Origin of the sequence: Methylocystis sp. H4A (genome assembly GCF_015709545.1) — a bacterium.
In the GTDB taxonomy this organism is placed as follows: domain Bacteria; phylum Pseudomonadota; class Alphaproteobacteria; order Rhizobiales; family Beijerinckiaceae; genus Methylocystis; species Methylocystis silviterrae.
Map to the genome: position 1 here is coordinate 41,232 of NZ_JADNQY010000018.1, position 53,820 is coordinate 95,051.

60 protein-coding genes, 1 tRNA gene and 5 pseudogenes (1 of these 66 cut by a window edge) are annotated in these 53,820 nt (G+C 62.4%); 26 read left to right on the forward strand and 40 right to left on the reverse strand.

Annotated elements, in window-relative coordinates; genetic code table 11:
* Together IYW40_RS04565 and IYW40_RS04570 are read left to right on the forward strand one after the other, a co-directional pair.
* Positions 1–1,155: outer membrane beta-barrel protein (locus IYW40_RS04565; protein ID WP_196399583.1), on the forward strand; the 1,155-nt coding region annotated here is incomplete at its 5' end.
* 65 nt (positions 1,156–1,220) lie between these two features.
* On the forward strand, positions 1,221–3,029 hold the full coding sequence (locus IYW40_RS04570) for a hypothetical protein (protein ID WP_196399584.1): 1,809 nt from the start codon (positions 1,221–1,223) through the stop codon (positions 3,027–3,029).
* Positions 3,030–3,283: 254 nt separating this feature from the next.
* Here IYW40_RS04570 and IYW40_RS04575 read toward each other — a convergent pair whose 3' ends face one another.
* Complete coding sequence (locus IYW40_RS04575; protein ID WP_196399585.1) at positions 3,284–3,595, reverse strand: hypothetical protein; 312 nt, start codon at positions 3,593–3,595, stop codon at positions 3,284–3,286.
* Positions 3,586–4,323 carry a hypothetical protein gene (locus IYW40_RS04580; RefSeq protein WP_196399586.1) on the reverse strand — a complete coding sequence of 246 codons (738 nt, stop codon included), beginning with the start codon at positions 4,321–4,323 and terminating at the stop codon, positions 3,586–3,588. Before IYW40_RS04580 ends, IYW40_RS04575 begins: the two co-directional genes overlap by 10 nt.
* Positions 4,324–4,345: 22 nt before the next feature.
* Here IYW40_RS04580 and IYW40_RS04585 point away from each other — a divergent pair, with 22 nt between their 5' ends.
* From IYW40_RS04585 to IYW40_RS21650, 4 genes and pseudogenes are all read left to right on the forward strand, one after another.
* A complete protein-coding gene (locus IYW40_RS04585; protein WP_196399587.1) occupies positions 4,346–4,717 on the forward strand; it encodes a transposase in 372 nt (123 codons plus the stop codon).
* Positions 4,714–4,983 (forward strand): IS66 family insertion sequence element accessory protein TnpB, encoded by a 270-nt coding sequence (gene tnpB, locus IYW40_RS04590; protein ID WP_196399588.1) that lies wholly within the window; start codon positions 4,714–4,716, stop codon positions 4,981–4,983. The genes IYW40_RS04585 and tnpB overlap by 4 nt, the downstream gene beginning before the upstream one ends.
* Before the next feature lie 153 nt (positions 4,984–5,136).
* Positions 5,137–6,704 (forward strand): annotated as a pseudogene (locus tag IYW40_RS04595) (IS66 family transposase); the annotation flags it as partial.
* Positions 6,705–6,742: 38 nt separating this feature from the next.
* Positions 6,743–6,976 (forward strand): hypothetical protein, encoded by a 234-nt coding sequence (locus IYW40_RS21650; protein ID WP_246720640.1) that lies wholly within the window; start codon positions 6,743–6,745, stop codon positions 6,974–6,976.
* Positions 6,977–7,015: 39 nt separating this feature from the next.
* Here the strand turns inward: IYW40_RS21650 and IYW40_RS04600 are convergent, their stop codons facing one another.
* The 4 genes and pseudogenes from IYW40_RS04600 to IYW40_RS04615 form a co-directional block, all read right to left on the reverse strand.
* Complete coding sequence (locus IYW40_RS04600) at positions 7,016–7,684, reverse strand: caspase family protein (RefSeq protein ID WP_196399589.1); 669 nt, start codon at positions 7,682–7,684, stop codon at positions 7,016–7,018.
* Between the two features lie 553 nt (positions 7,685–8,237).
* Positions 8,238–9,068: a lytic transglycosylase domain-containing protein gene (locus IYW40_RS04605; protein WP_348644229.1), complete on the reverse strand. Its 831-nt coding sequence runs from the start codon at positions 9,066–9,068 to the stop codon at positions 8,238–8,240.
* A gap of 5 nt (positions 9,069–9,073) precedes the next feature.
* Positions 9,074–9,574 carry a S26 family signal peptidase gene (locus IYW40_RS04610; RefSeq protein WP_196399591.1) on the reverse strand — a complete coding sequence of 167 codons (501 nt, stop codon included), beginning with the start codon at positions 9,572–9,574 and terminating at the stop codon, positions 9,074–9,076.
* A pseudogene (locus tag IYW40_RS04615) lies at positions 9,571–10,036 on the reverse strand (DUF2840 domain-containing protein). The gene IYW40_RS04610 and the pseudogene IYW40_RS04615 overlap by 4 nt, the downstream one beginning before the upstream one ends.
* Positions 10,037–10,408: 372 nt before the next feature.
* Between IYW40_RS04615 and IYW40_RS21655 the strand changes: the two are divergent.
* Positions 10,409–10,843: pseudogene (locus IYW40_RS21655) on the forward strand (transposase); the annotation flags it as partial.
* Positions 10,844–10,888: 45 nt separating this feature from the next.
* Here IYW40_RS21655 and IYW40_RS21660 read toward each other — a convergent pair.
* Positions 10,889–11,140, reverse strand: a pseudogene (locus IYW40_RS21660) (DUF932 domain-containing protein); the annotation flags it as partial.
* A gap of 442 nt (positions 11,141–11,582) precedes the next feature.
* On the opposite strand from IYW40_RS21660, the gene IYW40_RS04625 reads away from it, so the two are divergent.
* The 6 genes from IYW40_RS04625 (at position 11,583) to IYW40_RS04650 (ending at position 18,660) form a co-directional block, all read left to right on the forward strand.
* Complete coding sequence (locus IYW40_RS04625; protein ID WP_196399593.1) at positions 11,583–12,863, forward strand: site-specific integrase; 1,281 nt, start codon at positions 11,583–11,585, stop codon at positions 12,861–12,863.
* Between the two features lie 331 nt (positions 12,864–13,194).
* Positions 13,195–13,530 carry a hypothetical protein gene (locus IYW40_RS04630; protein WP_196399594.1) on the forward strand — a complete coding sequence of 112 codons (336 nt, stop codon included), beginning with the start codon at positions 13,195–13,197 and terminating at the stop codon, positions 13,528–13,530.
* Between the two features lie 3 nt (positions 13,531–13,533).
* Positions 13,534–14,688: a DNA cytosine methyltransferase gene (locus IYW40_RS04635; RefSeq protein ID WP_196399595.1), complete on the forward strand. Its 1,155-nt coding sequence runs from the start codon at positions 13,534–13,536 to the stop codon at positions 14,686–14,688.
* Positions 14,689–14,881: 193 nt separating this feature from the next.
* Positions 14,882–15,103 (forward strand): hypothetical protein, encoded by a 222-nt coding sequence (locus tag IYW40_RS04640; RefSeq protein ID WP_196399596.1) that lies wholly within the window; start codon positions 14,882–14,884, stop codon positions 15,101–15,103.
* A complete protein-coding gene (locus IYW40_RS04645; protein ID WP_196399597.1) occupies positions 15,087–15,788 on the forward strand; it encodes a hypothetical protein in 702 nt (233 codons plus the stop codon). Before IYW40_RS04640 ends, IYW40_RS04645 begins: the two co-directional genes overlap by 17 nt.
* Before the next feature lie 148 nt (positions 15,789–15,936).
* The gene (locus IYW40_RS04650; RefSeq protein WP_196399598.1) at positions 15,937–18,660 is read left to right on the forward strand and encodes a DUF3987 domain-containing protein; all 2,724 of its coding nucleotides are present in this window, start codon (positions 15,937–15,939) and stop codon (positions 18,658–18,660) included.
* Positions 18,661–18,983: 323 nt separating this feature from the next.
* On the opposite strand, the gene IYW40_RS04655 is transcribed toward IYW40_RS04650, so the two are convergent.
* Entirely contained in the window at positions 18,984–19,439 is a 456-nt protein-coding gene (locus IYW40_RS04655; RefSeq protein WP_196399599.1) for a hypothetical protein, read from the reverse strand.
* A 27-nt stretch (positions 19,440–19,466) separates the two neighbouring features.
* Here IYW40_RS04655 and IYW40_RS04660 point away from each other — a divergent pair, with 27 nt between their 5' ends.
* From IYW40_RS04660 to IYW40_RS04685, 6 genes are all read left to right on the forward strand, one after another.
* Positions 19,467–19,769 (forward strand): hypothetical protein, encoded by a 303-nt coding sequence (locus IYW40_RS04660; RefSeq protein WP_196399600.1) that lies wholly within the window; start codon positions 19,467–19,469, stop codon positions 19,767–19,769.
* Positions 19,766–20,065, forward strand: coding sequence for a hypothetical protein (locus IYW40_RS04665; protein ID WP_196399601.1), 300 nt, complete (start codon positions 19,766–19,768; stop codon positions 20,063–20,065). Before IYW40_RS04660 ends, IYW40_RS04665 begins: the two co-directional genes overlap by 4 nt.
* 4 nt (positions 20,066–20,069) lie before the next feature.
* Positions 20,070–21,554, forward strand: a complete 1,485-nt coding sequence (locus tag IYW40_RS04670; protein ID WP_196399602.1) for a hypothetical protein — start codon at positions 20,070–20,072, stop codon at positions 21,552–21,554.
* Positions 21,555–21,584: 30 nt separating this feature from the next.
* On the forward strand, positions 21,585–22,145 hold the full coding sequence (locus tag IYW40_RS04675) for a hypothetical protein (RefSeq protein ID WP_196399603.1): 561 nt from the start codon (positions 21,585–21,587) through the stop codon (positions 22,143–22,145).
* 35 nt (positions 22,146–22,180) lie between these two features.
* A complete protein-coding gene (locus IYW40_RS04680) occupies positions 22,181–22,822 on the forward strand; it encodes a hypothetical protein (protein ID WP_196399604.1) in 642 nt (213 codons plus the stop codon).
* 258 nt (positions 22,823–23,080) lie between these two features.
* Positions 23,081–23,335 (forward strand): hypothetical protein, encoded by a 255-nt coding sequence (locus IYW40_RS04685; protein WP_196399605.1) that lies wholly within the window; start codon positions 23,081–23,083, stop codon positions 23,333–23,335.
* Between the two features lie 8 nt (positions 23,336–23,343).
* Here the strand turns inward: IYW40_RS04685 and IYW40_RS04690 are convergent, their stop codons facing one another.
* Both IYW40_RS04690 and IYW40_RS04695 read right to left on the reverse strand, forming a co-directional pair.
* Positions 23,344–23,751, reverse strand: coding sequence for a hypothetical protein (locus IYW40_RS04690; RefSeq protein WP_196399606.1), 408 nt, complete (start codon positions 23,749–23,751; stop codon positions 23,344–23,346).
* Positions 23,752–23,757: 6 nt separating this feature from the next.
* Positions 23,758–24,318: a hypothetical protein gene (locus tag IYW40_RS04695; protein WP_196399607.1), complete on the reverse strand. Its 561-nt coding sequence runs from the start codon at positions 24,316–24,318 to the stop codon at positions 23,758–23,760.
* Between the two features lie 177 nt (positions 24,319–24,495).
* Here IYW40_RS04695 and IYW40_RS04700 point away from each other — a divergent pair, with 177 nt between their 5' ends.
* From IYW40_RS04700 to IYW40_RS04710, 3 genes are read left to right on the forward strand one after another with little or no spacing between them, the layout of a single operon-like run.
* A complete protein-coding gene (locus IYW40_RS04700) occupies positions 24,496–24,786 on the forward strand; it encodes a type II toxin-antitoxin system RelE/ParE family toxin (RefSeq protein WP_196399608.1) in 291 nt (96 codons plus the stop codon).
* Positions 24,776–25,093, forward strand: a complete 318-nt coding sequence (locus IYW40_RS04705; protein WP_196399609.1) for a HigA family addiction module antitoxin — start codon at positions 24,776–24,778, stop codon at positions 25,091–25,093. The genes IYW40_RS04700 and IYW40_RS04705 overlap by 11 nt, the downstream gene beginning before the upstream one ends.
* 15 nt (positions 25,094–25,108) lie before the next feature.
* The gene (locus IYW40_RS04710) at positions 25,109–25,417 is read left to right on the forward strand and encodes a hypothetical protein (RefSeq protein ID WP_196399610.1); all 309 of its coding nucleotides are present in this window, start codon (positions 25,109–25,111) and stop codon (positions 25,415–25,417) included.
* Between the two features lie 89 nt (positions 25,418–25,506).
* Here IYW40_RS04710 and IYW40_RS04715 read toward each other — a convergent pair whose 3' ends face one another.
* From IYW40_RS04715 to IYW40_RS04740, 7 genes and pseudogenes are all read right to left on the reverse strand, one after another.
* Positions 25,507–25,947 (reverse strand): hypothetical protein, encoded by a 441-nt coding sequence (locus IYW40_RS04715; protein ID WP_196399611.1) that lies wholly within the window; start codon positions 25,945–25,947, stop codon positions 25,507–25,509.
* A gap of 120 nt (positions 25,948–26,067) precedes the next feature.
* Entirely contained in the window at positions 26,068–26,484 is a 417-nt protein-coding gene (locus tag IYW40_RS04720; protein WP_348644230.1) for an SOS response-associated peptidase, read from the reverse strand.
* 110 nt (positions 26,485–26,594) lie between these two features.
* Positions 26,595–26,738 (reverse strand): annotated as a pseudogene (locus IYW40_RS21665) (SOS response-associated peptidase family protein); the annotation flags it as partial.
* A gap of 150 nt (positions 26,739–26,888) precedes the next feature.
* On the reverse strand, positions 26,889–27,215 hold the full coding sequence (locus IYW40_RS04725) for a hypothetical protein (RefSeq protein ID WP_196399612.1): 327 nt from the start codon (positions 27,213–27,215) through the stop codon (positions 26,889–26,891).
* A gap of 227 nt (positions 27,216–27,442) precedes the next feature.
* On the reverse strand, positions 27,443–27,643 hold the full coding sequence (locus IYW40_RS04730) for a hypothetical protein (RefSeq protein ID WP_196399613.1): 201 nt from the start codon (positions 27,641–27,643) through the stop codon (positions 27,443–27,445).
* 171 nt (positions 27,644–27,814) lie between these two features.
* Positions 27,815–27,890 (reverse strand) — tRNA-Lys (locus IYW40_RS04735).
* Positions 27,891–28,001: 111 nt separating this feature from the next.
* Positions 28,002–28,553, reverse strand: coding sequence for a hypothetical protein (locus tag IYW40_RS04740; protein WP_196399614.1), 552 nt, complete (start codon positions 28,551–28,553; stop codon positions 28,002–28,004).
* A 241-nt stretch (positions 28,554–28,794) separates the two neighbouring features.
* On the opposite strand from IYW40_RS04740, the gene mdh reads away from it, so the two are divergent.
* Entirely contained in the window at positions 28,795–29,757 is a 963-nt protein-coding gene (gene mdh, locus IYW40_RS04745; protein WP_175093365.1) for a malate dehydrogenase, read from the forward strand.
* 403 nt (positions 29,758–30,160) lie between these two features.
* On the opposite strand, the gene IYW40_RS04750 is transcribed toward mdh, so the two are convergent.
* The 8 genes from IYW40_RS04750 to IYW40_RS04785 form a co-directional block, all read right to left on the reverse strand.
* Positions 30,161–31,720: a DUF882 domain-containing protein gene (locus IYW40_RS04750; RefSeq protein WP_210327189.1), complete on the reverse strand. Its 1,560-nt coding sequence runs from the start codon at positions 31,718–31,720 to the stop codon at positions 30,161–30,163.
* A gap of 265 nt (positions 31,721–31,985) precedes the next feature.
* Entirely contained in the window at positions 31,986–32,360 is a 375-nt protein-coding gene (locus IYW40_RS04755; protein WP_196399615.1) for a response regulator, read from the reverse strand.
* Complete coding sequence (locus tag IYW40_RS04760; protein WP_196399616.1) at positions 32,311–35,496, reverse strand: chemotaxis protein CheB; 3,186 nt, start codon at positions 35,494–35,496, stop codon at positions 32,311–32,313. The genes IYW40_RS04755 and IYW40_RS04760 overlap by 50 nt, the downstream gene beginning before the upstream one ends.
* 341 nt (positions 35,497–35,837) lie before the next feature.
* Entirely contained in the window at positions 35,838–36,608 is a 771-nt protein-coding gene (locus IYW40_RS04765; protein WP_246720642.1) for a hypothetical protein, read from the reverse strand.
* Positions 36,609–36,692: 84 nt separating this feature from the next.
* Complete coding sequence (locus tag IYW40_RS04770; RefSeq protein ID WP_210327190.1) at positions 36,693–37,721, reverse strand: NAD regulator; 1,029 nt, start codon at positions 37,719–37,721, stop codon at positions 36,693–36,695.
* Positions 37,681–38,205: a protein tyrosine phosphatase gene (locus IYW40_RS04775; RefSeq protein ID WP_196399617.1), complete on the reverse strand. Its 525-nt coding sequence runs from the start codon at positions 38,203–38,205 to the stop codon at positions 37,681–37,683. Before IYW40_RS04775 ends, IYW40_RS04770 begins: the two co-directional genes overlap by 41 nt.
* 21 nt (positions 38,206–38,226) lie before the next feature.
* Positions 38,227–38,859, reverse strand: a complete 633-nt coding sequence (locus tag IYW40_RS04780; protein WP_196399618.1) for an HD family hydrolase — start codon at positions 38,857–38,859, stop codon at positions 38,227–38,229.
* Between the two features lie 4 nt (positions 38,860–38,863).
* Positions 38,864–39,445 (reverse strand): DNA-3-methyladenine glycosylase I, encoded by a 582-nt coding sequence (locus tag IYW40_RS04785; RefSeq protein WP_348644231.1) that lies wholly within the window; start codon positions 39,443–39,445, stop codon positions 38,864–38,866.
* Positions 39,446–39,679: 234 nt separating this feature from the next.
* On the opposite strand from IYW40_RS04785, the gene IYW40_RS04790 reads away from it, so the two are divergent.
* Both IYW40_RS04790 and IYW40_RS04795 read left to right on the forward strand, forming a co-directional pair.
* Complete coding sequence (locus IYW40_RS04790; RefSeq protein ID WP_246720643.1) at positions 39,680–40,219, forward strand: hypothetical protein; 540 nt, start codon at positions 39,680–39,682, stop codon at positions 40,217–40,219.
* 121 nt (positions 40,220–40,340) lie between these two features.
* A complete protein-coding gene (locus IYW40_RS04795) occupies positions 40,341–40,736 on the forward strand; it encodes a DUF3126 family protein (protein ID WP_175093371.1) in 396 nt (131 codons plus the stop codon).
* A gap of 75 nt (positions 40,737–40,811) precedes the next feature.
* Here IYW40_RS04795 and IYW40_RS04800 read toward each other — a convergent pair whose 3' ends face one another.
* The 10 genes from IYW40_RS04800 to IYW40_RS21680 form a co-directional block, all read right to left on the reverse strand.
* A complete protein-coding gene (locus IYW40_RS04800; RefSeq protein ID WP_196399621.1) occupies positions 40,812–42,188 on the reverse strand; it encodes an ATP-binding protein in 1,377 nt (458 codons plus the stop codon).
* Between the two features lie 4 nt (positions 42,189–42,192).
* Positions 42,193–42,876 (reverse strand): response regulator transcription factor, encoded by a 684-nt coding sequence (locus IYW40_RS04805; protein ID WP_196393993.1) that lies wholly within the window; start codon positions 42,874–42,876, stop codon positions 42,193–42,195.
* 22 nt (positions 42,877–42,898) lie between these two features.
* Positions 42,899–43,267: a PepSY domain-containing protein gene (locus IYW40_RS04810; protein ID WP_196399622.1), complete on the reverse strand. Its 369-nt coding sequence runs from the start codon at positions 43,265–43,267 to the stop codon at positions 42,899–42,901.
* A gap of 75 nt (positions 43,268–43,342) precedes the next feature.
* Positions 43,343–43,558 carry a hypothetical protein gene (locus IYW40_RS04815; RefSeq protein ID WP_210327191.1) on the reverse strand — a complete coding sequence of 72 codons (216 nt, stop codon included), beginning with the start codon at positions 43,556–43,558 and terminating at the stop codon, positions 43,343–43,345.
* Entirely contained in the window at positions 43,524–43,745 is a 222-nt protein-coding gene (locus IYW40_RS04820; RefSeq protein ID WP_196399623.1) for a hypothetical protein, read from the reverse strand. The genes IYW40_RS04815 and IYW40_RS04820 overlap by 35 nt, the downstream gene beginning before the upstream one ends.
* Position 43,746: 1 nt before the next feature.
* Positions 43,747–43,923, reverse strand: coding sequence for a hypothetical protein (locus IYW40_RS04825; protein ID WP_014890979.1), 177 nt, complete (start codon positions 43,921–43,923; stop codon positions 43,747–43,749).
* 43 nt (positions 43,924–43,966) lie between these two features.
* Complete coding sequence (locus tag IYW40_RS04830) at positions 43,967–44,578, reverse strand: N-acetylmuramoyl-L-alanine amidase (protein ID WP_196399624.1); 612 nt, start codon at positions 44,576–44,578, stop codon at positions 43,967–43,969.
* Between the two features lie 72 nt (positions 44,579–44,650).
* Positions 44,651–46,237: a DUF2793 domain-containing protein gene (locus IYW40_RS22050; RefSeq protein WP_196399625.1), complete on the reverse strand. Its 1,587-nt coding sequence runs from the start codon at positions 46,235–46,237 to the stop codon at positions 44,651–44,653.
* Positions 46,238–46,245: 8 nt separating this feature from the next.
* Positions 46,246–50,127, reverse strand: coding sequence for a glycoside hydrolase/phage tail family protein (locus tag IYW40_RS04840; protein ID WP_196399626.1), 3,882 nt, complete (start codon positions 50,125–50,127; stop codon positions 46,246–46,248).
* A 146-nt stretch (positions 50,128–50,273) separates the two neighbouring features.
* Complete coding sequence (locus tag IYW40_RS21680; RefSeq protein WP_246720653.1) at positions 50,274–51,572, reverse strand: DUF2163 domain-containing protein; 1,299 nt, start codon at positions 51,570–51,572, stop codon at positions 50,274–50,276.
* Here IYW40_RS21680 and IYW40_RS21685 point away from each other — a divergent pair.
* The gene (locus tag IYW40_RS21685; RefSeq protein ID WP_246720656.1) at positions 51,480–51,701 is read left to right on the forward strand and encodes a hypothetical protein; all 222 of its coding nucleotides are present in this window, start codon (positions 51,480–51,482) and stop codon (positions 51,699–51,701) included. The two genes, IYW40_RS21680 and IYW40_RS21685, sit on opposite strands and share 93 nt — an antisense overlap.
* On the opposite strand, the gene IYW40_RS04855 is transcribed toward IYW40_RS21685, so the two are convergent.
* The 5 genes from IYW40_RS04855 to IYW40_RS04875 form a co-directional block, all read right to left on the reverse strand.
* A complete protein-coding gene (locus IYW40_RS04855; RefSeq protein WP_196399627.1) occupies positions 51,698–52,336 on the reverse strand; it encodes a DUF2460 domain-containing protein in 639 nt (212 codons plus the stop codon). The genes IYW40_RS21685 and IYW40_RS04855 overlap by 4 nt on opposite strands.
* 15 nt (positions 52,337–52,351) lie before the next feature.
* The gene (locus IYW40_RS04860) at positions 52,352–52,945 is read right to left on the reverse strand and encodes a phage tail tape measure protein (RefSeq protein WP_196399628.1); all 594 of its coding nucleotides are present in this window, start codon (positions 52,943–52,945) and stop codon (positions 52,352–52,354) included.
* Positions 52,942–53,181, reverse strand: a complete 240-nt coding sequence (locus tag IYW40_RS04865) for a rcc01693 family protein (RefSeq protein ID WP_281432863.1) — start codon at positions 53,179–53,181, stop codon at positions 52,942–52,944. The genes IYW40_RS04860 and IYW40_RS04865 overlap by 4 nt, the downstream gene beginning before the upstream one ends.
* Complete coding sequence (locus tag IYW40_RS04870; protein WP_196399630.1) at positions 53,178–53,534, reverse strand: gene transfer agent family protein; 357 nt, start codon at positions 53,532–53,534, stop codon at positions 53,178–53,180. The genes IYW40_RS04865 and IYW40_RS04870 overlap by 4 nt, the downstream gene beginning before the upstream one ends.
* A 160-nt stretch (positions 53,535–53,694) precedes the next feature.
* On the reverse strand, positions 53,695–53,820 hold the 3' end of the coding sequence (locus tag IYW40_RS04875) for a phage major tail protein, TP901-1 family (RefSeq protein ID WP_196399684.1). It continues 282 nt past the right edge of the window; only the last 126 of its 408 coding nucleotides appear in the window; the start codon falls outside the window, past its right edge — the gene reads right to left on this strand; the stop codon is at positions 53,695–53,697.

Here is a 53,820-nt window from a genome sequence, read left to right on the forward strand (position 1 = left end):
GGCGGCGGCGGCCGCTACGCCGACACGCGTGTGGGCTGGACGGCCGGCGGCGGCGGCGAGTGGATGTTTGCGCCGAACTGGAGTCTGAAGGCGGAGGCTCTGTACTATGACCTCGGCTCCGCGAGCTTCGCGTCGGGCGTGATGGGAGCCGTGGATCCGGACGGCACGAATCTGGCTGTCGGCGCCGCCCCAGGCGCCCTCCTCTTCGCCAACAGCTTGGCGACGCGGGTGAGATACGACGGCGTCATCGCGCGCGTCGGCGTCAACTATCACTTTAACGGGTGGACGGCCGCTGCGCCCGCAGTTGCGTTCGCGCCGCCGATCTGGACCGGCTTTTACGCGGGCTTGAATGCTGGCTACGGTTGGGGAACGTCGAATGCGGTTACGACAGGAGCCGCGCCTGTCTACGACACTCTCGCGAGCGATCCCTTCTGGGGAACCCCGGTCGGCTACACTGCGGCGGCCAACGCCGGCGTTGCGACCGTCAATCAGTCAGGCTTCATCGGCGGCGGCCAGATCGGCTATAATTATCAGTGGGGCCCGAGCGTCGTAGCGGGATTGGAGGCCGACATTCAAGGCTCGGCAATCCGGGGGACGGGCGGTCAGCTCGGGATTGTGCAGTTTGGGCCCGATCTCTCCGGACTCAACAACCTGGCCACCGGCGGGGGCGTCGTCACGGCCGGAGTTGACTGGCTCGGCACTGTTCGTGGCCGTCTCGGCTATCTGGTGACGCCGAGCCTGCTGGCCTATGGGACGGGCGGTCTCGCTTATGGCGGCGTCCATGCGAACGCCGCACACTCGCTCGCCTTCTCCGACAACCTTCCGACTATTTTTCCGACCTTCGGCGGCGGCGGCCGCTACGCCGACACGCGTGTGGGCTGGACGGCCGGCGGCGGCGGCGAGTGGATGTTCACGCCGAACGCGAGCCTGAAGGTCGAGGCTCTGTATTATGACCTCGGCTCCGCGAGCTTCGCGTCGGGCGTGATGGGAGCCGTGGATCCGGACGGCACGAATCTGGCTGTCGGCGCCGCCCCAGGCGCCCTCCTCTTCGCCAACAGCTTGGCGACGCGGGTGAGATACGACGGCGTCATCGCGCGCGTCGGCGTCAACTACCACTTCGATTGGGGCGTGGCCGCCGTTATCGCCAGGTTTTGACCGTCACGCAAAGCGCCCGTCCGCCGGACGGGAATTCTGATTGACCAGAAATTGGAGAAGCTCTCATGAGGTCCATTCGCCAAAGGTCGGCGCGCGCCGTTCTTTTTCCCTCGCTCCTCTCGCCCTTGTTTCTAGGCGCATTCACCTACGCCGCCGAAGCGACGCCTGCCGCCTGTCCGTCGCCGGCGCCGACCAAAACAATTAGAATTGTCAATAACACGGACAGCACTCTCCAACTGTTCATACAATCCCCGATTTTCGCAAATAAGAAGCAAACCGAGGCTGACTTATGGATGCAGGCCCAATGCGGGGTGGACGATTGGGTAAACATCGGGTCGCCAACCGTTCCACTTTGGAATTCGAGCAGAAACTTCAAAACAACCAGACTTTACCGAGCGTATATCGAAATCAACAACGCCAGCAAGGGAATCCCGCCGAAGGGGGCAGGAAGAAGAGATCCCTACTATGTTGAGGTCACTGTTCCCTTTTATTCCCAGCTCAAGCAGATTTCAGCCGGCAGACTGGGACTAGATCCCGATCAGTACATCGACTGGTGGAACGCCAATCGCATGTATATCTTCGATACCGCCGCAGCCTATAATTCGGCGAAATGGACAAACAACTTGGATGTTCCCACGCCGCAGCCGGGAGGAGGACTTCCTCAGCCCGATGTCACAACTGTCGGCACGAACCTTTTCAAGTGTGTTTCCTCGGACAATGCCCCGTGCTCCGTCGTCCTGAAGGAAGCGGCGATAAATCCGCCGGATGGAATTCCGTTCCAGCTGCAGGAATACACCATGGGATCGGCGCTGGGGCCGCCGCTCAATAACAAGCTGAGTCCGCCAACGCGCACGAATATGGAGAACCAGTGGGTAAACTACAATGTTTCCTCTCTAGACTCTGTCTTCCTGTCAGTCGCGATGGGTCCGGTCGGCAGAAACGCCCCCGAATTCGTCGGCTCGGCGATGACGGTCCGGGATTTGAGAACGAAGCTGGGCGTGTATTCAAGCAATGGCGCCGGCTGGCCGTTCTTCGTGCCCACGTATTTCGATAGCGTAGAGCACGTAGGATTTCCGTCGAGCGTCTCTCGTGCGTGCTCGGTCAGCGTTCCCTTCACCTCATCCTACAATTTTCCTGCGTACCAACTGCCGAAAATTCCCGGCACGTATAATTTGCTGACGGAATCGTATCAGGGCGCTCCAGGCGCGGACGGCGCAAACCCACCGATACCGCCGATCTTGAGCTCCAATCCTTCTAACTGGGCAACGGTTTATAAGGATCACAAATGTAGCCCGCCCACTGTGCCGCCGTACGTGGATCCGCCTGCTTTGGGAAGCACAGGGAAAAAAGTAGTGGACTTGTGGGATCTCTGTCTGAAACCGAGCCCGTTGGACAACAGTCAGACCTGTGTTCGCATAAGAGCCTTGAGAGACTTGTTCCTCGCCAGCTACACGGCAAATTGTAGTGGTAAGGGCGATGTTCCCACTTGGCAGTTGGCGCGCGCAGTTTATGGCTGGGTCCCGGTCGACTACAAAGGCTGTACGGGAAAAGATCTTGTGCTTCAGCCGAATTTCGCGACGCGCCAGCGCGAATATTGCGAGCTGCAATACAACTACTTGGATCCGACAATCAAAGCCAACCCGAAGTACCTGTTCAATCCCTATACCGCCTTTATCCATAGCCCTGCGAGCTCTGGCGGGCTCGAGTCGAGCGCATATGCGTTTTCCATAGACGACGCGCTGTCGTTCAAGCATGTGGTGTCGACCGGCGTGATCATTGCGGTCGGAGGCTCCGCCGGCTTGGTCAATCAGACCGGTCAGAAAATTCCGACGACCATCACGGAGGCCCTCACACACTGCAGACAGGACCATTAAGCGGTTTCTTGTTTGAGTGAACGGAAGGATGAACGAAGCCGCCTCGCGGCGGCAGCAGCTAGGTCGCGCGAAAATGGTCTCCTGTCTGAGAGGATTCGGGTGTCGCCACCCGCCTTCAGACAGGAGATTCCAGATGGCTGAGCTGAGCCCTCTGCGTCGTCGCATGAGCGGCCCGTTAAATTGACTGGGGCGCTACGCTACCTTGAGGAGCGGCGGAGCCGGCTTGAACAGCCAATCCAAGCGCGATTTGAAGATTAGAGCGCGTTTGTGATTTTCCGATTCTGAAGGGATTCCCGAATCGGCTCGAGCATGAATCCTTCGTCGCGATAGCGATGGAGGCGAAAATGGCGCGGGCCTACAGCCAGGATTTGCGTGATCGCGCGATTGACGCCGCGTTGGCGGGTTTGCCTGCGCGCCATGCCGCGGCGCGGTTTGGGATAGGTGACCTGCCCCTGAACTTTCATCCAGTGGCGACTAGAGTCACGGTGTTTGATAGTAAGCGTGATCGGACGACCGCGGATCAGTTGAGGCCGCAACATTTTTTGTATTTTTTGCCTTATCCGCATGGGCACGGATCGTTGCGGCCGGCTTTTCCGAAGGAGTTGGATTGGGTCGGCGGCGTGACGCTTATTCCTTTGCCTAGATCGTGATCTTCTACGCGCCATTCGTTGAGCGTCAGGACGAAAGGGCCGATAAGTTCATGGGCGGTGGACTCGAGCGCGTCATATTCGAGTTTGGAGAAGCGCGCATCGCGTCGTGCGACATCGGCGAGGGTAAGCAGGCCCGAGATGGCTTTGGGATCGGCGCCACAAACCTTCGTCCAGTTGGGCTGCACCGCAATCAGATTAGCTGCAATCGGACCTTGAGACTGCTTTGTTAACGGCACAGGTGGGGCAACGGGCGTCGCGGCCATGCTTTGCTCTTGCAGCAATCTATCTCGCCGCCGCCGGACAATGTCAGCCAAGGGACCACGTGGATAAGTAAGAAGAAACGCGCTTAGAATCTCCACCGTGTTTCGCTGCATCGCCACTTCGAAATCGGCTTGTTGTTGTGCACCTTCTAAAGAAACCATGGCTGAAACATCGGGCGCTAGCGCCAGCGTCCCACCGCCTAGCGCGCCGTAATGGAACGGCTCCTGTTTCCCGCCGGTCGCCCTCAACACTTCGTCATGCACTTCACCGAGCGCGATGCGAATTTCAAGGTATCGGTATCCCTCCGTCGAGGGCCGCCTGGCGTTGATCCGGGTTTTCGAGATAGCTGCCTGACGGTGGCGCGATGATCGTGTCCATTTCAATTACAAGCGGACACTATCGCCGATGTCGAGCAACAATGACGATCCGGCGGCGCTCAGGCGCAAGCGTCGATCATGGGCTCTGGAGGAGAAGCGCCGAATCATCGACGAGAGCCTTGAGGATGGGGCTTTGATCGCCGAAGTCGCGCGACGGTACGACCTCAACGCCAACCAGCTCTTCACCTGGCGGCGGCAGTTTGGCGTCGAGCCGACCGCGCTGCAGGAACTCGCGCCGATTCTGCCCGTGACGATCACGCCGGACACGCCGACGGAATATTCCGCTCCAGGGTCGACCGGCCAGATGGAGATCGTGCTCGCCGAGGGGGATCGGATCATCGTGTGGTCCGATGTCAAAACAGCAGCGCTGTCGCGGGTCGTGAAGGCGCTGCGGCGATGATCCCGCTGCCAGCGGCGGGCTGCCGGGTCTGGATCGCGACCGGCCACACCGACATGCGACGCGGCATGCATGGTCTTGCCCTTCAGGTGCAAGAGCAGTTGAAGCGCGACCCGCATGCGGGCGATCTCTACATCTTCCGCGGGCGCCGCGGCGATCTCGCCAAAATCCTCTGGCATGACGGGATCGGCCTGTCGCTCTACGCCAAGCGCCTCGACCGCGGAAAGTTCATCTGGCCTGCGGCGAGCGCGGGCGCGGTGTCGATCTAGGCCGGGCAGATGGCCTATATGCTCGAGGGGATCGACTGGCGAAATCCGCAACTCACCTACAGGCCGCAAAGCGCGGGGTGAGGCGCGAGAAATCCGGGGACGGGGGCATTTTGGGGCGCCTCGAATCGCTGGATTCGTGATTCACTTCAGGTCATGGACGCCGCCGCTCTTGTCGATGAAAACGCCGCGCTGAAGGCGGAACTCGCCGTCGCGCGGGCGAAGGCGTCGGAAGACATGGCGCTGATCGCCGCGCAAGAGCTCCAGATCGCCAAATTGCAGCGCCAGATCTACGGGCAGAAGTCGGAGCGGTCGGCGAGGCTGCTCGATCAGTTGTCGCTCGAACTCGAAGAGCTGGAAACGAGCGCGACGGAAGACGAACTCGCCGCGGAGCGCGCTGTCGCCAAAACGACGACGGTCGCTGACTTCGAGCGCAAGCGGTAGGAGCGCGACACCTTCCCCGACCATCTGCCGCGCGAGCGCGTCGTGATCGAGGCGCCGAAAGCCTGCGCCTGCTGCGGTGGTTCGCGCCTGCGCAAGCTCGGCGAGGATGTAACGCGGACGCTGGAGACGACACCGCGCCAGTGGAAAGTCATCGAGACCGTGCGGGAGAAGTTACTTGCCGCGACTGCGAGAAGATCACGCAGGCGCCAGCGCCATTCCATGTCGTCGCGCGCGGCTGGGCGGGTCCGAGCCTGCTAGCGATGATCGTGTTCGAGAAGTTCGGCCAGCATCAGCCGCTGAACCGGCAGGCCGAGCGCCATGCGCTCGAGGGAGCGCCGATCGCGCTGTCGACCATGGCCGACGCAGTCGGCTCCGTCTGTGCGGCGCTCGAGCCGCTGCGGCGTCTCGTCGAGGCGCATATCCTCGCTGCCGAACGGCTGCATGGGGATGACACTACGGTTCCCGTCTTGGCGAAGGGCAAGACGGACACGGGCCGGTGCTGGGTCTATGTCCGCGACGACGCGCCCTTCGGCGGCGCCGGGCCGCCGGCGGCGATGTTCTATTACTCGCGCGATCGGCGCGGCGAACATCCGCAGGGCCATCTGGCGGGATACTCGGGCATCCTGCAAGCGGACGCCTATGACGGCTACAACCGGCTGTATCTGGCGGGGCGTGTGCCCGGCCCGATCCACGAGGCGGCGTGCTGGAGCCATGCGCGACGGCCCTTCTTCGTCATGGCCGACATCGAGGCGAACGCGCGTCGCAAGGCAGCCGGGAAGAAGGAAATGCCCCTCTCGCCAATCGCTATGGGAATCGTGCGTCGCATCGACGTGCTGTTCGCCATCGAGAGATCGATCAACGGCAAGAGCCCCGAGGAACGGCTTGCTGTTCGTCGTAACGAGAGCCGGCCGCTGGTCGACGCGCTCCGGACTTACATGCGAGAGCAAGTCGCGAAACTCTCACGCGGACACGACCTCGCCAAAGCGATGCAATACATGCTGAAGCGCTGGCCAGCCTTCACACTGTTCCTCGAAGACGGGCGCGTTTGCCTCTCCAATAATGCCGCCGAGCGTGGGCTCCGCGGAATTGCGCTTGGTCGGAAGTGCTGGTTGTTCTGCGGTTCAGATCGCGGGGGCCAGCGTGCGGCCGCCATGTACAGCCTCATCGTCACGGCGAAGATGAATGGCGTCGATCCGCAGACCTGGCTCGCCGACGTCCTCTCGCGTATCGCCGCGCATCCCGCTCACCGGCTGGACGAGTTGCTGCCGTGGAACTGGCGATTGGCGGCTCCGCGTGCGTCGGCGCTGGCGGCCTCAGCATGCACGTCAACAAGGTCTCTCATGTCTCGACCGTCGAGCGCGTCGCCGCACGCCTCGGTGAAAGCGTCGACTTCATTCACGATGTCGCTCTCGAAATGGATACGGAGGACGGCGTCGTCTGGGTCTATGGCGTCGGGGACGACGGTGTTCTCGCATTCACCGACTTCGGCATCGAAACTCTCGTCGAGCTCATCGAAATCCACAAAGACTTGAAGTCCCGCCCCGGCGTCTGACGTAGCGCGAGATCATCCCCTGCGGCCCACGCCGGATGCTTACATATCAAGGCCGGGCTTAGTCAGATGATGGAGCAGGGCCGTGGTGAACGGACTGTTGCGCGCGTCGCCGTCCGCCGCGATGGCGCCCGCCCGCGCCGCATAGGCTACCAGCGTGTTGCTTGTCTGCGGCTCCGGCGGCGCGAGGCCGCGTCCCACCGACCGAGACACGCTCGTCAGCTTCATGCGTGCGGCGAAGGGATTCTCGCGGCAGGCGTCAAGGATCACCAGTTTGAGTCGTTTCACCCGATCCAACAATTGCAGTACGCGGTCGAGATCGATCGCTTCGTCCTGCACGTCGAGATCAGTCCTCAACGCAGCGTCCACCGGCATGAGATAATTGCGACCGCCGATCTCGACGCCATGGCCGGCGAAGAACACGACAGCAATGTCGGCCTCGGCCGCTTTGTCGGCGAAGGCCCGCAAGACCCGGCGCATCGCCGCGACGCCGACATCGGTTTCGACCTTCACGTCGTCGAAGCCGGCGGCGCGGAACAGTCCGGCTATGGCCTCGGCGTCGCGTGGTGGATTGGGCAAGCCGGCGACGGATTGGTAGGCGCCGTTGCCGATGACCAGTGCTACGCGTTTTTCGGCGAGGGCGGGAGCGGACGCAAAAACTAGCGCCAGAGACGCCATAATGATATGCGGGAAAAATCGGCAAGAAGGCATCGTCTCAGCTCCTACTGTGGTTTTGCTGCCTCTCCCCCGTTCATAAGGAAGCTTACGCTTCCCGGTGCGGTTTTCGATCAAAGCGCATCGCTTATGTCACGTTACACCCTCTCGCTCATATGTGGAACGGTCCTCTTTGCAAGGCGCATTTCGCTTCCGGCCCCAGCAGGCACAGTGCGGTCAAATGTCCGGCCTCGTCGACGCGCCGCTCTGACCGCCGGCAATGATGACATCCGCCTCACAACCCGCGCGCCTGCATCGACTTTGGCGAATGCGTCCAGGACGGACGCGTAGATCGTCGCCGCTATCGCTCACGACGCCTTCGCCTTCGCGCTAGTGCCATCGAATGTGATGGGATGCCGAGAGATCGCTGCTTTGACGGCACCTCGCCCATCCGACCGGCACGCGCGAAAGCCCTGCGCAGCAAGGGCTCGCACGGCGGCAGTGCCGAGCCTTGTATCTTGCCATAGGTCGGTCGCTCGCGCTCCCTCCGCGACGCTCGCGCATAAAGGCGCGAGAGGCTGCGCTAACGTACGATAGAGTGAGAAAGCGGTCATCGAGCGCTGCGACCAACAAAAATGTCTGCCGGTGGACGTTGTATCGCGCGCAAACTTGCAATCGAGCGCACGTCCGAAAGCAAAATTCGCGCAAATATCGTGTCCTCGCGCTGCGCCGGGAAAAGAGGATGGGGGACGGCTTTCCCGCTTTTTGACTCGCCGTTCGCGACGCCATCTTCAGTAATCTCGCCCGTGGGGTTCGGTTCGGTTAGAGCGACGAAGATTGATGATTTACTGATGCCAGGGAAGGCTGAGATTTGCGTCGCCGGAAGCCGTTCGAGTCCGAGTTTCGACGCGAGTTCCGCAACGTAATCCGTGGTCTCGGCGGGCAACTGGCTTCCACGCAAATATTGTTCATAGCGCTGTGGACCGGCATTATAGGCGGCGAGAAAACCGCCTTCGCCATAACGCTCGAACATCTTGGATAGATAGGCCGCGCCCGCTAAAATGTTGTCGCCTGGATTGAATGGATCTGGTCCAAGAGCGTGCTTGAGGCGTAACTCATCGTATGTCGCTGGCATGATCTGCATCAGACCGATTGCGCCCTTTCCGGAAACGGCACATGCGTCGTCATGACTTTCAGCGCGCATTACGGCGCGAATCCATTGAGGCGGGATATTGAAGCGGCGTGACGCCTCGTCAGTCGCACTGGCGATGGCTTCCGCCGATGTCTCAATCGAATCTCGCGCGCATTTGGCGATCTCGGCGGCGCGCGCCTTCGAAGGGGAAGTCGCGGCAAATGTTGTCACATAGGCGAGCATAGCCGCCCGAATCGCCAATCGCCGGCAACGTCTTCTGGAGAGCGCTCGAATTTTCTTTGGCGCCATTCGCGTCACTCCCACGTCCAAAGTGGGACTGCGCGTCCAATCAATTCTTCGGAAGGAATGGTCCCGAAGTATCGTCCGTCGAGCGACGAGGGTTCATCCCAGTTGAGGAGAAAGACCTGGCCTGAAGCCACCGAAAGGCAGCCGCTCCAAGTAGGCAGCGGTCGCCCGACGTGGTCGCGTTCCTGCGCCGTCGCCATGGCAATTCCGTCGACGGTCACGGTGCGCCCGTTGCGGCAGACTCGCTGGCCGGGCAATGCGGCGACGCGCTTGATCAGCAGCACGCCATGGGCGAGGTAATGACGCTCAGCAAGCCAACCTTGTAGGGCTTCCGGCGGTCGCGCGACGACAAGATCGGTGACGGCGAGTTTGCCTATAGGCTGCACGGAATAGAGACCTATGGGGACGCTGGCCGAGGCGTTCCAAACCAGCAGCGGATCGGGCTTCGTCACGAATGTTGATGCGACGGCGCAGCTTGCGAGCAGGGTGAGAACGACGGGTCTGATCACTTGGAATTGACCCTCGCGCGCAGGAGCCAGGCTTGATAGCGTTCTCGCGTATAGGGCCGCGGCGGCAGGCCTGCAGCCAGTCGATTGTGGATATGTCGCCAATGATCCGGGCAGATATCTTGCGACGCAAAGCCAAGCGACTCGACGGAATCGATGGCGCGCAGAACCCGCTGAACTTTGTCCCAGCCTGCCGCTCGCAGAAGAATTTCAGCGCCGGGCTTGACGGCGGGGACAATGGAATAGGGCTCGATCGATCTGCAGGCGCGCAGAATATCGATGCGCGAAACAAGCGTCCCGTAACCGTTCGACGCCCAGCGGACGAATGCGAAAATCGATCCCGGCGCGAAGTAAGCGATGCGTCGCCGACGGTCGAGCGTGCGTTCATTCACGGGCGCGCCGAAACGAATCCAGCGCTCGATCTTGCCTTTGAAAATAGAGCTCCACTTCGGTGAGCGGGGTCATGGCGCCTCGGCAAGGTGCAGAACTCTCCGAGTTACTTGCGACGTATGGATCGACGATGGAGCGAGTTCTCTCGATGGGCCGCTTTTGCGCAGGCGCGCGGTCTCGGACCGTGGCCTTGGGACGCCGACAAATGACGACGAACGCGGATCGACGGCTCTGCCCGTCACCTCTTTCCGGCAAAGCTTTGCCGCGATCATCCACATGGTGGATTGCGGCGTGGTCCGTTAGAATGAATCCGAAGGATTCAATGTTAGCCGGGGTAATGACGTATGGACGTCCGGCGGCCGTGTTGTTGTGGGGATGATGCCTTCGTGAGGCGATTCGGTTTTGGCGCGCGAAATGCGCCTCGACGATCGACGAAGGAGGCGAGAGATGGAATTTTACGTAGGTCTCGACGTGTCGCTCGAGGCGACGAGCGTATGCGTGGTGAACGGCGAGGGAACGGTCGTTCGGGAGGCGAAGCTGCCGAGCGATCCGGACGCGATCGAATTGTTCCTCGCCGAATGGGGCGTGCGTCTCAAGCGCGTCGGTCTGGAGGCGTTTTCGTTCAGCGCCTGGCTGTTCGCCGCGCTTGACGAGAAGGGTCTGCCGGTGGTGTGCGTCGAAACGCGCCACGCCAAGGCGGCGATGAGCGCCATGCTGAACAAGACCGACCGCAACGACGCGCGCGGGCTGGCGCAGATGATGCGCGCCGGCTGGTTCCGTGCCGTGCATGTCAAGTCGCGCGAGGCGCAGGCGCTGCGCATGCTGCTCGCCGGCCGCAAGGCGATGCTCGGCCAGGCGATCGATCTGGAGAATATGATCCGCGGGCTGTTGCGGCCATTCGGTTTGAAGGTCGGGCAGGTCGCGGAAGAGCGCAAGCTTATCGGAATCGTCGCGTCTGGCTTCGACGCGGATCGCAGCGCTATCTACCGTGCGCGTTCGGCTGCGCTCGGTCCGGCCGTGCACGGCCGCGAACAGCTCCGACAGCGACAGATACCGCTCATCCGCGAGCCGCGAGAACCATTCAGAGGACACGCGTCCAATCCGCGCGCCGCGGCTCGCATCCACCTTGTAGCCGCCGTCGTGTCCACGCGCGTCGTCCAGAAATTCCACCTGAGTCATGGTCCGTCTCCATGACGGGCGCCGGGAAACTCTCTCCCGGTCCTCAACCCGTCATGGAAACCCGACCCCGCTCTCACTCTCGTGCCTCGCGGGCTCACCTGTTGAGGTATGCGGCGCCGACGGGAGGCGAGCATCCCCAAAAAAATTCAGCGCAATCGGTTGGTCACCATATGGTCACCAAGCCGAACTGCGAGCCAATTGTGAAGGCTCTATATCTTTGATTTAATTGGTGGGCGCACAAGGGCTCGAACCTTGGACCCGCTGATTAAGAGTCGCCCGCCATGCTGCGACACCTCCCGACAGCGCCCGACACCAACCCGCCGGCAATCCCTGCATTTCTCTTGTATTTCTCCAAATGATGGCGACATTAAAGGACAGGGCGCGACACGGACAGACAGCCGCAAACGCCCACCTCTGCCGCCCACTTTTGGAGCTGCCGATTATGGGAAAGCCGCTCACCACGAAAGCCGTTCTGGCGCTAAAGCCGCGCATCAAGCCCTACGAGATTCGCGATCCCGGCATCACCGGCGCCTACGTCGTCGTGAGCCCTAGCGGCGCGTTCAGCTATGTGCTGCGCTACAGGTTCGCAGGCGCCAAGAAAAAGCTGACCATCGGGCGGTTCGATCCGGCGACCGGGCTTGCCGACGTCCGCGCCCGCGCGCATGCGGCGCTCGCCGACCTAGCCAAGGCGCGCCGCGACCCGTCCGCCATCGATCCCGCCAGCGCCAAGACGCAAGCCCGCCGCGAGGCGCGAGAAGCCGCGCGGACGGCAAAGCGCGAGGCGGAGCAGGGGCGTCATGACGAGGTTGGGCATGTCGTCGCGCTGTTCGCGAAACGCCACCTCTCCGGTCTGCGCACGGGCGCTGCCGTGGCGCGCGTGTTGGAGCGGGAAGTCGCCGGACGCTGGAAGGGTAAGCGCCTTGGCGAGATTTCCCGCGCTGACATTCACGACATGCTCGACACGGTCGGCGACCGGGCGCCAGTTCAAGCCGCCCGACTGAAGGCTTATTTATCGAAGCTGTTCAAATGGGCGCGCTCGCGCGGCATGGTCGAGCACAATCCGGTCGAAGAAATCGATCGTCCGAACGTTGAACGGACGCGCGATCGTGTTCTTGACGACGCCGAACTGCGATTGGTCTGGAAAGCCGCCGGCAGCTTCGGCTTCCCGTTCGGCCCGATCACGCAAATGCTGATTTTGAGCGGGCAGCGTCTTGGTGAAGTCGCCGGCATGCGCTGGAGCGAACTCGACTTCGACAAGAAGGTCTGGCGCCTGCCGGCGGAGCGCGTCAAAAACAACCGCGCGCACGAAATCCCGCTGACGGCGCAGATGCTGGCGATTCTCGACGCGCTGCCGCGCATCGCCAATCGCGATCTCGTCTTCTCGACGACCGGCGCGACGCCAGTCAGCGGCTTCAGCCGGTTCAAAAAGAATCTCGATAGCGCCGTCGCTCGCCTTAACGACGGCAAGCCGCTGGCGCCGTGGCGCTTGCACGACATTCGACGCACATGCGCTTCCGGCATGGCGGCGCTCGACGTCAATTTGCCGGTCATCGAAAAAATCCTAAACCACGTCAGCGGATCGTTCGGCGGCATCGTCGGCGTTTATCAGCGGCACAGCTTCGCCGATGAAAAACGCGAGGCGCTCAATCGATGGAACGCCCATATCGAGCGGATCGTTTCCGGCGCGAACGAAAAGAAAATCATCGACTTCCCAAAGCGTTAAAAATCGAACCGCGTCTTGCTGAAGCCCGAACGCTCCGCTTAGCGATAAGAGCCTGTCAGACTTTGCGACAAAACGCTTTCACCGTTTGCAACAAGTGCGCGCATTATTTAGTAACAAGAACACGCCTCACTTTGTAGAAATTCATCGCCTCATTTGTAATAAAATCCCGTCGTCTGTTAAATAATAAGCTGAACTTATACTCTCTTAAGGCACAGACTATACAGTAGAGCAGATCACGAAGACCTTGACATCGCTTCAGGCGCGGCTATGTCTGCGAGCATAGCGCCCGACAGCCGCCGTTGCGCGGCGTTAAGCGACAAGGAAAAGAGCCGTGGCTTCCGAAAATCTTCTGCCTTTTCGTGCTTTCGCAAAGCGCCTATGGCGATCGTCGAGGACGGTCGAGAGGTGGTACGCGCGCGGCGACGCCGGGCTGCCGCGTGTCGTGCGCGTCGGCGCCTTCAAATTCGTCAGCGAAAGTGAAGCCGACCGCTTTATCGCAGCGATCATCAAACGCGGCGCTGCGCCCGGCCAGGGGCCTTTCGCGCCGCGCGGCGCAGCCGCCACAGCCGCTCGCCAAAAGGCGAAGCCCGCCCGACAGACGCCGCCGAAGTCGACGCGCCGCCAAGTCGCGCCGAAAACGCCAAGACGAGCCCGCGTCGAGGCTTGACCCATGGCGTTCTTTGAATTTTTCAGCGGCGGCGGCATGGCGCGCCTTGCCATCGGCGGCAAAATGCGCTGCGTCTTCGCAAACGACATCTGCAAGCGAAAAGCCGCATCGTATCGCGCCAATTTCGGTTCCGGCGAGCTTGTCCTCGCCGACGTGGCGGACCTGACGACCAAGGACTTGCCGGCGGAGCCCGCCGCCCTCGCATGGGCAAGCCCGCCTTGCGTCGACATATCGCTCGCCGGGCGCCGCGCCGGCTTGAATGCGCGGCGCTCGGGCGCCTTTTGGGGCTTTCATGACTTGATGCGCGATCTCGCCGAGGCGGGCAGGGCGCCGAGCGTCATCTGCATCGAAAATGTCGAGCCGCTGCTTTCATCGAACGGCGGCGACGACTTCACGGTGATCGTTCAGGCGCTCGCCGATCTTGACTACATGGTCGGCGCGATGGTGATCGACGCGGCGCAGTTCGTCCCGCAGTCCCGCCGGCGCCTTTTCATTGTCGCCGCCCGCGCTGGCGACGTGACGATAGGCGCCGATCTCCTCCAGACGGGACCGGCGGCGCCGTTCCACACAAAAGGGCTCGTGGAAGCCTATGGGCGGCTTCCGGCGGCGCTACGGCGGCAGTGGCGATGGTGGCGCCTGCCAGAGCCGCCCATGCGCTCAATCGAGCTGGGCGACGTCTTGGAGCCCGTCAGAGGCGATCCCGCCGCCCTTGCACGCGTTCTCCGGCTGATGAGCCCGGCGCATCGCCAGAAAGTCGAGAGCGCGGCGCAGGCGCGGGCTCCCGGCGAAACGATCGTCGGCGCGGTCAATTTCCGGCGCCGCGACGGCATGCAGCGTGCGGAAGTCCGTTTCGACGGGCTCGCCAACGCGCTCCGCACTGCGGGCGGCGGTTCTTCAATCCAGACGCTTCTTGTCCTGGATGATCGGGGCATGTTCGCCCGCAAGCTTACGCCGCGCGAGTCGGCGCGGCTCATGGGACTCCCCGAGCGCTATCGCCTGCCGGCGGGCGTCACTGCCGCGCATGATCTTGTCGGCGACGGCGTCGCCGTGCCGGTCGTGGCGCATCTTTTCGACCATCTGATCGAACCGCTGATCAAAGCCGACGTGACGACGCGGCGCCAACTCGACATGGTGACGAATTGTGAGGACGCGACTTGAGCCGGCGCCGACCGATCGACCGACTACGAACGAGCTGCCGCCGCCAAAAATTTTGCGCCCTGCCATCGCAGGACATCACGCGACAAGAGCCGACATTTTGAAACCGTAGACCACGGCGAAGCAACGGGTTGCGCTTGCCGCAGCCGCGCGAAAACCTAAATTCACGCTGAACGGAAAACGAGGAGATTCAAACATGACGACGAAGGGGGCGAAGGCGAAAATGGCGGACCTGCCGGCGGTGCCTAAACATCCACATCAGCGGGCGTATCAGGACCGCTTGCACGCCTTTCGCGACGAAGCGGTTGCGCAGCGCGAACGCGTCGCGCGCGTCGAGCACAAATTGGATGCGGTGCTTACGCTTTTGCGCGGCCACATCGACGTGCCAAAGGAGCACTCCCGTGCAGCGAAGACGTGAACGAAAAAGCCCGCCGGTTGGCGCCGGCGGGCTCGAAAATGTCGGCAGGCGGGAAGCCAAGAACGACACGGTGAATTTAGCACTTCACGCCTGCGACCGCAAACCAAAAGTTTTCATCACCGGCGAATTGGAGCCGCGCCGCTGGGCGCGAAGCGCGGCGCGTTTCTTGTCGTGGCGTGAAATTCTGACGGGTTTCGAGCTGCCGGAATATCCGCCAAATGAGATTTGCGATTATCCGCGTTCGCCCTGCGATCCGACATGGCGACAGGGGCTCGACGTGAATCACGCCGTCGAAGCCGACCGCTTCACTTTTCTCGGGCCGTTCGAGCCGCCCTTCGGATTAAACGAAGCCGAGCGCACGGCATGGCGGGAGGCGAATTTGCAGCGGCTTGAAAGCGCCGACCTGCTCTTCGCTTCGCTCGGTGATTTTGACGACGATGATGCGCGTCGCATCACGGCCGAGCTGCGCTACGCGGCGAAATTTCGCATTCCGATCTACGCGCACGAGGACAAAGCGACGGCGGAGAACGCCATCATGCGGGCGACTTTGCGATCGGCAAGGAAACGAACGGACGGCTCATCGATGAGCGTCGGCGATGCGTTCGATGAGGCGCTGTTTTGCTGGCGCGAAGCGCAGCGGACGCGCTCGCGGAGCCGCGCAGCAAAGGAAAGGAGAGTGGCATGAGATAGCAGACCATCATGCCGGGCGCGGCGAACCGCACGAGCCGCTTAACACGTCTTAATGTTCTTAAATGTCATCAAATGTAAGGCTCACCAAATGCGAACTCACATCGAAATGAAGATCAACCCAAATTCAGAAGTGACTTTCCACCATGGCAGAACAACAGCCGCACAAAAAAGACGGCGCACCGGAAGCGCGCCGCCAAGTCTCTTCACCTGAAAAAACCGCGTCCAATAAATATGGCAATGAAGCCGACAAATCAACCGCTGTAACGAACGCCAACGGCGCGACGCACGGCGTAGCGAAAGCCAATGGCGCGAGCCGGCCGCCGCATTGCGACGCGAAAGGCAAGCCTTTCGGCGAGGGGCGCGCCTCAATCTTGAATCGAACTTGGCGGAAATATTATCCGCTCGGCTATTCGCCGCTTGGCATTTATCCTCCAGGCACAGCCATTAACGACAAGGACCGTTCGAAGTCGCCCGTCTTATATGCGTGGCAGCGCTTCTGCGATCAGGCGCCGGACCCGCGCGAAATCACCGCGACGCTGCAAATTCAGCCGCGCGCGCAAATCGGCGTCGCCTGCGGCTATGACGGGCTGATCGTCCTCGATTTCGATAGCGAAAATCCTCGGCTGAAAAAAGCGTGCGAAGAGTGGATGCAACTGACATTCCCCGATGCGCCGCGACGTCTTGGCAATCCGGCGCGCGCCGGCGCATATCTTTTTCGATGGGAGAACGAAGGTGAAATTGTCCCGTCGATGAAATTTGTCGACGACGACAACAAAACGATTTTCGAGGTTCTTGGACACGGGCGTCAGGTCGTCATGCCGCCGAGCATGCATCCGACCGGCGTTCCCTATCGCATGGCGGATGGCGAAGAGTTGCCGCCGCCACTCGACGAATTGCCGATCCTCAAGCAGCGCTACATCGACGATCTGGTCAAACTGGTCAAGCAGAACGGATTCGCAATTCGGCAAACTTCGTCGGCGCGCACCGAGGGTTTGCCGACGCCGGAAGAGCTTCGCGTCTATGAAAAATTGATCCCCGCCAAGAAAGCCGTCGCACGCACGATCGACTATCTGAAAACGAAAGCGCCAATTTCGGTTGAAGGGAAACGCGGGCACGACAACGCCTGTCGCGTTTGGCAAAAATGCGCCGATCTTGGTTGCCCGCCTGAGCACATCACGCCGCTCATGTGGATTCACTGGAACGGGCGCTGTCAGCCGCCGTGGGACACCTACGACGGGCTCTATGCGGAAACGCAAGGGCTGCTCAATTCGCGGCGCTCGCCGATCGGCATCGACAACCCGGAGCGGATCGCGGCGACGTATTGTGAAGAGGCAGACCCGGCGCCGGCGAGCGACGGGAGCGCGCCCGTGCATCCTGACGGATTGAACGCGCCACAGCCGACGTCACAGAAGGAAAAGATGAGGTTAAACCCCGTGTTCGATCCGTGGGAGCGTTACGTCGTTCCCGACTTCCCGTTCGAAATCTTGCCGCCCGATCTTGCGCACTTCGTCGAAACGCACAGCATAATTATCGGCTGCGATCCGTCCGCACTGGCGATGTGCGTCATGTCGGCGCTGAGCAGCGCGCTTGATCATCGCTTCGCGCTCAAGATGATGCGCAACGGCGATTTCCACGCTAGCCCACGTCTTTGGATGCTCCTATTCGGACCGCCGAGCACGAAGAAGACGCCGATGCAGAATGCCGCGCTGGCGCCGCTGACGGCGCACGAAAATCGGCTTATGAGCGCTTACCGCACGGCGCTTGCGGCGCACGAAGCGTCAGACGGCAAGCCGAAGGACGAGCCGCGAGAACCGATTAGTCTCACGTCAAACGACGTGACGCCGGAAAGTTTGGGCGAAATGTTGTCGCGCCACGAACGTGGAATGATGGTGTTTCGTGACGAGGTCGCCGGCTGGATTGGCGGCATGGAAAAATATTCGGCAGGCAAGGGCGGCGCGTCGGATCGGGCATTCTGGTTGAAAGCTTTTGATGGCGGACCTTACAAGGTCAATCGTATCAGCCGCAAAGCATACATTCCCAATCTCAGTATCAGCCTTCTCGGCGGCATTCAGCCGAAACGACTCGCCGAGCTGCACGGGTTGACGTCGGACGGGCTGTTGCAGCGGTTCGTTCCCGTCATCATGCGAGAGGCGAAATTTCCCGAAGATATCGACGATGGCGGTTCGAAAATCGCTTACACGCGACTCGTCGAGAAATGTCTCAGCGCCCATCCCGCGACGTTGCGCATGACCGACGAGGCGATGAAGGTGATGACTCGTCTGCGCAAACATCTTCACGATGTTGAACAGTCGTCGGGCGGCTTCGCTGACGGATTTCAAGGTTTCGTCGGCAAGCTCGCGGGCATCGCCGGCAGTTTCGCGTTGATCCTGCATCTGATCAAAGGCGATCCGCACATGCGAGCGTTGGCGGAGATTGACGTTGAAACGATTGAACATGTTGATCGTCTCGTTCGCGATTTCATTCTGCCGCATGCGTTCGAATTTTACCGGACAAGCGAAACGCAGACGAACGGCGACCGGCTGCAACGCATCGCGAGTTGGATTTTGACGAACGGTAAGGATCGCATCGTGGCGTCTGATTTGACGAGTGGCGTGCGCATGATGCGCGGACTATCGCTCGCGCAAGTCAACGAATGGTTATCGCCGCTGATCGCCGGGAGTTGGCTGGTTCCCGATCCTGACGAGAAGCTCGACTCGACGAGGTTGAATAAGAAATGGCTCGTCAACCCGCGCATCAAGGAACTGTTTGCGGAACGGACCGCCGAAGAAGAGCGCCGCAAGCAGGCGATCGCTGAACTGATGAACTCGGATCGACGGGCGCGCCGGAGCGGACCAGTCGAAAAATAGCTACGGCTTGGAGCGGCGTGACGGCGCCTATCCCGATCGGAAAAAGTCGGCTGCGCGAGAGGACGGCGTCATCTGAAACAGGCGTGTTTTCTTGACGTTCCTGACACGGCAAAGTGACGATTTCCGCCCGCAAACGCCCGGAAAATAAGGAGCCTGACATTCCTGACTCGCGCGCGCGAGATAGATAAAAACATAAATAGAGAGAGATCGTCTTTTCTCTCTCCGTATGCGCGTATCAGGAATGTCAGAGTCTATAGGTTTCAAACGGTTACGAGTGAAAAACGGCGAATCACTGTGTCAGGAATGTCAGGAAATGGCGTATTTCAGGGCTTGGAGGGCAGCGCCAAGCAAGCTGCAAAACCTGATTTTTTCTTCAAGGTGCCGCTCCCTGCCCTCCTGAAACACATCGAAACCCAGCTCGAAATTCCACGACCCGCCGACAGTCTATCGCCTGCTCTCGCCGATAAAGCCCGTATTTCCACAAAGGCTTGACGAATTCGCTGCTCAGCGCCACCTTCTGAAGTGGGCGTTAAAAGTGGGCGAATGACGCGTCCGACGCCCGAAAAAGGCGGCGAGAAGTGCTTCAGACTGACGGGGCTCCGCGCAAGAAGCGCAAAGCCATCGCTAAACGTCCGGTCAATAATGTTTCCCGCGTGACGAGCGGGCGAAGCCTTTTCGCGTCCGGCGATGGGCGTTCCGCGTGGGGCCGCCGCTTCAAGGATTTGCTCTACCTTCACTGTGAAGACCTTGGCGGCATTGATCGTCTCAGCGAATTCCAACTTAGCCTTGTCCGTCGCGTCGCGACCATGGAATGCGAGTTGGAACGGATGGAGGCGGAGCTTGCCGAGGGCAAAACCGTCGACGTCGACGCTTACGCTCGCGTTGCCTCCCACCTGCGCCGGATCGTTGAAACGCTTGGGCTTGAGCGCGTTGTGCGCGATCTGGAACCGTCGCTTAAAGAGATCGTCGCAAAATACGCCCGTGGCGAGCCTGCGGAGCCGGTTGGCGCACTTCAGCCCGCCGAAGCCTCTCCTGCCCCTGCCGCCCAGAGCCGGCGCTCCAAACAGGCGCGCCGAGACGCTGTTATCGAGGAAGGGACGCCCGGATGAGCGCCCCTCCCGCCCGAGAACGCAGCGAAGCTTCCGACAATCTCGTCTCGCTCACGCTTGATGACGACGATATCTTTCGCGCCGCGCTGATCTTCGCCCGAGCGCGCGACGACGCCGAACGGCGCCATGCCGAATGCGAAGCATGGCGCGGCGCCAGTCGTCGCATCTGGCGAGAGCCGCAACCCAGCGCCGTGCTTCACCGGCGAATGATCGCTCGGCGCAGGGCGCGCATCGCTCGCGGATGGCTCATCACGCAGGCGTTGTTCGACTGGCTCCCGCACGGGCGAGGACATTGAAGCGATGCGCCCGCTCGTCAGCCTTCGCCAAAGCCTTGAAGACCCTGCTTTGCTCGGCGGCGTTATGGGCGGGCCGACCCGACAAGCGATGCGTTCGATCCTTCTCGCCTCTCAAGGCGAACCGCTAAACGACGCCGAACTCGCACACTGGCGCACGCTCACAGGTCGAGAAGTTTCGCCCGGCATGCGCGCCGAGGAATGCCACATCTTCGCCGGCCGGCGCTCCGGCAAGTCGAGCGGCATTGCAGCCTTGATCACCTATGCGGCCTGCTTGTGCGACTTTTCCGACCGCCTGTCGCCCGGCGAAACCGGCATCGCGTTGCTGATCGCCGAAAATCAAAAACAAGCGCGAATCATGCTGCGCTACATCGAAGGGGCGCTTGATCAATCGACAGCGTTGCGCAAACTCATTGTCGGCAGAACGCAGCATTCGATCCGACTGTCGAACGGCATCGAGATCGAAGTTCGTCCTGCCGATTTTAGAGGATTGCGCGGTCCTTCCTACATCATCGTCTGCGCAGACGAGATCAACTTCTGGCGTTCGGAAGATAGCGCGAATCCCGACTATGAAATCATCGACGCCATTCGTCCCGGTCTTGTAACGACGCACGGTCAGCTCTTCACAATCGGCTCGCCATATCGCAAAGCCGGCTTCGGCTTTTCAATGTTCGCCAAACATTTCGGCGACAAAGGCGATCCGCAGATCATCGTCGCGAAGGGCGCGACGCGACAATTCAATTCGACAGTTCCGCAGAAGGTCATCGATCGCGCCATCGAACGCGATCCGCAGTCCGCGCAAGCCGAATGGCTCGGCGACTTTCGCAATGATATCGACGCATTTCTACCGCGTGAAGTCGTCGAAGCCTGCGTCATCCCCAACCGCTTCGAAATCCCGCCCATGTCAGGCACGCGTTATTTCGCGTTCGCCGACCCGAGCGGCGGCTCAAGCGACGACATGACGCTCGCCATCGCGCATCGCGAAAACAATATCGCCGTCCTCGATTGCGTTCGCGTCGCGCATCCGCCGTTCTCGCCCGATGCGGTCTGCGCCGACTTCGCATCGACGCTTAGAGCCTATGGGCTGCACAGCGTGAAAGGCGATCGTTATGCCGGCGAGTGGCCGGTCGAGCGCTTTCGCCATCACGGTATTCGCTACGAGAGCGCGCAGAAGCCGAAGGTCGAAATCTACAAGGACAGCATTCCGCTCTACAGCGCGCAGCGCTGCGAACTTCTCGACCATCCGAAGCTCACCAATCAACTCATCGGCCTTGAGCGTCGAACCTCGCGCGGCGGTCGCGACAGCATCGATCATCCGCCCGGCGGTCATGATGACGTCGCCAACAGCGTTTGTGGCGCGCTGCTTCTGGCCTGCGCCGGCAAGCACGTCTTCCGTCCGACGCAACGAATGGTCGAACTCGCCGGCATGCCCGGTCCCCGTTATCGCCAAGGAGATTCGATGCGCCACGGCGTCAAAATCGTCCCGTTCTAACGAACGCCTAAAAGAAGGAAACACAAGCTCATGATCCGCAACACGAAAACCGAACGCGTCCATCGTGCGATTGCAAAATACATCCGTCCAAAGCTTCGTCCCGGCGCAGACGTCGAATTCACGCCCGCCTTTGCCGGAATCGACGACGACAACGTCATGCAGCACATTTCGCACATCGCCGCAGCGGCGATGCGCTTGACGGTAAACCAGCTTGCCTTCGATGCAAGCCCGCACGAATTGCATAAGAAGATGCGCGAGGCTGCTGTTGAACCCGACGGCACAAAAAGCGGAGTTGACGACGATATCGTCACCAAGGTTTTGTTGGCCTTAGAGCACCTGCTTTTGCCAAGCGAACTGTTGGCCGTCCGTCAAATCTTGACGGCAAAGTCGAAGCGCAAAAGCGATTACGATCCCGCATCGCTGACGGCGGAAGATGCGCGATTGGCGCTCGACTCCTACACCAAGCGCTTCCCCGACGCCGCGAAAATCCGCGTCGAGCCGACATGCGCGCCTGCGCCGCAGCGACATGCCGCGTCGTCAGCGTCGGACTACTTCAAACGCTTCCCAAGCGCGCAGCGCATCGGCTTTTGACGGCGATCGCCATAACGAAGAGGACGAGACGACACATGAACGCATCCGCCGAACGCGCCCGCCTTCGCGACGCCATCGCCGACCAGACGCGTGCTCAAGAAGCTCTTGAAGAGGCGCAACGCGCCGCCGCCAATGCGCGCGATCGTTTTTTCGCCGCCAGCCGAAAAGCCGATCAGCTCGCCGCGCAAATCGAGGAAACAGCGCAACAGCCGCCGGACAAATTCATCGAAGCGCTTGCCGGCGATCTCGACGTCATCATCGATTCTCCTGTCGCCGAACTGCGTAAAGAGCTTGAGGCGGCGGAAGCCCAGCTCACCGTGTGGGGCGCGGCGCGTACTGTCGCCGAAGACGCGATCGAAACCCGTCGAAAGGCGCTCGATCTGGCGCAGTATTTTGTCGACGGCGCAGCGCGACGAGTCGTCGAAGCAGAAACGAACGTCGCGGCGGCGCTCTGCGCCTGCGAAGCGCTGCGATCCGAACTGCTCGATTCGCAAAGCCGAATCGCCGCGATTGCCGGCTCGGTCGATTGCGCCAGCGAACAGCGCAAGCGTCTCGATGCGTTCCTGACCGACAGTTGGCTGATCGATGCGCCGTGGCGCAATCGACCGGCTGGTCAGCAAGTCAAGGACGCCTTCGCCGCGCTCAAAAACGACGCCGCTGCGAAGATGATGAATTGAAGAGATTCCTTCTGCCACGGCGGGAGGATGCGTCGCCACATCGCGCCTGCCCCGATGGCGACGCCAGCCCGCTCCGGACGCTTTTGTGGGCGCAAGATGCTCCGGAGCGGGCGACATTTGAAAAGGTTTCCGCGCGGTTCGATCTCCGTCTTACGCGCGGGACCGCTCCGGCGTTTCATCGTCGGCGTCGGGGCGAAAGGTCGGGATCGGGCGGTAAGCTTCACGTCGTCCGATCCCGACTGATCGTGAGGGGGAACAATGAACGCCGTCGTTATCGAACGCCAAATCCTCTTGCGTGAAGCGGAAGACCTTGGCGTCCATCCGCCGATTTTGTGGGGGCGATTCGTCGGTCCCGAATTGGTTTACGCCATCGGCACAATGCCAAACGGCAGGGCGCGTTCATGGTCACGCGAGCCGGGAGAAGCCGCCGAAACTTTCGCGCTACGGATCAGGCGCGATCTTCAGGAACAGCACTGCACCGGCGGGGCGCGCGCAGCGGTCCTGACCGGCTGAAAGTATTTCTAGCTCCCGATCAGTTTTGTGAGTATATCTTTTACAGCCTGTGGCGCGTCACTGGCCAAGAACTCATCGACAGCAAACCGCTTCGTTCCGCTATTGCCAGAAGATGCACGTTTGTGTGGGTCAACGTATGACCATTCGTGCTCGACGAATCTCTGGCCATCGTCTTCAGTGACAAGACGCCACCGATCCTCGGTTTCCATAAGCGGCCCTTTTACAGACTTATGGAACTCAACTTTTTCTGCCATTTGGTCTACCTGCTTTCCGCCAAGAAATAGCAGATCGACACGGCGCGAGGCTGCGTCAAGGGCCGCAGGTTTCCGGCCAGCACGGCTCGGCGGCGCTGTGGAGCGCGAGAGGGCTTGTAACAATGCCGACGCTCTCGCAAGATTGCCGCCGATCGCGCCCATGTTACGTTATTGCGCGGTATTTCGTAACCGCATCTTCCGCATGCGCTCAGCCGCCGTCATGGCGCGTTCGCCGAGGGGTTTGCGTCCGGGCTTGCCGGCGGGGACGGGCTCGGTCGCCTGTTTGAGCGCGGCTTCCAACCGGGCGATCTTCCGATTGAGCCGGACGATCTCCGCCGTTAACGCCTCCTCGCGGCTCGCGGGCTGGCGAGGCGCAGCCGCAAGCGCTTTCGCCGGGAGAGGCGTCGTCGCAGGTGATGCAGGCGTCGTTCGACCGCCTGTCGGCTTCCGCTTTGTCTTCCGCAGCGCTTCCCATTCCGCCGCTGTCCTTGGCAGAGGCGGCGGGGCGTATTTGCTGCGCGGCTTCGCCTTGTTGCGGAGCCCTTCGGCTTTCTCCCGCGCATTCGCTTTCTCAGCTTCTGTCGCCGCTGGATCGGCGGCGAGGCGTTCCAACTTCTGCACCTTTTTCTCGTCGAGAGCCTTGCGTTCAGCCCATTTCTCGTTTTCCGCCATGATCTCTTTTTTGATCCTTAGCGTTTCGGCGCGCTTCGCCAACGTCTCGGGTTTCATCGCTCTAACCTCCGTGTTACGGATTGATTTAGTAATTCGTAACACGCGCGGCAAGAGGGTTGTTACGTAAGTGTTCTGCAATTCGTAACAGCGCAGGCGATAGCGTTCCGCTTGGCAGCCGCACTTGGCGAAACCACGGTTGACATCGTCTGATTGTAGGGCGACAGTTTACAAGACATGATCGCGTCGTTCCGGCACAAGGGGCTTAAACGCTTTTGGGAAGACAACGATGAGCGCGCCGTTCACGCGAAATGGCGGAAGAAAGCCCTCATCATCCTGTCGCGTCTCGACGTATCGGCCAAACCGGAGGAGATGAACTTGCCGGGCTTGGGCTTTAGATTTCACCCGCTCAAGGGCGATAGAGCCGGGCGCTACGCTGTGACGGTGTCGCCCAACTGGCGGATCACTTTCGGCTGGAGCGGCGAAGACGCCGTTCATGTAGACCTTGAGGATTATCATGGCGACTAAGACACGGCGGCACCCTGATCTCGCCCCCGCATCGCCGGGCGAAATGCTGCGTGAAATCGTCATCCCCGCGACCGGGCGGACGAAAACCGCGATTGCGCAGGCGTTGGGAATTTCGCGAACGACGCTCTACGCCGTTCTGAGCGATGAGCAGGGGGTGACGCCGGAACTGGCGATGCGCCTTGGCAAACTGTTCAATGACGGCCCGGAGGTCTGGTTGCGGATGCAAAACGCCCGTGACGTCTGGCGTCTATCTCGTAAAATGCGGAAAAGTCTGGCGGCGATCGAACCGATTACCGAGGTCGCGTAAGAAAAACCCGCAAGAATGAAGCCCGACACCCTTCTCACGCCCAGCGGAGCTTATGACAAAGCCGCGATCATGCTCGACGCACATCGGCAGCGCCGCCAGATGATGCGCTACGGCTGGACGTGGAGCCGCTGCCTCGCGTTCTCATGGACGAAGGCGAAAGCCATGCGCGCCCGCCTGCGCGCCGATCCCAATAAGGTCGAAAAGACGCTGGTCGGCCCGACAGCCGAGGGCGTCGCGCTGCTGTTCGCGCGGCTCACTGGGCGCAACGTCAGTCCCGAGGACATGTCGCAGTTCGCCGACGAACTGGCGGCGCTTGAGAACTAACCTTCTTCGTCAGGATTAAAGCGGCGGACGCGGGTCGGCCCGCCGCTAGTAAGTTACGGCGCTGAGCAATGTGGTCCTCTGACCTGTTGCTACCGATTCTGCGTAGGCGCGTTCGGATTGCGCGCCGCATGAGGGTCTTGACTAATCGGACGCGGCGCAGTGGCCTCGCGCGGCTTGGCCGCTTCTTCCTTATAGCCCGGCTGCCCGATGACTTGAGGGGGTTTCCAACCGCTTGACGCCCCTTGCTCGCCGGCAAAGGCGTAACCCGTCGCGGTCAGGACCGCTGCCGAAGCGAGGGCGACGACGGTAAAAATCCTATGAGCCATGTTTCCTCTCCCTGATAGTTTTAAATGTTTGCGCCGCCGTCGCAGTTCATTCAGCAGAGCCGTCATCCGCTCCGGTAGCGGCGCTCTGACTATGCTGGCTTCCTTGGCTAGACGCTCGCCGATCCTTATCAACGCCGTGGCGAACTGCACTTCGGCTTCATAAGCGACCGCGTTGCGCCAGTTGTCCGGCGCTTTGTTTCGCATGACGCATGCTCCCTTGAAGGGAGAAGAACCGCTCGGCAGTTGGATTGTTCCCAAAGAAAATGTCGAAAAATTAAAGCGTTAGCGCAGTCTAGAGTGAAGCTCTTGCGACGGCGCAGCCTGTCACGCTGCGACGGTTGGTTCGATCAGCGTCGGCTCGTCATCGCCGACGCCGGAGCGGTTCACGCGCGGCGAAACGATCCATTCCTGCAAGGCGTCCTCTGGCGGCGGGCGCAAAAATGCGCCCGGATCGCCGCCCGCCATCCAAGCGCTCGCATCGTTCCAATCGAGAATCACCGGCATGCGGTCATGAAAGCACGACATCCATTCGTTCGCGGGACCGACGATGATCGTCGTGGAATCCTCTAGTAAATTAGTCTGTGAATTGGGCGCGCTCTCCCATAGACCAGCGAAAGCAAGCGGGCGACCGTCGGGCGATGAGAAATAGTGCGGTGTCTTCGTGCCCTTCGCGCCTGTCCACTCGTAGAAGCCCGACGCCGGAATGATGCAGCGACGCGATTTGAACGCCGAGCGGAACATCGGCCTTTCGGCGACTGTCTCGGCGCGGGCGTTAACGTCGCCGGCAGCTTTTCGAGCGGACTCTTCCGCCAGAGTGGCGCCAGTCCCCAGCGCATTGGCGTCAACTCCTTGCCTGTTTGGGCAAGGCGGATGACTTCGATTTGCGTCGTCGGCGCGATGTTATAGTGGGGCGCGAGATTGCGCGGCTGACCGATCAGGTCGGCGAGCCGGTGAAGCTCTTCCCAAGACAGATGTTGCGTGAAGCGTCCGCACATCAGAGGAGAATAGCAGGCCCAATTGCGAATGTAGACGACACCGAGTTTCTCGGCATATGCGGGGATGGAACAATCCACTCGCGCGAGGGCCTCTTCAAAAAAAGGGCCTTCGTCGTTTAGGACGAAGGCCGCGCAATATTTGCGAAATGCTCAACACACCCACGCCCACTGTCCATACCACCAACGCCAGCAACCCCCGGAGCCTCCGTAGCCGCCATAGCCTCCATAACCGCCGTAACCCCCGTAGCCGCCCCATCCTCGACGGCCCCACCCGCCGCCATGACCTCCGCCGCCCCAGCCGCCGCCACCCCAGCCGCCGCCATGACCTCCGCCACCCCAGCCGCCGCCATGACCCCCGCCGCCCCAGCCGCCACCGCCATGACCCCCGCCGCCACCATGGCCATCCCAGGCCCGAGCGACAGTCGGAAGAGCCAAAGCCGCGGCCAAAGCCGTAACTAGAGACAGTTTGCGCAACATGCTGATCTCCTTCTGCCCCTTGCAATTCATTCCCATCGATCCACTGAATGTTCGCTGAATGAACTTCGTCATTTGTCTTGGGCTTTGGCCGCAAAGCGATGAGCGGCGTCTCAGCCGGCGCGCCATAGTGTCGAACGCGATCCCGCCATGGTGTGCGCAGTCCAGCCCGACAGACGCGGGGCCAAGGCAGGCGCAGCGCCAGCGCCCGCCAACGCACTTCGCCCGGATTAGCTCTTGTTGCGGTTCTGAGCGCGTCGCCGTTGCAGCTCGATTAACAAAGCCGTCATCTCCTTTGGCAGAGGTTCGCTGACGGCTTTGGCCAGCTCGACGCGCAGATGTTTGCCGATCGAGTCGAGCATGACGGCGAAATGCTTCTCAGCTTCGCGGCCGCCCGCGTCCCGCCAGCCTTCCGGCACTGTATCCGGCATGGCGTTACTCCCCTCTCGAAGAGGGAGAACGGCGTGTCTCACGGATCGTTCCGAAAAAACTTCGAGATGGCGAGCGGTCCATTCGGAACAAGCGCCCACCTCAACGCCCACTTTCAGCGAACCAGTTTCGCGGGCTGGGTGGCAAAACCTCTCGCAACTTCTTGATTTTATTGGTGGGCGCACAAGGGCTCGAACCTTGGACCCGCTGATTAAGAGTCAGCTGCTCTACCAACTGAGCTATGCGCCCGTTCGGCGAGCGCCGCGAGCGCGACGCTTTTTCGAACGAGCGGTGCGAATATCAAAACCGCTCGCCGCTGTCCAGCGTTACGCGCGGCCGCCCGCATTTTCCTGCTCCGGATTACGGGGAGCGCGCCGCCGGCCATCCGTGGATCAACCGTGATTTCGTCACGAGATCGGCCCACGGGCCCGTGTGGGCGTTGCCCGCGGCGGGCGTGGGCGCGGTCTGTTTGCGCGCGCAAACGGCCTTGGCCGCCTCGGTCTTCGGCCCCTGCGTGTAAAAATAAATGACGTTCATCTTCAGTTGCGAGGCCAGCTGGTTGAGAATCGTGCCCCTTTTCAGCACATTGACCCCCCAATGCGCGTCACGCGGCGCTCCCGGCTTGAAGCCGTAGCCGTAATCGCCCTCGCCCCTGATAAGATCGAAGCGGATGTAGCAGAGCTCGCCCTCGGGCGCGGGCTGCGCCACCATCTCTCGGGTGACGATCACGTCCTGGTTGTTGTAGCGGACGTTATAGTCGACGGGAGCATGCCAGACGTCGACCTTCTCGAAATGCTGCAGAAGCTCGGATTCGTCCGGGTCCGCCGCCTGCGCCGCGGCGGGGCCAAAGAAACAGGCGCTCGCCGCGAGTGTGGCGGCGCACAGGCGTTTCAACAAAAACTCGCTTTTCATGTATCGCCCTTCCACCGAGCGGCTTGCGCGCGCTCCCCTCGAGCTTCGCAGGTAAGGAGCGCCGCGACGGCCCGCAATCCCTGCGACATTCCGCGCGCCAGGAAACCGCTGGGCGCGCTGTTGGGTCGCGGAGCGCTCTGGGCCGACGTGTAAGGCTCTGCTTACGACAAGCGCCGAGGAGTCTTCCCACCGCCGCAAAAGCGCGGTAGCTGTTTCCCAGAAGCAAAGAACGAGTTTGATTATGTCGCGAAGAAAAATCGCTTTGATCGGCGCCGGCAATATCGGCGGAACGCTTGCCCATCTCGCCGGCCTCAAGGAATTGGGCGACATCGTTCTTTTCGACATTGTCGACGGCGTGCCGCAAGGCAAGGCGCTCGACATCGCTCAATCGTCTCCCGTCGCGGGTTTCGACGCCAAGCTCACCGGCGGCTCCGACTATTCGGCGATCGAGGGGGCGGACGTCATCATCGTTACGGCGGGCGTGCCGCGCCAGCCGGGCATGAGCCGCGACGATCTTCTGTCGGTCAATCTCGGCGTCATCGCCAAGGTCGGCGCGGGCATCAAGCGCTATGCGCCGAACGCCTTTGTCATCTGCATCACCAATCCGCTCGATGTCATGGTGTGGGCGCTGCAGAAGGCGTCCGGCCTGCCGACGCAGCGGATCGTCGGCATGGCGGGCATGCTCGATTCTTCGCGCTTTCGCTATTTCCTCGCCGAGGAACTCAATGTTTCGGTCGAAGACGTGAGCGCCTTCGTTCTGGGCGGCCATGGCGACGACATGGTGCCGTCGGTGCGTTATTCGACGGTGGCCGGCGTGCCTTTGCCGGATCTCGTGGCCATGGGATGGACCACGCAGGCGCGCATCGACGCGATCGTCGAGCGCACGCGCAAGGGCGGCGGCGAGATCGTCGGCCTTCTCAAGACCGGCTCGGCATATTACGCGCCGGCGACCGCGGCGATCGCCATGGCCGAGAGCTATCTCAAGGACAAGCGGCGGGTGATGCCCTGCGCCGCCTATCTCAGCGGCCAATATGGCGTGAACGGACTCTATGTCGGCGTTCCCGTGGTCATCGGCGCGAATGGCGTCGAGAGGGTGATGGAGATAAAGCTCGACGCGGCCGAGCGGGCGATGTTCGAAAAATCCGTCGCATCGGTTCGGGCGCTGCTGGAAGCCGCCAAGGCGCTCGATCCCGCTTTCGCCTGAACGCCTCTCTGAGGCGGCGCCCGACGATCCGGTCGGCGACTTTCTTGCGGCGCAAGCGCGGGGACAGCGGCCCGGGGCTCTGGCGCGACCGTAGGAACATTCCTTGCAGGTTGGGGGTTAGACTGTCTGAAAGACTGATTCTCCCCGAGAGGTTCAGGCTTGCTCGAGTGGATGCGAAGCCATGTTGGACCCTGACGCTATTGGCTTTATCAAAATACTCGCCATCGCCGGCACACTTTACTTTGCAGTCCGCGGGGCAATCCTTATCGCCGTCGCGGCGATAAACGCCGTTGCTCTTTTACCCTGAGTTTTAAACTCGAGGCTTGATCTATACGTCTGGCGCGACGCCGTGGCTTGAGGATCTGTTCCAGCGCGATTCTTAAACTGCTCCCCTGCGCCAGTTTCACCGCGCGGGGGTTTCCGCGTCATGTTCGGCCGAGACGCCCTTGTTCGTGGGACTGCGTCCGCGGGAGCGGGCGGCCGCGCGAAGGCCGGTTGATGAGCCTAGCAGAGGGGTTGCGCCGCGAGCTGTCGCCTGCTCGGCGACTGTCTTCCCAGTGTTTTCCCCTGCGGCGGCGTCCGACGGCTCAGCGCCCTGCGGCGGCTCAGGCGCGTAGGCGAGCGACTCGTGGCCGGCCGCCGCTCTAGACTTTCTCGTCTCATTTTTGGGCGAGTCGACCAGCCGCGCGATCGCGCTCGTCGCCTTCGCGTGGGGGATCCCGGGCCGGGTCGGGGGCAGGGGCGCAGACGCGAGCTTTGGACGGCGTGGCGACGCATCAGTTGCGGGCATTCTACCTGAGCGGCGGTCAGCGCGGTCGGCGTCCTGAAATTCGACAGCGCTTTGCAGCTCGGCGGACCTGTCAGACGCCGTCCGCGCGTCCAAGCGTGCGGCGAGCGAGGACGGACGCTGCGGCGGCAGCGGCGCTCGAACTGTTGGAAGCTTCGCGGCGGGCGGCTCCTGCTCGGGCGCTTCTGCGCCCGGCGCGGACAGGGTCGTCTCGCCACGCGGCAAATCCGCCTCTGCCCGCGCGCGTTCTTGCGCGCCGTAGCGATAGGCATCGGTCGTGGCGGACGCCGCGCTATGCTCTTCCATTTCGCCGCTTGTCCCGCGTGCGGGCCGTGGCGCGAGCGAAGCCCACTGCTTGCGGGCGCTCGGCGCCGGCGCCGCGACCTCAGCGTCTTCTTCTTCGCCGCCCCCGCCGCCGCCAAACAGCATGGCGAAGAAACCGCCAAACGTGCGGCGCGGCGCGACGACATAAGCGCCGTCGCCGCGCGCCTCGATCTCTGCCCGCGCCTCTTCATAGCGCGCGAGCGGCTGGCCGTTCGTCGGCAAATGCACCGTTTTGCCGTCGGGGAAAAGCCGCGCCAGGTCGTCGTAGCTCATCCGCGGCCAGTGGCGCACATTGCCGACGTCGAGATGGACGAAAGGCGTGCCAGCGTTGGGGTAATAGCCAACGCCGCCGCGCTGCATGCGCATGCCGATCTCGCGAATCTGCGACATCGGCATTCCCGGCATCGTCGTGTCCATCGCCTTGCCGAGCATGTGCTGGGAATATTTGGCGACGGCGCGCGAACGGGCGCGCAGCATGGCGTTCGTTTCGGGTGAGCGATAGGCGGAGACGACGTTCACGACCTGATCGCCGGCGCCCGCGTGGCGGTAGGCCTCCCACACGACGTCGAAGAGGCGCGGGTCCATGTTGGTCGGCTCGTCGCGTCGCCAGTCGCGCAGGAACCAGTTTAGCTGCTGAAGGACTTGGGCGTCATATTGCCCGTTGATGAGATATGTCGCCGAAATCGATTCATGCGTATGGGCGTGGTAGAGATGAATTGTTCTTGTGTCGCCATTGGCGACGGCGGTTTCGGTCATCTTCGGCGCGAGCGTCGCCAGACAACAGACCACGAGGCCAAGAACCGTCGAAAGCGGAGAGAAAATCAGGCGCGCGCTGGAGCGAGGCGTCGTCAATAGCTGCTTCCCGTCTCGCTTGAAGCGCGCCTCGACCGACGTCGCCCCAGATACTAACAAGCCTTCTGACCCTTCGGCCGAAAGGCGCCCTTTGCGCCGGGCGGCGCGAGGCGACGGCGAAAATCACATGCGGAATGCGCAGTTAGACGCGCTTTGCCCCTCGGCGGCCGCCACCGCCCTGATCCCCCACCAATTCGGACGCTATGGTAACATCGTGGCGAAAAGTTGCTCAAGCTTCGCCGGATCAAAACGGCGCGGCGTCGTTTTACGCTGCGGACTCCAAAATCGCTTCGAGGGCGGCGCGAAGAGCTGCGCCCGTCACCGGCTTCTGCAGGAGAGTCTTGTCGCGCAATTCAGACGGCAGGTCGCTCGCGCAATGCCCCGTCATCAGCAAAAACGGGATATTTCGCTCAGCCAGCACGGAAGCAATTCTTCCGCTGGTCTCGTCGACAAGTCGGTAATCGAGCAGGGCGCAGTCAAGACGCTCCTTGTCGATGAGCCGCAAGGCGTCTTCGACGGAGGGTACGGGGCCGACGACGTCACAACCGCCGTCGTTCAATTCGCATTCGAGCATCATTGCGATGATCGATTCATCCTCGACAATGAGGACGCGCTTTCCCGCTATCCTTGAACTCGCCATGATCCTCCACGCTATTCCGGCTCTGTTTCAACGGAATTATGAACGTTCCAGAGAATCCGGTCTCGCCAAATTCATACGCGGCGCTGCCGGAGAGCCCGTAACTCACTTCGCGATCGATAAGCGTCAGACCGAAACCCCTTTTCTTTGGGTCCGCCGCGCGAGGACCGCCGTCCTCGCGCCACCTAAAGGTCAGCGTCGACGCTCTGTCTTCCGGCGAGTCCATCGAAGACCAGTCGACGGAGACATGGCCCGAACTGTTCGACAGCGCTCCATATTTGACCGCATTGGTCGCTAGTTCATCCAGGATCATGCCAAAGCTCATCGCAGCCTTGGGCGGCAGCGTGATCGGTGGTCCAGAAAGGGTCAGCCGCTGACTATCCTCGGAGAAATAGGGTGCGAGCGCCTGGCGCACCACCTCTTCCAGGCTGACGGCGCCGTAACTCTCCCGCGCGAGCAACTCGTGACTTCTCGCCAAGGCGTAAAGTCTGGTCATCAAGGCTTCCGATCCCTGCGTCCGAGCCAACGTCTGTTTGGCGAGGGCCAAGATAACGGTGATAATATTTTTCACGCGGTGATTGAGCTCGGCGACCAATGTCCTTTGGCGTTCTTCAGATCTCGCGAGACCGGTGACGTCGACGAACGTCGCCACAACGCCATCGATTTTGCCTTCTGCGTTCCGATAGGCGGTCAAGCGGCATAGAAAATGCGGCGTTCCGGCCACGTTCTGGTTCACCCGTCGCTCGATCAGCGTTCCCGTCTTCATGACGCTCTTTATGTCGTCTTGCAGTTCCGGATAATCGAGCTTGATCGCGAGGTCTCCCAACGGGCGGCCTTTGTCTGTCGCAATAATACTGAAGAGGCTCGTGACCGCGGGCGTAAAGCTGCGGATCACGAGATCACGGTCGAGAAAAATTGTCGCGACGTTGGTGCTCGCGAAGAGGTTCGTGAAATCGCTGTTCGCGCGGTCGAGATCCTCCACCTTGGCCAGCAATTCCTGATTGACGGTCTGCAGCTCCTCGTTCAGCGACTGCAATTCCTCTTTTGTGGATTCGAGTTCTTCATTGCTCGACTGAAACTCTTCGTTGAGTGAAATAAGTTCCTCGTTAGCGGATTTCAGCTCTTCCAGCGCCGTCTCATATTCCTCGATCGTTCCTTGCAGTCTTTCGCGCGTGTCGCGCAATTCCGCTTCGATCGGCGATGTGTCAGCGGACTCCTGCGGTTGAGGCGCTTCGTTCGAATCGACCAACCCATCTTTCGAAAGTTCTTTCTCGTCGAAGGCAATGAGAAACGCGGATCGGCCATCGGCTCCGCCCTGCAGAGGCTCGACCGAAACCGAGACATGCTCAACATGATGATCAGTTTCGAAAGCGATATTATCGCGTGTCGCGGCCCGTCGCGTCTCGATTGCTTCACGTAGCGCGCTGCGCAAATCGAGACGCAACTCCTTGCGCGCCGAGGTCAGCAATTGCCGCGTGGGCACGCCATAGGGCGCTTCGAGATATTTTGCCGTCCGCGCGGAGTAATGGACGATGTCGCCATCTTCATTGACAATCACATGCGGCGGTCCAAAGCGATCGGCGATTCGCGCCTCCGCCGACTGTCGGGCGGCCATGCCTCCTGCCGCGATATGATCGCTCCGATGCGAGACGAAGGGAGCCGGGCGCAGGCCGTTAACAAACGCCGGCATGCGGGCCGGGGTGCCGATGTCGCGCGCTTGGAAGATGCAGCTCGTCTTGTCGACCGGCGCAAATAATTCCGAAAAGCGGCCGATCGTTTCGGCTTTTCCAAGAAAGAGAAAGCCGCCCAGTCGCAGCGCGTAATGGAGAGTCGGCAACGCCTGGCGCTGCGCATCGGCGCCGAAATAGATCAACAGATTGCGGCAGGAGATCATGTCCATGCGCGAGAATGGCGGATCGCGCAATATGCTGTGGACCGAGAACACGCAAAGATCGCGTACCGATTTGGCGACGACAAAACTGCCGGAGTTATTCGTAAAGAACCGCTCTTGCCGCTCGGGCGACACGCCTTTCATCAGCGCGGACGGATAACGGGCGGCGCGCGCCACCGATAATGCGCGTTCATCGATGTCCGTCGCAAAGACCGTGACGCGCGGCGACCCGGTTGTTTTGTCCATATGCTCGCGGAGCAGGATCGCGATCGAATAGACTTCCTCTCCGGTTGAGCAGCCGGGGACCCAAACGCGCACCGCGTCCGCGCCGCCGCGTCCCTCGAAGAGATGCGGAACAACGATCTTCTCCAATGCGTCGAAAGCTTCGGCGTCACGGAAAAAGCTCGTTACATTGATCAACAGATCGCGAAACAGGCGCGCGGACTCCTCATCGTCGCGCTGCAGGAATTCGACGTAAGCCAGAAGCGAGTCACAATGATTGATCTGCATGCGGCGATGAACGCGGCGGATGAACGTTCGCTTTTTGTAGCCGCTAAAATCGTGCCCCATCTGAGACCGAAGAATGGCGTAAAGCATTTCGAGCGACTTGGCGTCGGGATGGTCGCCTTGAGCGGCGCCCCTTTCCGCAAGCGCATCGACCAATCCAATGCTTTGCCTGTTCTCTGACAGCTTCGCGGCCATGTCCTCAACAGGGATCGCATAGTCGACGAGACCGCTGGCGATCGCGCTGTCGGGCATGCCGGTGAAACTTGGCTGAGTTCCATCGCTCGATTGTGCAAGGACAAGGCCGCCCTGTTCCTTGATCGCTTTGATTCCGAGAACGCCGTCGCTGCCGCTCCCAGAGAGCACAACGCCGACAGCGTATTCCCCGCAATCCTGGGCGAGCGAACTGAAAAACACGTCGACCGGGCTGCGCTCGGCATGGCCGTGCTCGATCTGATGGAGTCGGAGAGTCCTTCCCTCTATCGTCAGGGATGCGTTGGGCGGCAAAACATAAATGCTGTTCGGCTCAACCTTCTGGCCCTCGCTCGCGACATGGACCGTCAAGCTGGTGTGCCGCGCGAGTATGTCCGTGAGGAAGCTTTCGCGATCCGGGGCGAGGTGCGTGATAATCACAAAGGCCATGCCGAGATCGGCGGGGACGGCTTGGAAGAATTGCTCGAGAGCCCGCAGCCCACCGGCGGAAGCGCCAATGCCAACGATGGGGAATCGAGAATCCGACGCCATAACTTCCGTTTATTGAGTCGATTCAACCCCGCGACGCGCCGTATTCGCGGCTCGATAAGAGCACATTACGCGAGAGGAGAACATAAGACGTATATGCCGCTTTTGCAGCTCTTGAAAAGTTTGCTGTCGCCTGATTTCCAGCGGCTTCCTGGAGACCTGTCACTCACCCGGCGGAGGCGCGCCCAGAGGCCGTTATCGCGAAGGAGGCTTACGCTCACGGCGTGGAACAGCGCGCGGAACGGCCGATCAAAAGCGCGCTTTTTCTTTATGGGACCAAACGGGGCGCGGGGATCTAAACGGCCCTCACAGCTACGCCGCGCGGCAGTCTGCGACGTCGCCGCTCAGTTCGAGGCCACTGTGCGCACGAGCTGCGGCCCCAGGATGGGCTGCGCTCCGCTGATGAGTTGCAGATAGGCCGGAGACATCGATGCCGTATCCCGCCCCGCAAAGGCCTCCGATGGCGGTCGGCGCGGCGGCAGCGGCGCGGGCTCGGGAAGCGCATTCGCCTCTTCGCCGCCGCGCGCCAACCCCGTCAGCTGCCGCCGGTCGGCGACGGCGACATGGATCGGATCGGTTGTCTGACCGCCAGTGCTCGCAAGGGCGGTGGCGACTGCGGACTGCACCTTCTGCGCGATGTCGCCAAAGCCGGCGAGGCTCGCGCCGGACTGCCCATCGAGCCGTGCGCTGGCGACGCTGGTCGAAGGCGCGCGTTGCTTGCGGCTCGCGATCATGGTCGGGCCGCCCTCGCAGTTGCGCATGCCGAGAGCGATCAGCTCCGTTCCCGTCAAAACGCGATATTCTCTGGTCAAATGGCCAAGACGCGCCTGCACGGCGGTCGGATAGGAGGCGAACAGCTGCGACGAGACGCCGAGGTCGACCTCCCGGTTGATGGCGTTATAGGCTTGATGAAATTTAACCTTTGCGTCCGGATAGACGCAGACGTTGGGCAGGCTCAGCGCCAGCGTGCAGGCCGAGCGGCATTCATGCAGCCTGACCTCGCGGTTCTCGCGGCGATATCGTTCGGTGAGCGCTTCATAATCGCTGACCAGACCGCCGACGTCCTTGTAGACGACGACCGGCGCCGGCATGGGGGGCGGCGACAAATAGCCCAAGACGCACCTCTACTTTACGCATTGCGAGCTTCGCTTCAGCAAAGATTCACCATGTCGCGGTGAACATCGCCTTAAGGAACGACATCAGCCTCGGATGCCGACGCGAAGCCCTGGCGCGGGCCTTTCTTGCAGAACATTGCGGCGAAAATGGAATAGAGCCGCTGGGCGTCCGCCTGTCTTTAAGGACATTTCCCCCGTTGGCTCGACAATGGCCGTAGATTCCACCAGACGGCGGAAGTTCTGCTTGTGCAGATGGCGGCCAGCGATGGCTTCTACTGTCCGCTGCAGCTCAGTCAGCGTGAACTCGGACGCCATCAACTCGAAGATCACCGGCCGATATTTCATCTTGGCGCGCAGTCTGCCCATGGCTGTGGCGAGAATGCGGCGGTGGTCATGGCGCATTGGAGTCCCGAGCGGCGTCAGCGGCGCCCGTCTCTCCGCCGATTCGCGACCATCGCGCAGCGCTTCCTCGAGAAGCCCCGCCTCGTAAAGAAGCTCGTAGCGCTCAAGGACGTTCTCCTCATTGAACGCGCGTCCCTTGCCGCCAAAGAGAAGATTGACCCGCACCCGGCGCGAGACGCCTGAGGAGGAAACGGCGTCCGGCGCCTCGGCCACCCAGTCCGTCAATCCCGGCGCGATCGTGTCCTCGAGCGCCGCGGGCGGTCCTTTGCGCCAATCCTCCCAGGGAAAGAAATCATGCCAGCTCCGCCAGACGCTTGCGCGCAGATCCGCGTCGTCGCGGATGCGCGTCAACGCCAAATAGCCGACCGAGACGACGTGCGGATCACGGTCGCCGGCGCGGGCGTGGCGTCCGCGATCGCCGAATGTATAGAGCTGCTCGACATAGCCCAGCGGCGCGCCGGTCTGCTCGGCGACCCATTCGCGCAGACCGATCTCGAAGGTGCGATGGCGGATCGGATCGAAAGGTCCGGAGGGAAGGGCGGCGACGCCCGCCGGCCCGTCCGCGCGCGTCGTCAGGATCAAGGGCTCGTCGTCTCGAACAGCGACGATTGCGGCGGTGAGGCCGATTTCGACAGGCGGAGATAGGGGCGCGAGCGCTTCGGCGGCTCGGCTAGGCGTCGGCGAATTCCAGGGCGAAGGGCGTTCCCTCATAGCAGTCGGTCCCGCGTCCGATCGCGGCGATCGCGGCGGACATTCGCCCGTTCCGCCCGAGCCTTTCGTCGGCGAGCGCGACCAGCCGTCTGTTGGGGGTCGCGGTCGGCGAGACGCGGCGCAGTTCGCGCGCGATCTCCATTTCGCTGCGACGCGGCGCTAAAGCACAGGCCGCGACAAAAGCCGCCGCGGGCGATCGGCTCACCCCAGCGTAGCAGTGTATGACGAGCGGCGCGGAGCGGTCCCATTCCTCAAGGAAAGCAAGCAGCCGATTGATATGTTCCTCGCCAGGGAGGATATGCCCTCCCCGCGGCGCATCGATATCGGAGACAGCGATGCGCAAATGGCGCTCGCGGGAGATTTCGCAAGGCCGAACAAGCGACGCCCCGGCGGTAAGAATGGTGACAAGCGAGCGTGCGCCGCTTTCGCGCACCGTGTCGACCACCTTAGTCAGGGAACAGACGTACAGGCGCCCATTCGGCATTTTTCTCCCCGACGTTCTTCTTCAACTTTCGTCGACCGCCCGAAACCGAGCGAGAAAACGCGCCTGCGTCTCCTCAATGGGAGCCGGGGCGAGTTCGTCCATGAAGGGCTGCGGCGGGATCGCCGGGCGGCCGAAGATGCGCTCGGCTTCGCCCCGTGTAAAGCCCGCAAGCTGCACCGCCTCAAAAAAAGCGGCGGCGCGGTCGGCTTCCTTGCACAGGCGCCGCAGTGCGGGAGAGGGTGCCGGCGGCAGCGAGAAACGCAGGAGAATCGCGCCCAATATGCGGTCCTCGACGCTTTTGTATGCGTCGCCGATCACCGCCTTGAACGGGGAGATCATATCGCCGATCACATATTCCGGCGCGTCATGCAGCAACATGTAAAGCCGCTCCGTTCGGCCGATCGCGGGATCGAGCGCGCTAGAGATCTTTTCCACAAGCATGCTGTGTTGCGCGACCGAGAAAATATGCGCGCCGACGGTCTGACCGTTCCAGCGCGCGACGCGCGCGAGCCCATGCGCGATATCTTCGATCTCCACGTCGAGCGGCGAAGGGTCGAGCAGATCGAGGCGGCGTCCGGATAACATGCGCTGCCAGGCGCGGGGCGCCTCGCCGGGCGACGGACGCCCACGATTTTTCGTGGAAGGAGCCCGCATCGCGTCAGCCGCCCTCGCCCCCTGAGTGGCGATGGCAGCCCGTCAGATGATCGTCCACCATGCCGACCGCCTGCATGAAGGCGTAGACGATCGTCGGTCCGCAGAATTTGAAGCCGCGCGCCTTGAGATCTTTGGAGAGGCGTTCGGAAAGTGGGGTTTGGGTCGGCACGTCGCTCATGCGCGTCCAGCGATTGACGATCGGTCGTCCATCCACGAAACCCCACAGATAATCCGAAAAGCCGGTCGTCGCCTCGATCTCCAGCCACGCCTGCGCCGAGAGCACGGCGCCTTCGATTTTTGCGCGGTTGCGCACGATTGCATCATTGCGCATCAGCGCCGCGACGCGCTTCTGATCGAATCTCGCGATCTTCGCCGGATCGAAGCCGTCGAAGGCCGCGCGAAACGCCTCGCGCTTGCGCAGAATGGTGATCCACGAGAGGCCGGCCTGGAAGCCGTCGAGCGTCAGCTTTTCAAAGAGCGCCCGGCCGTCCCGTTCGGGCCGCCCCCATTCATTGTCGTGATAGTCGAGATAAATCGGATCGACGCCGGGCCACGGACAGCGTTTCAGCCCGTCGAGATGAGACACGACCGCGAGCTCACGCCAACTTGCCGGCTGTTCCCGAACGCTTGCCAAGACTCACCCTTAAAAGGCGGACGAAAAAACGCCGCGTGCTCGGGCTTTATCGCGCGTTTGGATTGCGTTCACAACCAAGTTGGGACTATCGTCGGCCCCGGCGGGCGCGGATGGCGCGCGTCATGCTTCTATGCGCCGTCGCAGTTGTTGCGGCTCAGTTCGCGCCGTCGATCAATGGAGATTTATATGGGGATCCGTATCGCTGTTTCTTACGCTGCGGCCGGCGGCGCTCTGGCCGTGGCCGTCGCCCTCGCCGCGAGCTCAGGGGACGCGTATGCGCAGGCCAATGTATTGAAGGAATGCGGATCGCAATACCAGGCGGCTAAGGCGGCCAACGAACTCGGCGGACAGAGCTGGCAGGAATTTTTGAAGGCCTGTCGCGGGCGATTGGCGGAGCAGGCCAAGCCCGGCGAAGAGAAGCCGGCGGAAGCCAAGCCTGCCGAGGCGAAGCCCGAGACGCCGCCGCCGGCCGCCGCAGAGTCGAAGCCGACGCCGCCCCCCGCGACGGAAGCCAAGCCCGTTGAGCCGACTCCGCCCGCGGCGACCGAAGCGACCCCGAGCCCCAAACCCGCGACGGACTCGAAAGCCGCGACGCGCGAGCGCCAGAAGAAATGCGCCGCGGAATGGAAGACGAAAAAGGCGGAGCTCAAAAAGGCCGGTTCAAAAATCACCTGGCCAAAATATTGGAGCGAGTGCAACAAGAGGCTGAAAGCCGCAGGCGAATAACGCTCTTCGCGCTTTTTGACGTCGCCCGGCGGCTCTCCGCCGGGCGTTTTTCATGCGCTCTTGCTCGGCGAAAGGCGTCGTGGCAGAGGAATGATGCTGATCGCTGAACGGGGGTGGGCGTTTGGATAAAACCGAATTGCGAAAACTGCAGGCTTTTCTGCGCCGTTCGCTCGGCAATGAGGGCGTTCGCGTCACAGCGGATCCGAAGAATCCGGACGACGCCGCCGTGCATCTTGGCGAGCGAAGGATCGCTTCGATCTCGGTCGACGACGAAGACGGCGATCGTTCCTTCGCCTTCGAGATGAAAATTCCCGTCGGACGCGAAGTGCTGCAGTCCTATTTGCGCAAGCTGTTCGAAAACGATCGCCTGTCGATCGTGGCGCGCGGGCGCAAAACGGATTCGGTCGAACTCAACGCCGACGGCGAATTTCTCGGCGTCATCTCCGCTGACGATCCGAAGCTGTCGAGCTTCACGCTGCAGGTCGCGATTCTCGATTTCGATCTCGAAGAAGAGTGACGCGCTGCACGAAATCGGGGCGGCCGTTCGATCGTTGATCGGTCTCGGGCTTTGCTTAGGGTTGGCCCACGCAGCTCAAAACCCCGGCAGTCGAAGCTCTGCGCGCAAACCGCCGCTGGGGCTGTCGTCGAGTTGCAGCGAGCCGCCATAGGCGGCGGCGAGATCGACGACAATCGACAGGCCGAGACCTGATCCGGGCTTGGTTTCGTCGAGACGCCGCCCACGCTGCGTCGCCGCGGCGCGCAAATGCGAAGCAAGCCCCGGTCCGTCGTCGTCGATGGTGACGCGCAGCGTCGGCCGCGACGCGCCTTCGACGCAGACGTCGATCGTCACCCGGCTCTTCGCCCATTTGCCGGCGTTGTCGAGAAGATTGCCGATCATTTCTTCGAGGTCCTGGCGCTCGCCAAGAAAGCGCAGACGCGGATCGGCGCCGCCAGAAAAGATCACGCCCTTGTCGCCATAGATTTTACTGAAGGCGCGCAGCAAGGCCTCGATCGACGGCGCAACCTGCGTCGCGGCGCCGAGTGCGCCGCCGCGCGCCGCCGCCCGCGCCCGGTCGAGATAGAAGGAGATCTGATCGCGCATGATCTGCGCCTGTTCTTGAACTTTCCCGGCGAGTTGCCCGGGCGCGGAATCGGCTTCATTGACGATGACGGAGAGCGGCGTTTTCAGCGCATGGGCGAGATTGCCGACCTGCGTGCGCGCGCGTTCGAGAATGTCGCGATTGGCGCTGATCAGCAGATTGAGCTCTTCGGCGAGCGGCGCGACTTCGCTCGGGTAGGCGTCCATGATCCGCTCCCGTTCGCCGCCGCGGATCGACGCCAGTTCGCGCTGCAATTGCCTCAAAGGCCGCAAGCCGAAGCGGACCTGGAAGGCGGCGCCGATGGCGAGCGCAATCGCGAGCGCCGCGAAAGCGACGATCAGCGCGAAGCGAAAACGGGCGATTTGCTCTTCCATCTCTTCGCCGCTGCCCGCGACCTGCACGAGATAGATGCCGACGTCGCCGACGTCGATGACGCGCTCGACGATGCGCAGCCTGCGCCCGTCCGGGCCAGGCCCGTAGCCGCGACGAAAGCCGCCGACCTCCGCTACGACGCCAAGATCTGAGAGCTTGGGCAGCGTGTTGGCGAAGAGCGAGCGCGACGCCTTGATGTCATGCGACTTGTCGTCGAGACGCGTGATCTGCCAGTACCAGCCCGAGCCCGGCAACTCGAACTGCGGGTCGCCGAGCTGGCCGGGGCCGGTGCGTCCCTCCTGTCCCGACTCGGACACGTCGGCGACGATGGCGCGCAGGTAAACGTCGAGGCGCCGTTCGAAAACCTCGTCCGCTTCGTTTCGGTAGTAGGCGGTAAGAAGAATGCTGGCGACGATCAGCACGACCGAACTCATCGCCGCGGCAGTCAGGAACAGACGCGCGGCGATGGAGCGAAGGGAGACGAAGGAAAGGGGCATGCGCCTAGCGTTTATAGCCGGCGTCCTTTGCCGGCGCGGCCGCCATGTAGCCCAGCCCGCGCACGGTCTGGATCAGATCGACGCCAAGCTTTTTGCGCAGCCTGCCGACGAAGACCTCGATCGTGTTCGAGTCGCGGTCAAAGTCCTGATCATATAAATGCTCGATGATTTCGCTGCGGGATACGACGCGTCCGCTGTGATGCATCAGATAGGCGAGCAGCCGGTATTCGTGCGAAGTGAGCTTCACGGGCGCGCCGTCCACGACGACGCGGCCGGCTTTGGTGTCGAGTCGCACCGCGCCGCAGACGATTTCATTCGTCGCATGGCCCGTCGCGCGGCGCAGCAGGGCGCGGATGCGCGCAAGCACCTCCTCCATGTGGAAGGGTTTTGAAACATAATCATCGGCGCCGGCGTCGAAGCCTTGCACCTTGTCGCTCCAGCGGTCGCGCGCGGTGAGGATCAGCACCGGCATGTCGCGTCCCGCCGCGCGCCATTCTTCGAGAATGGTCACGCCGTCCTTCTTCGGCAGACCGATGTCGAGGACGACGGCGTCGTAGGGCTCCGTTTCGCCGAGATGGCAACCTTCCTCGCCATCGAAGGCGCGGTCCACCGCATAGCCCGACTGCTCGAGCGCACGAACGATCTGGCGGTTCAAATCCTTGTCGTCTTCAACGACGAGCAGCCGCAATGTGTCCTCCCGCGTGCGAGACTCAATCGCCTATAGAGCCCGCGCCTATAGAGCTAGAATGAGGCCGGCCGCTGAACGCGTCGACAAGAATCTTGACGATGTGGCCGTCCCGGCGCAGCAGGCTGATCTCATAGATAAGTCCTTCGCCCAATTGGCACAGCCGCGCGCCGAGCGGCTCGGCCTGCAGCCGGAGGGCGACATCCCGCATGCACCGGAAAGGATCGGCGAGCTTCTGCGCTTCCATTTTGCTGCGCGCCTGCGCCATGGTGAAACATTGCAGCCGCGCGGGAGCCTCTTCGGCGCGGCTGGCGGCGGCGCGCAGGAAAGCGGCCGTCGCCGCGAGAGCGGCGACGGTGAGCGCCCGTCTCCAACAACCTCCGGCGGCCCGCATGCGCCTCTCCCCGGCGCATAGTCGGCCGAAAGCCCTGAATGCGCAATGAATAGTCAAGAAATGCGGCCGCGCGCCTCAGCTCTCCGAGGCGCGGCAGGCGTCCCGCATTTTCTTGTAGTCGATTATCATGGCGGCGAGAGGCGCGTTTTGGGGCAAGGCGCGCAGCTGCTTCGCCGCAATCTTCTGCTCTGCGAGAGAATAGGCGACGAGTGGCGGACAGCCGCCGCCCGTCGATTGGCATGCCGCAAGAGCGAGGCTAAAAGCGACCATGATCGAGATCTTGCGAAACATCTTCAACGCTCCTGCGCTCAACCATGATTTCCGCCTGCCGCTTGGCGGCGCGCATATTGGATTCGGCGCGCCGCGCGTTCTCCTTAGCGGCGCCGCCGGCGACAAGTCGCGCCAACACGGCGCGTCCAAGCGCATAGGCGACGACGCCGGCGACCGCGACGAGACAGAGCGCGGTGAGCTTGGACATGTCAGGCCGTTCCCGGCGGCGTCGAGGTGATGCTGCGCATGATCGCCATCAACGCCGCCGAACCGATGGCGATGGCGCCGGCCTTCGGATCGTTGAGGAAGGCGATCCAGTCGGTCGAGGCGAGCGCGCCAAACAGCGCGACGAGACCAGCGGCGACATAGGTGCGATAGCCTTGCATTGGGAGCTCCTTTTTTGTGATGCCGGAAGCCGCCGGCGCGGTTTCACTTGCGGCCGAGGACTCGCGAGACGAACGATTCCATGGCGAAGGCGGGACCCGGATCGCGCTTGCGCGTCGGCGCAATGTCGTCATGACCGGCGATGTCGCTGATGCCGTAGGTCTGGCAGAGCGCCTTGGCGATATCGACGGCGGCCGAGATCTGAAGGGCGGGATAGATCATCCAGGGCTTTTCGTCGCCCCTATCCAGCTTGTGGACGAGTAGTGCGACCTGGCTCGCCGGCACATTTTTTCCGTATGCGTCGGCGAATTTTCCGTTGGCGAGCTTCGTCAATGGTCCGGCGTTGGTCAGCTCAACGCCGATCGAAAAGGCATTGCAGTTCGAGCGCCGCCTCCAAACGCTTTTGCCCGCGTGCCACGCGACGCGATTGAACGGCGCGAGCTGCGTCACCGCGCCGTCGAGATCGACGACGAGATGGGCGGAGGCTTTCGCATTCGGATTGCACAGCCAGGAGATCGCGCCCTTCGCCGACTGAGCGGCGGTGTAATGCATGATCAGCAGCGAGGGCTTCAAAACCCCGCCGACGTTGGGCGTCGGCTTTTGAGCGACAGGCTTGTCGTTTTGGTGCAGGACGTGATTCTTCACGGCGAAGGCCATGAGCCGACTCCTTCTTTTCCGATGTCGTTTGTTGATGAGGAATCGCGCGCGACGCGCTTGATGGTTTTGCGATCAGAAATATTCAAAGACGACGGCGTAGCCGCCGCCGCCATTGCCGCCTGCGCCGGAATTGGCGCCGTTCTGCGACGCGCCGCCGCCACCCCCGCCAGCGCCCATGCCGCCAGTTCCGCCAGCGCCCGGCGACGTGGCGTGCGAGCCCCCACCGCCACCGCCACTGCTGCCTTGGTCGATCGGACCGGCGGCGTTCGCGAAGGATGAACCGGAAGAGCCGTTGACTCCAGAGGCCCCGCCACTCGCCAAAGTGACGACGCCGGCCACCCAAACTGGGCCGCCGCCGCCGCCCGCGCTCATCGCGTTCGCGGCCGTTATTCCGCCGCCGGCCCCGCCGCCGCCTGCGCCGAAGAATATAGCGCCTCCGCCTCCGCCGGCGGCACCCGTTGCGGGACCGCCGCCTCCGCCTCCGCTGAAACCTCCAACGACAAAAACGCTGGCTGACGGAGCCGCAGAGCCACCATTGCCTATGCCCCCCTGGCCAGCGCCGCCGGTAGCGCCAGATGCGTTACCGGCGGCACCAATGACGCTTCCCCCAGCGCCACCGCCAGAGCCGGACGCGAGCCCGCCGCCGCTGCCAAAACCGCCGCCGAACGCCTTAAGCAGCGATCCAAAAGAGGTGTTGCCGCCGGCAGTTCCGTTAGTTCCAGCCGTGCTATCGACGGTCTGCGCTGCGCCGCCATTGCCGCCAGCGCCGATCGTGACGGTGAGGCCCCCGCCGATCTGAGCTGCGGTGAACTTTCCTTTTGCAATTCCGCCGCCTCCGCCCCCGCCTCCGCCTGAGGCGATTGCGCCGGCCGCCTGTCGCGCGCCTGCGCCGCCGCCGCCGCCGCCGCCAAAAAGGATCACGTCAACAAAGCGCATTCCTGGCGTCGGCGTATAGGAATCCGTAGCCGTAAACAGATGAACGTTCGCCGGGCCGCCGCTTGGAAAGGCGACTGCGCCTGTGGCGCTGTCGATGACGATCGCTTCCTTCCATGCGGAGCCGTCGGGCGACACTTTGACGTGAAAATGATCGTCGCCAATCAACCCAGTTTCGGCGCGCGCGGAATAGTTCGATTCGTAAAGTTGCGAGAGAGTGTTCGCCGCGCTCTCCTTGTTGAGCGCGAAGCGGAGATCGCCGGTGCCGCCTTCGCCGACGCTCGTTGCGGTAAAGAGCGTCGCATTGAGTTTGGCGAGCAGCGGATTGGCGCCGTCGGCGGTCGCGCCGATCCCGAGCAGCGCAAGGTTTTGCAGCTGGCGTAAGGACAGGCCGCAATCAATCCATCCCGCGCCGTCATAGAGCAGCAGAAGCGATTCCGCTTCGACATAGGCGCGCCAGCCGGCTTGTGGCGAAAGGAAGGCCCAGCCGCCTGCGAGGAATGTCGCGATCTGGCCGCTTCTGCCCGTGAAATCGCCGGTCGCGCCGGCGCCGACGAGCACACGGTCGCCTTCCGCCGGCGTCGCGGGCGGCGACGTCACGTTTCGCGCAGACACCGAAAGCTGCGTCAACGCGTCGATCAGCGCCAGAGCTTCATTATGCGTGACGTGCTTTTGCGCTTGCGCCGCCTCGATGAAGGGCAGCGCAAGATGCGTGGTTTGCGTCATCGTTTTTCCTATTGGACGGGGAGCGTCGTCGTCAGCGGGAAACCCCGTCCAGCCGTCGCGCTCATCTGGTAAAGTGAAAGCGTCAGTTCGCTTTGCGGCGCGCCGAAATCGTCGAGTTCTTCGGCGGCGGGATAGAGGATCGGCGCTGCGGCTGTTGTGAGCGTGCGCTTTCCGCTCGCCGGCAGTGAGATATCGGCTTCGTAGGATTCGCTCGCCTCGCCGAGCGGAATGTCGAGCGCCTCCCAGGCGTCGGAGTCGATGCGTCCACGCCGCACGAAATCGATGACGACGCCGGCCGGCGTGCGCCGGGCGCGCGCCTGCGTCGGCGCGTAGGGACGCAACGCCTTGTTTGTCGCGGCGACGGTCGGCTGAACGAAGACCGGCTCCGCATAGTCGCGATCCGCCGGACCGATACGATAGGTCATCGGCGCGCCAATCTCGGCGACCTTGCGCGCCAGCGGCGCGATCGCGTCATCGAGCAGCACGACGGTCGCGCCGGCCGGCGCATCGCGATTGGCGAGATGTTCTTCGCCGCCGAGGCCACGAAGGAGCCTTGACAGACGATATGTCTGTTCGCCGATAAGTTCGGCGTGCGCGAAAGCGAAAATCTCCCAGTCGCCGTCGACGCGGATCGCCATCGCCGAGCGCCCCGCGAGCGCGGCGAGATCGCCCACCGACGAGAGGTGTCCGGCGCCGATTCTGACAGTGACGCCGCCGCCATTATCGAAACGTCCGACCGGACCGGCGCGCAGGACGTCGAGCGTCTCGCCGATGATCGCGCGCTTGTCCATGATCGCGATCTGCTCGTAGCCGCCCTCGAACGTCATCCTCCAGATTGCGAGCGGACCGGGCCAGGGATCGGCGAAGGCGGCGACATAGGAGAGCGCTTCTTCGTCGCGCCAGAGCGCCAGGTCGAGAATTTCGACTCTCGGCGGTCCGACCATCTTCGGCGAAACGACTTTCGTGCGTCCGAGCAGAGGCGCGGCCACGTCATAGACGGAAGCGTCCGCCGCGCGCGCGCTCACTTGCCGCGCGGCGCCGTCCGTGATGCGTTGAATTTGAAACAGCCGGCCGCCGCCCGCTGCGCCCAGCCGCACCAGATCGCCGGGCTGCAAAGCGAGAAGGCCAGGCCGCAGCGTAAACTCCGCGGTTTCGCGTCCGATCCACAAATCCTGAAGCCAGCTCTCCGTAAGCGACTGCGCATTGGCGCGATTCGTCATCACCGCGGCTTGCGCTTCACTCTGGCGCGCCGAGCGGCCCTCGAGTCTGCGGGATAAGACTCGCGCCATTTGAAAGTCGTTTTCGGAATCGCAGAAGGAAAGCGCGATCTCCTGCGGCAGTTCGCTTTCCTGCGCCCGCGCCAGCGTCACCAGCGACGCGGTTTTGTCGGAGACGAGATCGTCTTCGTCAATTTCGCACACGGGTTTCCCGCGCCGATCGACGAAGCGCAAGGCGCCCGCGCTCGCCACGACGTCGACGCCGTAAAGCGCGGCAAGAGGATCGATCGCCTCGCGCGGCGACATCGGCCGCTCCAGCACATAGCCGTCGAGAAAGCCGCTGACGTTCGGCCGCTGCGTGACAACTTCAGGCGCGGAGACGGCGCCGACGAGCGCCGGCAGGAGGCGGTCGAGCGGCGCGCCTTCGAGTCGTCCGTTCAGCCAATGGCCCGTCTCCCAATTGGCGGCGTCGCTCCACGCGTCGGCTTGCGTCGGAAAGGCCGGAAAGGGGCGCGCATCCCAGCACCATATGTGCAGGCGCGCCGGATCAACCATCCGCCCGGCGTAGAGATTGGACGTCGGGTTGCGCGCCTCGCCGCCGGGGGCCGCCGGATCGAAATGCGCGATCATCGCCTCGATGAATCGCGCCTGCATGAGATCGTCGCGGCCGTTGCGCGAAAAATAGGGCAGACCGCCGTCGCTCGAACGCGGGTCCGGAAAAACATTCGGCGCATTGGCGCCGCGGTCGACAGCGGGACATCCCGTCTCGACGATCCAGATCGGCTTCGACTGCGGGACCCATGCCGTCGGCGCCGTCAGCTCAGCGCCGCCGACGCGCTCGTAATGCGGTTGCGACCACCATGACAGAAAATCCTTCTGGCGGAAGATCCAAGGCTTGCCGAGCCCGTCGCTGATCGGCGTACGCTCTTGCGCGAGGCGCGCATTTGCGTCGGCGTAATGCCAATCATAGGCCTCGCCCGAAGCGATGCGAGACTTGAGATAGTCGAGATCATAAATGCTCGCCGCGTCCTGCGCGTCGAGATGGGCGTCGCCGTCGCGCCAGTCGGACAGCGGCCAATAGACGTCGACGCCGACGAAATCGACGGCGCTTGACGCCCACAGCGGATCGAGCGGAAAGCGCGCTTCGCCGCTTGCAGGAACATGCGCGCCATATTCCGTCCAGTCGGCGGCGTAAGAGATTTTTGTTTGCGGGCCAAGCATCGCCTTCGCTTCCGCGGCGAGCGTCATCAGCGCGCCGACGGCGGGATATGCGCCCGGCGCCGAGCGCACGCGCGTCAAGCCGATCAGTTCGGAGCCGATGAGGAATGCGTCGACGCCGCCGGCCGCGACGCAAATATTGGCGTAATGCAGAATGAAGCCGCGATAGCGCGAAAAGAATGCGTCGAGCTGCGCCGCAGCAGTCGCGGTTGCGTCAGGTGAGCCCGGCCGACCCGGCGCGGGATTGCACGTCACGCGTCCACGCCAGGGGAACGCCGGCTGTTCGACGGCGCCTGTGTAAGGATTGAGCAGCGCATTGCCCGGCGGCACGTCCATCATCACGAAGGGATAGAAAGTCACCGCGAGGCCGCGCGCCTTGAGGTCGGCGATAGCGGCCATCACCGACGCGTCGCTGGGCGTTCCGCCATAGGCCGCGCGTCCATCGATTTGCGACACGAGCCGCGCGGATGCGCGCGTCAGCCCGGCGACCGACCAGTCGGGCGGCCAGAAGCCGCTGAGAATGAAATTGAACTGACCGATGGTTTTGAATGTCGCGTCGACGCGCGGCGCGATCGTGCAATGTTCAGCGCGAAGGTCGTCGCCGAACCAGGCGACGACCAGCGCGATGCTTTCGAGATTCGGGCAAAGCGCCTGCAGGGCGTCGATCGACGCGGTCCAATCCGTCGCCGCGGTGAGCTGATGGCGATTTTCCGCCGCCGTGGCGCCGGGCGAGTAGAAATTGAGCTTGAGGGCAGGGTGATAGCCGGCCTCCGTCGCGCCGGGAATGAGGTCGACGGCCCGGATCATCGCGCCGAGTCCTTCGACGGGTTTCACCACCTCGAAGGTGAATTGCGGAATGCGATTGCCGAACGGCGCGAGCGCGAGATCCTCGAAAACAATATAGGCGAGACCGCGATAGGCGGGCGCGTTTTGGGTCCCTTCCTTGGCGACAATCAGCGGATCTGGCTCCTGATCTTCAGTCCCGGGATAGATACGAATCGGCAGCGTCGTCATGTCGAGCTCTGACCCATCAGCCCAGATGCGTCGCACGAAAGCGACAGGCCCTTCGCATAGACCGATCGCGAAATTCGCCGAATAGGCATAGGTGAACTGAATGTTGAAGCCGCCGCCGCCGCCGCCGCCTTTACCCTGATGCTGTGTCTGCGAAAAAGAAACATTGACGCGTTCGAGAAAGCGCGTCGCCCAGATCATCTGTCCGCCGAGGCGCGCGCGGCCGTAGACGCGCGGCACCCCGGAGCTTTCCGTTGAGGTGATCCCGTCCATCGATTTCAGCCGCGGACCGATCGAATAGCGGGGCGATGCATGCGGTTGCAGCGCTGCGTCGACGAAGGAGCCGCCGAAGCCGCCGAGCGCGCCGCCGATAGAGGAACCAACAGGTCCGCCGATCGCGCCGCCGGCGACAGAGCCGATCGTCTGCAGAACAAGAGTGGCCATGAGCGTCTCGAAGAGCCTCGCAATGTCATTCCGACAGGCCGAAGGCCTAATCGGGAATCCAGTGCAGCTTCAGGAATGTCGGGTTTTGTCCTGGATGCCCGATCGCGCGCCGAGCGCGCGTCGGGAATGACAGACGTGCTGCGCCTTCAATCCACAACGTTCGGAAAGGCGAAGGCGGCGACAAGCTTCTTGCGCCAATGCGGGCCAATCGCGACCTGCGCGACGCAGGCGCCGGCATGTGCGTGAATCATATGCGTCGTCGATATTGCGATGCCGAGATGTTTCGCCGGGAGATGTTCACGAAAGCGAAACAAGAGAACGTCGCCTTCACGAAAATCGCTTAAGGCCACCACTCTGAAATGGCGATGGGCGGCGTCAAGCAATGTCTCGGCGCTCAAGGCTTCGGCCCAATCGGGCGTATATGCGGGCGCCGCCTCCGGCTCGTCGCCGATGATGTCGCGCCAGACGCCGCGCACGAGCCCAAGACAATCGCAGCCGACATGGATGAGCGAAGCTTGATGCACATAAGGCGTGCCACGCCAGCGCCGCGCCGCCGCGACAATGTCGGCGCGGGTAAAATAAAAAAGACTCCCGCCGTCCATCGCCGGCGCAAGCGAACTCGGATAGGCGATGATTCGGTCATTGCCCGGCATATGCGGGAAGCCTCGAAAGTTGACGATATTGTCGAACTTCAAGCGACAGGCTGTCGGCGACTTATCGCATCCCGCCGTCAGGACAACGACGTCTCCGGCGAGAATCGCGCCGCCCGGCGGCGTCCACAGCGTGACGGTCGCGCGAAAATTTTCCTGCCAATGCGATTTGATCGTGAAATGGGCATTCTCATTCGCGCCGCTTGTGAAGGTAAGCACGCCGCCAGCAAAGAAGCCGCAGTCGAAAAGTTCGGAAAGATCCATGTCGATTGCGCCGCCGACGAAGGCGGCGATGACGCTCGTCGCGTGAAAGCCGGGCGCCATGACGTCGAAGGCGCAGCGCGCGTCGCCGAGATCCGCCGAACAACTGCGCTGAAAGGCGCGGCCCTGCTGCTGATCGAAAAGGTGCGCGCTCGAGCGCAGCTCCGCGGCGAAAGCCATCTCGCCGCGGCGTATCTCGCCGATCGTCGCGATGTCCAGCAAAGCGCGATCAGTCACGTTCGTCCAGTCGACCAGCCATGTCTCGACCGAGGCGCCGTCATAGAGGCCGTTCAGCAGATCCGCCTCGGTGAGGCTCTCGTCGCTCAAGGCCCCGGTCGCTTCGCCCGTTCCCGGCGCAAAGCCGACGCTCGATTCGAGCTGCGACGCCGAGAGACCAGTGTTCGCGCGAAAGGTCACGCCATTAAAAGTCAGGTCGCGATCATGATCAGTGAAGCCCATCGCTGTCGCATCGTTGCGCGCAACGCGCCAACAATGGCAGAAGGTGGTGGCGCGCTGATCGAGCTTCGCCTGCATCGAAGGAGAGAGCGAGAGCATCATTGTCTTCCAATTTTCAACGTCATTGCGAACCGCAAAGTGTTGCGGCGATTCAGCATGAGTCAGGCGATGCTGAATGGCTTCGCTTCGCGCTTTTTCGGCGGCTAGGGAACGATTTCGACGATCGGAATATTTGGAATCGCGCCGGCCTCGAAAGCGTGCATATCGATTTCAAGAAAATCCGTATCGAAGCGCACAGGCACGTCGAAGAGAAAGCCTGCCGTGACGACCGCTCCCGCCGAGGGAATGGCGCCGGGCGCGAAGGTCACGATTCCCGTCGTGACGTCGACGCTCACATCCGGCGCCGATTTCTCGACGCCATCGGCCGCGACCCGCACTGTTCCAGCGACGGGCTTTACGATGTCGCGCGCATAAGCGGAAAACGCGCCTCCGTAAGTCTTCACAAGCTGAAATGCGGCGCGCGCGCCATCTCCCATTCCTATTGGTTGATCCGTTGGGCTCGCAGTCGCGCCCGGCGCGCAGGAGGCGCAATCGGCGCGATCGCGCCATCGAAAGCCATAAAGCCTGCCGCGCCGCTCTTCGAAGAATTCGATGATCTGCGAAAGTTGCGTGAGACTCTTGACGCCGTAGCCAGCTTCATAGCGGCGCCGCGAATGCGCCCAGCGGGCGTTGCGCGCCTCGCGATTGGAGCCAAGCGTCACGATCTCTGTGCGCCGCTCCGGTCCGCCGCGCCCGCCCAGCGAGACATCAAGTGGAAAGCGGATCTCGTGAAAATCGCTCATGCCGGCTGCGCCCGCTTAGAGGTTGCGCTGGCCGCGCGCGACAGCCCGCGCCAGGGCGCCCGTGATTTGCGCCTCCGAACGACGGAAGCTCTCGACATCCTGCGCAGCGATGTTGACCGTGACCGCAACCGGACGCGCGGCGGCGCCTTGCGCGACGACGCCGAGCCGGCCATCCGCGCCGCGCGCGAGCGGCATGATCGCCTCGGCGCCGCGCTCGCCCATCAGCCCCATCGCGCCGCCGCTCGCAAAATAGGTTGGACTTGCGACGACCCCGCCCTGCGCAAAAGGCGCAACGGTCCCGGCGCCGCCGAAGGCGCTGGAAAACATGCCGCTCAATCCGCTCACCAGTCCTTCGGCGAGCGCCTTGGTTCCCGCGCGCAAGGCCATGCGCGTCAGCGACTGTGCGATCGTCGAGAGCACGTCGTTGAAGCTGCGGCCGCTTGCCGCCGCGGAGCCGAAACCCAGGTGAAGCGTCTTCGTGACATTTCCTGCCGAGACGTTGATCTGATCGAGCAGAAGTTTTGTCGCTTGCAGGTTAGCCGTCGCGACGCGCTCATTCGCGCCCGGCGCGTTGAACGGGTCCGGGAAGGGGTCGAAATCTGTCGTCATGTCGATCCTTGAGAATCGGGAAATTGGCGCATCATGTCTTCAAGCGCCGCGCGCGACGGCGCGCCCGGCGCTGAGCCGTAAACGCCCTCCGCCGCGCAAAAAAGTTCGCGCGGCGTCATCGACCAGAAATCGCGCGACGGGAGCCGCAGGACGCCGAGCCCGAAGGCCATGGCGCGCGCGAACGGAAAGGGCGCGCGATGGGAGGCGTCGCGCGCCGCTTCTTCCGTTTGCCTCAGGCGTCCTGCGGCGTCGGAGGGTTTGCGTCGGCGCTCCGCTCCGGCGCGTCGCCGAAGGTCGCGGCGAGGAGATCGGCCGCGATACGCACGTAGCCTGCAAGACCCTCCGAAACTTTCATTCTCGCGACGTCTTCGTCGTTTATGTCGTTGCCGGCTCCGCGCAGCCCGCAGCCGATGATGCGCAGTATGTCGCGTGCGGAAAGCCGTCGTTCCTCAAAGCGGCTCGCGAGCGCGACAAGGTCGCTGGCGCCAAAGCCGCTTTCGAGTTCGGCGAGCGCGCCGAGCGTCAGGCAGAGCGTGTAACTCTTGCCGTCGATTACCGCGTCGATTTCGCCGCGTTTGCTGTTCGCCATTGCGTCCTCACATGAAATGCGCCGGTCCATCTGGAAATGTCATTCCCGGCAGGCCGAAGGCCTGACCGGGAATCCAGGGGCGCAACAGGCAGTTTGATTTTGCCCCTGGATTTCTGATCGCGCTTCGCGCGTCGGGAATGACAGTTGAGCCGTTCAAACCTCACAACGCCGCGAAGGCGAGCGCGCCTGCCGATTCAAGGGAAATATCGAAGGTCACCTCGGCGGAATATTCGCCGCGGTAATCGAGATTGGCGATCTGGAACAGGCCTGAGAGCGAGCCGAAGTC

What these genes read in the sequence shown, in the direction of transcription:
- IYW40_RS04570 (WP_196399584.1), top strand. Translation starts at nt 1,221, where the DNA reads ATGAGGTCCATTCGCCAAAGGTCGGCGCGCGCCGTTCTTTTTCCCTCG.
- IYW40_RS04575 (WP_196399585.1), bottom strand. Translation starts at nt 3,595, where the DNA reads ATGCGGATAAGGCAAAAAATACAAAAAATGTTGCGGCCTCAACTGATC.
- IYW40_RS04585 (WP_196399587.1), top strand. Translation starts at nt 4,346, where the DNA reads ATGTCGAGCAACAATGACGATCCGGCGGCGCTCAGGCGCAAGCGTCGA.
- tnpB (WP_196399588.1), top strand. Translation starts at nt 4,714, where the DNA reads ATGATCCCGCTGCCAGCGGCGGGCTGCCGGGTCTGGATCGCGACCGGC.
- IYW40_RS21650 (WP_246720640.1), top strand. Translation starts at nt 6,743, where the DNA reads ATGCACGTCAACAAGGTCTCTCATGTCTCGACCGTCGAGCGCGTCGCC.
- IYW40_RS04600 (WP_196399589.1), bottom strand. Translation starts at nt 7,684, where the DNA reads ATGCCTTCTTGCCGATTTTTCCCGCATATCATTATGGCGTCTCTGGCG.
- IYW40_RS04605 (WP_348644229.1), bottom strand. Translation starts at nt 9,068, where the DNA reads ATGGCGCCAAAGAAAATTCGAGCGCTCTCCAGAAGACGTTGCCGGCGA.
- IYW40_RS04625 (WP_196399593.1), top strand. Translation starts at nt 11,583, where the DNA reads ATGGGAAAGCCGCTCACCACGAAAGCCGTTCTGGCGCTAAAGCCGCGC.
- IYW40_RS04635 (WP_196399595.1), top strand. Translation starts at nt 13,534, where the DNA reads ATGGCGTTCTTTGAATTTTTCAGCGGCGGCGGCATGGCGCGCCTTGCC.
- IYW40_RS04640 (WP_196399596.1), top strand. Translation starts at nt 14,882, where the DNA reads ATGACGACGAAGGGGGCGAAGGCGAAAATGGCGGACCTGCCGGCGGTG.
- IYW40_RS04650 (WP_196399598.1), top strand. Translation starts at nt 15,937, where the DNA reads ATGGCAGAACAACAGCCGCACAAAAAAGACGGCGCACCGGAAGCGCGC.
- IYW40_RS04660 (WP_196399600.1), top strand. Translation starts at nt 19,467, where the DNA reads ATGGAATGCGAGTTGGAACGGATGGAGGCGGAGCTTGCCGAGGGCAAA.
- IYW40_RS04665 (WP_196399601.1), top strand. Translation starts at nt 19,766, where the DNA reads ATGAGCGCCCCTCCCGCCCGAGAACGCAGCGAAGCTTCCGACAATCTC.
- IYW40_RS04670 (WP_196399602.1), top strand. Translation starts at nt 20,070, where the DNA reads ATGCGCCCGCTCGTCAGCCTTCGCCAAAGCCTTGAAGACCCTGCTTTG.
- IYW40_RS04675 (WP_196399603.1), top strand. Translation starts at nt 21,585, where the DNA reads ATGATCCGCAACACGAAAACCGAACGCGTCCATCGTGCGATTGCAAAA.
- IYW40_RS04680 (WP_196399604.1), top strand. Translation starts at nt 22,181, where the DNA reads ATGAACGCATCCGCCGAACGCGCCCGCCTTCGCGACGCCATCGCCGAC.
- IYW40_RS04685 (WP_196399605.1), top strand. Translation starts at nt 23,081, where the DNA reads ATGAACGCCGTCGTTATCGAACGCCAAATCCTCTTGCGTGAAGCGGAA.
- IYW40_RS04690 (WP_196399606.1), bottom strand. Translation starts at nt 23,751, where the DNA reads ATGGGCGCGATCGGCGGCAATCTTGCGAGAGCGTCGGCATTGTTACAA.
- IYW40_RS04695 (WP_196399607.1), bottom strand. Translation starts at nt 24,318, where the DNA reads ATGAAACCCGAGACGTTGGCGAAGCGCGCCGAAACGCTAAGGATCAAA.
- IYW40_RS04700 (WP_196399608.1), top strand. Translation starts at nt 24,496, where the DNA reads ATGATCGCGTCGTTCCGGCACAAGGGGCTTAAACGCTTTTGGGAAGAC.
- IYW40_RS04705 (WP_196399609.1), top strand. Translation starts at nt 24,776, where the DNA reads ATGGCGACTAAGACACGGCGGCACCCTGATCTCGCCCCCGCATCGCCG.
- IYW40_RS04710 (WP_196399610.1), top strand. Translation starts at nt 25,109, where the DNA reads ATGAAGCCCGACACCCTTCTCACGCCCAGCGGAGCTTATGACAAAGCC.
- IYW40_RS04715 (WP_196399611.1), bottom strand. Translation starts at nt 25,947, where the DNA reads ATGCGAAACAAAGCGCCGGACAACTGGCGCAACGCGGTCGCTTATGAA.
- IYW40_RS04720 (WP_348644230.1), bottom strand. Translation starts at nt 26,484, where the DNA reads ATGTTCCGCTCGGCGTTCAAATCGCGTCGCTGCATCATTCCGGCGTCG.
- IYW40_RS04725 (WP_196399612.1), bottom strand. Translation starts at nt 27,215, where the DNA reads ATGTTGCGCAAACTGTCTCTAGTTACGGCTTTGGCCGCGGCTTTGGCT.
- IYW40_RS04730 (WP_196399613.1), bottom strand. Translation starts at nt 27,643, where the DNA reads ATGCCGGATACAGTGCCGGAAGGCTGGCGGGACGCGGGCGGCCGCGAA.
- IYW40_RS04740 (WP_196399614.1), bottom strand. Translation starts at nt 28,553, where the DNA reads ATGAAAAGCGAGTTTTTGTTGAAACGCCTGTGCGCCGCCACACTCGCG.
- mdh (WP_175093365.1), top strand. Translation starts at nt 28,795, where the DNA reads ATGTCGCGAAGAAAAATCGCTTTGATCGGCGCCGGCAATATCGGCGGA.
- IYW40_RS04755 (WP_196399615.1), bottom strand. Translation starts at nt 32,360, where the DNA reads ATGGCGAGTTCAAGGATAGCGGGAAAGCGCGTCCTCATTGTCGAGGAT.
- IYW40_RS04760 (WP_196399616.1), bottom strand. Translation starts at nt 35,496, where the DNA reads ATGGCGTCGGATTCTCGATTCCCCATCGTTGGCATTGGCGCTTCCGCC.
- IYW40_RS04770 (WP_210327190.1), bottom strand. Translation starts at nt 37,721, where the DNA reads ATGAGGGAACGCCCTTCGCCCTGGAATTCGCCGACGCCTAGCCGAGCC.
- IYW40_RS04775 (WP_196399617.1), bottom strand. Translation starts at nt 38,205, where the DNA reads ATGCCGAATGGGCGCCTGTACGTCTGTTCCCTGACTAAGGTGGTCGAC.
- IYW40_RS04780 (WP_196399618.1), bottom strand. Translation starts at nt 38,859, where the DNA reads ATGCGGGCTCCTTCCACGAAAAATCGTGGGCGTCCGTCGCCCGGCGAG.
- IYW40_RS04790 (WP_246720643.1), top strand. Translation starts at nt 39,680, where the DNA reads ATGGGGATCCGTATCGCTGTTTCTTACGCTGCGGCCGGCGGCGCTCTG.
- IYW40_RS04800 (WP_196399621.1), bottom strand. Translation starts at nt 42,188, where the DNA reads ATGCCCCTTTCCTTCGTCTCCCTTCGCTCCATCGCCGCGCGTCTGTTC.
- IYW40_RS04810 (WP_196399622.1), bottom strand. Translation starts at nt 43,267, where the DNA reads ATGCGGGCCGCCGGAGGTTGTTGGAGACGGGCGCTCACCGTCGCCGCT.
- IYW40_RS04815 (WP_210327191.1), bottom strand. Translation starts at nt 43,558, where the DNA reads ATGTTTCGCAAGATCTCGATCATGGTCGCTTTTAGCCTCGCTCTTGCG.
- IYW40_RS04820 (WP_196399623.1), bottom strand. Translation starts at nt 43,745, where the DNA reads ATGTCCAAGCTCACCGCGCTCTGTCTCGTCGCGGTCGCCGGCGTCGTC.
- IYW40_RS04825 (WP_014890979.1), bottom strand. Translation starts at nt 43,923, where the DNA reads ATGCAAGGCTATCGCACCTATGTCGCCGCTGGTCTCGTCGCGCTGTTT.
- IYW40_RS04830 (WP_196399624.1), bottom strand. Translation starts at nt 44,578, where the DNA reads ATGGCCTTCGCCGTGAAGAATCACGTCCTGCACCAAAACGACAAGCCT.
- IYW40_RS22050 (WP_196399625.1), bottom strand. Translation starts at nt 46,237, where the DNA reads ATGACGCAAACCACGCATCTTGCGCTGCCCTTCATCGAGGCGGCGCAA.
- IYW40_RS04840 (WP_196399626.1), bottom strand. Translation starts at nt 50,127, where the DNA reads ATGGCCACTCTTGTTCTGCAGACGATCGGCTCTGTCGCCGGCGGCGCG.
- IYW40_RS21685 (WP_246720656.1), top strand. Translation starts at nt 51,480, where the DNA reads ATGATCAGTGAAGCCCATCGCTGTCGCATCGTTGCGCGCAACGCGCCA.
- IYW40_RS21680 (WP_246720653.1), bottom strand. Translation starts at nt 51,572, where the DNA reads ATGCAGGCGAAGCTCGATCAGCGCGCCACCACCTTCTGCCATTGTTGG.
- IYW40_RS04855 (WP_196399627.1), bottom strand. Translation starts at nt 52,336, where the DNA reads ATGAGCGATTTTCACGAGATCCGCTTTCCACTTGATGTCTCGCTGGGC.
- IYW40_RS04860 (WP_196399628.1), bottom strand. Translation starts at nt 52,945, where the DNA reads ATGACGACAGATTTCGACCCCTTCCCGGACCCGTTCAACGCGCCGGGC.
- IYW40_RS04870 (WP_196399630.1), bottom strand. Translation starts at nt 53,534, where the DNA reads ATGGCGAACAGCAAACGCGGCGAAATCGACGCGGTAATCGACGGCAAG.